The following is a 57,671-nucleotide window of genomic DNA, read 5'->3' as shown; positions in this document are numbered from 1 at the left end:
CTGATAGTTATCATTGGGAAATGCCTTATTATTGGATCAAACACGAGACTATAAAACCCTTTATAGTTTTAAATTTTCGTATTACAAGTTTTTCTTTTTTACATGAGGCTCAATTTGTCCCATTTTATACCTTCTTTAAAAAGGCTGAATTAACTTTTTTAGTTTCAGCCTTCTGTTTTATATTATTACCATTTGTGATAAGAGAAATGGCAATAAATATCGGTTTCTCCAGAGAGGCCTCTATTTTTGCAGCTTTTATAACGACATCGTTTACAATAATAATTTATAGTTATTATTTCGGTTCAAATGACATCAGTAAGTCTTTTTGGATATTGGTAAGTATTTATTTTGCTTTAGAATATATAAACAAGAATGATAAAAGGTTATTATTAGTAATAATTTCTGTTTTATCGTTTTGCGTTGCTTTAGGTATTAAGAATACTACAGTTATTTTATTGCCTATTTATTTAGCAATTTGTATTCTTATGATAAAATGCTCCCCAAATAAACTAAAAACTTTTTATATAATCTTTTTATCATTTATTTTTGGTTTTTTAGCCTCTACTACTGTATGGCTTTATTTAAATAATTACTTATGGTATGGAGATCTTAGAGGATTTAAGGAAAATTATTTAACAGCGATTGGAAATTTAGATTACTTAAGCATTAAAGGTAGAATTGTTAGAGGTATACTTTATATGGTATCTGATTTTGGTTATTTGCCTAAAAAATTGAATCTATATTATTAACTATTCATAATTTTATCTTAGAATTTTTCAATATACCTGATATATTACCAAGAGAAGGCGGATATTATATCTTTTTAAAAGATAGAATTCCTCAAAGGAATGCCTTTGGTATAGTAGGTTCATTGATACTATTGCCTACATATTTATATTCAATAAAAGCTTTTCTTTTAAATAAGCATAATAATTTAAATAAGAAACTTTATATTCTCCTTATGGTTTTTTCTACTATCTCTTTTATTCTTTATCATGCTTTTCTTTCTTGGCAACCGTCAGGACTTTTTAGGCTTTCATTTGACTTTGTGCTTGTTTTTGCACCAATATTAGCTATATTGTTCAAGGATTTATTTGTTCGTAAAGTAGTTAGTTTGCTTGCTATATCAAATTATATTTTTATTACCGTTATATTAATTTTTATATCAATTCCTACAAATTATATAGTTTCAAACAACTTACTGCATTCTATTTCAAGTTTAAGGTATAGCACTCTTGGAGAATTTATTTTTGAAAATAAAGAGGCAAATGATATAAAGGAGTTAATATTAAAAGACTACTCAAGTAGCGAAGTTCTTAAGACAATAACTAAATCATATTTAAAATCAGGTTCCACCGTTGCATATATTGGAACAGATGAATATTTTTTATTTGGAGAAAAAATGGAAAATAAAATAAATTCAATTATAGATCACAGATTTTCTGTTTTGAACCAGATCAAGAATATGAAATTTGATGAAAGATATGTAATTATAGATCAACGTGTTTTAGATGAAGTCTCAAGAGATTTGTTAAATAAAAAGTTATTAGAAGATAATTATATTCAAACGCTTGTCATAACTCATAAAAAAACCGGAGTTATTTGGTTTAAAGTGTATGAAAAAATATATCAAACATAATTTAATCAAATTGAAAAATCTAAAGTTTAATCAATCATGAATATAGCCCTAAATACACTTAGTGCTCGTGCTGGTGCAGGTATTAGTGTTTTTCAAACACTAATGAAAGCACTTGATGAAGTGGATAAAACAAATAAATATTTTGTTTTTGTTAGCTCTAAACAAAATTCTATTATCTCATCTATTCCTGATAGCTTTGAAAAAGTTATTTTTAAACATTGTCCTGCTAATCCTTATTTTAGGGTTTTGTGGGAACAGTCTATACTGCCTTTTTATATTTATAAATATAAAATAAATGTTTTATATTCTGTTGGGAATATTACTTCTTTATTAGCTCCTTGTAACGTTGTGCTTTTTATTGAGAATGTTAATCCTTTTTCAAAAATTATCAAAAACTGGACACTTAAAGAAAAATTAAGAAATAAGCTAATTTTTTATTTAGGCTGGCTTTCAGCTTTAAAAGCATCAAAAATTCGTTTTTGTTCAAAAAGATCAATGGAAATAATCAAAAAAATTTATAAAATTGATGAAAAAAAATGTTTTCTATTAAGACACGGATTGGATCTGAGCAGTATTAAACCAAATATTGAAAATAGATTTCCATTTAATTACATATTAACTGTTTCAGTAGTTGCACCCCATAAGAATTTAGAGGTTTTAATCAAAGCTTTTGCCATACTTAAATCACATAATTTATATAATGGCAAATTGATTGTAGTCGGTAATACAGACTGTTATCAGGACTATTACAATAAATTAGTTAATATTATTAATGAACTGAAAATCCAGGATGATGTTATTTTTTCAGGTGCTGTTAATTATAAGGAAATCTTTGATTTTTATAAAAATGCTGACTGTTTCGTATTTCCTTCTTTAACAGAAACATTTGGTTTGCCTGTTATTGAGTCTTTATATTTTAATGTTCCTGTAATATTATCTGATGGGTCAAAGTATAAAGACTTATTTATTCCATTTAATGAGATTGCAAGGGATTATGCAGTTTATTTTGATCCATATTCTGAGCACGAACTGGCTGAAAAAATCATTCAGGCTATCAAGAATAAACAAGAAATTAATTCAAAAAAATTCATTGAAAGTTATTATAACATAAAGGAAGTTGCTAAAATATTAGTTAACGAATTTAATAATTTGAAATAATACAATTTTCATCTGCCTTAATAAGTGGGTAAGGTTCAGAGAAACTGCTGTAGAGAAAACGGTGGAGTGGTTTAAAAAATGTTACAACTAATCCAGAACTATCGGACGGGCAAGCTTGAACTGGCGGACGTTCCAGTGCCAAATATATCAGCTAATACTATATTGGTCAAAAACTACGCTTCATTAATAAGCATCGGTACCGAACGCTCAATTATTGAGCTTGGTAGAAAATCGTTGTTTGGTAAGGCGCGTAGCCGTCCGGATTTGGTTAAAAGATTTTTAGATAAAGCAAAGAAAGAGGGGTTTTTAAAGACCTTTCAAGAAGCATTGGGTAGACTGGATAATCCTGTGCCTCTTGGATATAGTTCAGCCGGTGTTGTAGTTGAAGTTGGTAGGAATATTCATAAATTTGCCCCAGGGGATAAAGTTGCCTGCATTGGTGCAGGATATGCTTCCCATGCCGAGTATATAACAGTTCCTGAGAATCTTTGCTGTCGAATTCCAGATGATGTAAGTTTTGAAGAGGCATCATTTGGAATGCTCGGAATCATTGCAATGCATGGTATAAGATGCGGGAATTTAACTTTTGGCGAAAGAGTTGCTGTTATTGGACTTGGGTTGCTTGGATTATTAACCATTCAGATTCTGAAAGCTTATGGTTGCATGGTTATGGGGTTTGATATTGATGTGTCAAAAGTGGAAATGGCAAGAAAATTAGGAGTAGATGCAGTTAGCTCAGATGCCGAGGATTTTAAAAATCTTGTTGATAAATATACGGATGGATTTGGTGCAGATGCGGTGATAATTACTGCTGCAACAAAGTCTGATGCTCCTATTAATTTAGCAGTTGATATTGCAAGATTTCGTGGCAGGATTGTTGTTGTAGGAGTTGCTGATATTCATCCTGATAGAAATGAACTCTGGCACAAAGAAGTAGAAATTATTGTCTCTAAAGCAGCGGGTCCGGGTAGTCTTGACCCTGTCTATGAAAATAAAGGAATTGATTATCCAACAGGTTATATTAGGTGGACGGAAAATAGAAATCTTGAGGAGTTTTTAAGGCTTGTCTCTGGAAAGAAAGTCATATTAGAACCATTGATTACTCACAAATTCCCGATTGAAAAGGCGATTCAGGTTTATGAAAATATAATGAATAACAGATGCGGACCCTATATTGGCGTAGTTTTGGAGTATTCCAAAGAGAAGGATATATCACAGGAAAAACTAAAAAAATTAAAAGAAACAGCAAAAAATTCCTCTGTCGTTATTGGAATAATTGGTGCGGGATTATTTGGTAAGGCTTTATTGATTCCAGCTTTATCAAAGCTATCTGATGTTCGCTTCCATACACTTTCTACAAGCTCTGGTATAAATTCCTATCAGACTGCCAAAAAATATGGATTTGAAAATGCAACTTCTGATTACAGGTGGATATTAAATAATGGGGAAATCAATTCGGTTGTCATATTAACTCCCCACAGTCTTCATGCAAAAATGGTGAAAGAATCCTTACAGGCAGGAAAGCATGTTTTTGTAGAGAAGCCATTGTGTATCAATGAAGAAGAGTTAAAAGAAATTACAGATGTCTATTCTTCAGTGATGGATGATGGAAAATCTATTCCATTTCTTATGGTTGGTTACAATAGAAGATTTTCTCCTCATGTTGAAAAACTAAAAAGTTTTGTGAGTAATCGTAAAGACCCGTTGATGATTAATTACAGAGTTAATGCTGGGTTTGTTCCATCTGAACACTGGGTTCACTCTGAAGAAGAGGGAGGTGGAAGAATTATTGGAGAGATATGTCATTTCATTGATTTGATGATTTATCTGACAAATAGTTTACCTATACAAGCTTATGCAGATAGAGTTTCTGGTAACAATAAAACTATAGTTAATGAAGACAACGTTTCGATTGTAATTAAATTCAGGGACGGTTCTGTGGGTAATATTTTCTACTCTTCCTCAGGAGATAAGTCATTTTCACGAGAGAGAATAGAGGTTTACTCTGAGGGTAAGACATTAATTATTGAAGACTTCAAAAACTCTTATTTCTGGCTGGGTGGAAGGACTAAAAAGTTTAAAACTTTAAATCAGGAGATAGGCTATAAGGAAGAGTTGTCTCATTTTATAAGTGTAATTAAAGGGAGTGAAAAACCAAAAATAACCTATGATGAAATTTATTACTCTACACTTACTACTTTCAAAATCAATGAATCTATTTCAAAGGGAACAGTAATTCAAATATGAGGGTGCTATTAATAACTGATTCCTTTCCTCCAGAGATTCGTTCTGCCTCTCATTTGATGCTGGAGCTGGCTGAAGGGTTGAGAGACAGAGGTTTTGATGTTACTGTTGCTACAACCTATCCAGAATATAATTTAGTCGACGAGCAGAGGAATATAAAATATCCAGATTTTACTGAGGAAAATCAAATTAAGGTCATTAGAATAAAAACTCTGCCACATCACAAAGTAAATTTTATCATAAGAGGGATTTCTCAAATCAGCATGCCTTATATCTTTGAGAATAAAATTAAAAAATACTTAAACAAAACAGATGTAATAATCGTTTACAGTCCCCCTCTGCCTCTTGCAATGCTTGGAGCTAAACTTAAGAAAAATTTTAATGCAAAGTTTTTATTAAATGTTCAGGACATATTTCCTCAAAATGCAATTGATTTAGGAGTTTTAAAAAATCCTCTTTTAATAAATTTTTTTAGGAAAATGGAACGAAAAGCTTATATTGGTGCGGATTGGATATTTGTTCACTCCGAGGGCAATTTAAATTTTTTAAAAAATAATCATCCAGACATTTCCAACAAATTCATGGTGCTTCATAACTGGATAGACATAAAACAGTTTAACGGAGTTTCAAGAACTAATAAATACAGGAATCTGTATCATCTAGAGGATAAATTTATCTTGCTCTTTGCCGGGGTTATGGGTCCGTCTCAAGGGCTAAATTTTGTTATAGAACTGGCTGAAAAGGTGAAGGATTTACAGGATGTGGTGTTTCTATTTGTTGGTGACGGGATGGAGAGAACAAAACTACAGGATTTAGCAAGAGCTAAAAATTTAAATAATGTTATTTTTAAGCCCTTTGTATCTAAAGAGGAATACCCCTATCTTGTTAAGGATTGTGATGTGGGTCTGGTATCTCTGTCCAGTAAGAATAAGACTCCTGTGGTGCCGGGGAAGATTCTTGGATATATGGCTGCAAAACTTCCTGTTTTGGCTTTTTTAAATCAGGACAGTGATGGGCATAGTATAATTAAAAACGCCAATTGTGGCTTAAGTTGTATACATGGAGATATTCAAAAAGCAGAGCATTTAGTGAGAGAAATTTATAGAAATAAAAATGCTCTTATCACATATGGTGAGAATGGTTATGACTATTTAGTAAATAATTTTGAAAGAGAAGTTTGTATTCAAAAGTTAATAGAAAATTTTTATTAAGGAGGCTTCATGAATCATTATGAAAAAAGAGTTAAATTGGTCGATGAATATATGGGGAAGTTGGATTTAGGGAAAGATTTAATAAAATACTATGAAGGTAGAAATATTTTAGTAACTGGTGGAGCAGGTGCTATTGGAAGTAACCTAATTATTGCTCTTTCAAAATTAGTTGGAAGTAAGGGTAAAGTTGTTGTTCTTGATAATCTTTCAGCAATAAAAGTCAGAGACCCTTGGAATGTAACACCTCTTCCAAATATAATGTTTGTTTTTGGTGATGTAAGAAATGATGTTGACCTGAAGAGAGTTTTCAAAGAGGATATTAGCATTGTTTTTCATCTTGCTGCCTTCTTTGCAAACCAGAATTCAGTAGACTATCCAGAAGTCTCAGCAGAAGTTGATGTTATTGGTCAAATTAAACTCCTTGAATACTCCCGATTAGGGAGAGTGGAAAAATTCATATATGCATCAAGTGGATGTGCTATTTATGGCTCTTATCCCAAACTTCCCTTGAAAGAGGATTTTATTTCTATGCATCTTACAACTCCCTATCAGATTAATAAAATGACAGGTGAGATGTATTGTAATTTTTATTATCATCATTATAGTTTGCCTATTGTCAATTGCAGATTTTTCAATTCCTACGGTCCCGGTGAAGTGCCAGGTCAGTATAGAAATGTAATACCTAATTTTATTTACTGGTCAATTAAGGGTTTACCTTTACCAATTACGGGAACAGGAGAGGAAACAAGAGATTTTACCTATGTTTTAGACCTTGTTCAGGGACTTATAAAGGCTGGTTACTATAAAAAGGCAATAGGTGAGAATTTTAATCTTGCTGCTGGAAGAGAGGTTTCAATCAAGGATGTGGCTTCAATGGTTTTAGAAGCAACTGGAAATAAGGCGGGTTTGATTTTTAAGGAAAGAAGAAAGTGGGATACAAAACCGAGACTTCTTGCATCAATTGAAAAGGCTAAAAAGCTCATAGGTTATCAGCCTATTGTTGATTTTAAAGAGGGTTTTGATGCAAATATTGAGTGGTTCAGAGATAACTGGGAAAAAATTGATATGCTTGCTGATTTTCCACCGGGTATGAGTAGTGCTGTGAGGTGAGTAGAAGATGCGGATGAGTGAATGGGTAGATCGGGTGTTTAAAGTTCAAGGTTTGAGGCTCAAGGTTGGGATTTTTGATAGAGGGGTGCAGGAGATTTGAAGAGGATATTATTGATATTTGGGACGAGGCCAGAGGCAATAAAGATGTCTCCTCTTTACTGGGAATTTAAAAAATATCCAGAAGATTTTGATGTAAAAGTTTGTGTAACTGCACAACACAGACAAATGCTTGACCAAGTTCTAAATTTTTTTGCAATAAAGCCAGACTACGACCTTAATTTAATGAGGGACAATCAGAGTCTTTTTAATATAACATCTGACAGTATCATAGAACTTGAGAAAGTTTACAATGACTTTAATCCCGATCTTGTTTTGGTTCAAGGAGATACAACAACATCTTTCACTGGTGCGCTTTCAGCATATTACAAAAAAATAAAGGTTGCCCATATTGAGGCAGGGCTGAGAAGCGGCAATAAATATTCACCCTTTCCAGAAGAGATAAACAGAGTCTTGGTTGGACACATTGCTGATTATCATTTTGCACCTACGGAAAAGGCAAAACAAAATTTGTATAACGAGGGAATAAGGGAAAATGTTTGGGTTGTTGGGAATACAGTAATTGATGCTTTATTTTTAGGATTGAGAATTTTAGAGGAAAATGAGGAGCTCAGGTCTAAAATTGAACTTTATTTTAATGGAATTTTTGAATTTCAGCGAGAAAAGATAATATTAGTTACAGGGCATAGAAGAGAAAGCTTTGGTGAAGGATTTGAAAACATTTGCAATGCCTTAAAAGAGATTGCTGAGAGTTATCCAGAATTAAAGATAATCTATCCGGTTCATCTAAATCCTAATGTAAGAGAGCCAGTCAATAGAATATTAAATGGGATTAAGAATATTTTTCTCTTAGAGCCTCTGGAATATCCATATTTGATTTGGTTAATGTCAAAATCTTTTCTGATATTGACTGATTCTGGTGGAATTCAAGAAGAAGCACCTTCTTTAGGAAAGCCGGTATTGGTTATGAGAGAAGTAACAGAGAGAGTTGAGGGAATAGAGGCCGGAACTGCAAGTCTTGTAGGCATCAAGAAAGAAAATATTGTAAAGGCAGTTCAGAGTTTAATTGAAAATACCTCTGAATATCATAAAATGGCAAGGGCTATAAACCCTTACGGAGACGGTCTATCAAGCAAGAGAATTGTGGAGATAATAAGAAGTATTTGAGATTAATAAGGGTTTAAATTTAAATTGTTTAAGAATAATATAAAAATAATGTATTGGAATGATGAGAATATCAGATGCTCTATAAAATGACGCTTTTTGTCACCCTGAGGCGAAGCTGAAGGGTCTTCTCTATTGTAGCTAAGGAGATTCCTCGTCGCTTACGCTCCTCGGAATGACAAAAAACAGCTCGGAATGAAAAAAGGAATGATAACGAAAGAACATAAAAGCTATAAATTTTTGCATAGCCTAACAAAAACTTCGGAGGTTTGGAATGAACGAGCAAGGACGAAAGGAACAATACTCTGATGAGATTGACCTTTATGAACTGCTTCTCGTGCTTAAAAAAAGGCTCAAGCTTATCGTTGCTGTTTCTTTCATCGGGCTTTTAATAGGAGGCTTGGTAGCTTTTCTATCTCCCGATATTTATCAGGCAAGGGCAACTCTTTGGGTAGACTCTTTGATTGGTCAGTCTGTTATTGAGAGATTTAAAACAAGTGATAGTAAAACATCATTTATAATTCCTTTAGGACAAACCAAGTCGCCAGAGGTCAATAATCTATCTCTATCAATACTTAATAGCCTTGAGTTTAAAAAGAAGGTGCTTGATAGATTGATAAAACAGTATGGAGAAAAAGAAAATATACTCAACTTGACTAAATCAATCAATAAAGGCCAAGGAGACATTGTTTTTAAGGCTGAGATAGACAAAAAGACAGGGAGCATTAATCTAATTTCTGAACAGAAGGATAAAAAATTTGCTGAGGATATTCTCAGGTATGCAATAGATGAATTTGAAAAGGAGCTTGGAAAAACCTCTCAGACCTACGCTGAGGCAATATCAACACAAAAAGAAAAAATTAAAAATAATAAAAATTTCATATTAAGCGTTATAGAACAGCCTACCTCTCTTGATTCTCCCGTAAAACCAAAAAGAAAGCTCATTATAGCTGTGGCTGGAATAAGCGCACTTTTTTCAGGGATTTTTCTTGCCTTTGTGGCTGAGTGGTGGAATAATGTTAGAGCAAGAAGGAAAAATTAAAGCACATGTTATACTGTCAAGTTATGGGAAAATAAAATTGAAGATTTTTATAATAGGTGTAGTAGAAGGACTGGAGGGTTTTTATGGATGAGAAAACTTTATTAGAAATTGTAAGAAAAGCAGTAAAGGAAGAATTTAATATTTTCAGACAGGAGATGGCAACAAAGGAAGACTTGAAAGCCTTTGCAACTAAAGAAGATCTGAAAGCTTTTGCGACCAAGGAGGACTTGAAAGCCTTCGCAACAAAAGAAGACCTGAATAAATTAAAAGCAGAGTTTATGTTTGAGATTAACTACATAAAATCTGAGATGGTAACCAGAGATGATCTTAAAATTTATATCACCAAAGAAGACTTTAATACATATATAGAAGCTATTTCTGAAAGACTTGAAAGATTCTCAAGAAATATATTGAGTATGCTTGAACACTACGAGCGCGATGTTAGAGAACTTCATAAAAAATTTGATCTTATTGATTTTGGCTTACTTCTTACACATCTTGATAGACTGGCAGGTTTCATGGAGAAAAAGGAGCAGGAAAGAATTATTGCTGAAAATCAGCTTAAAAGACAGTATCTGGAGATAAGAGACAGGGTTAAAAAGATAGAGAGCATTATTGGCATTTAAAAAACTAAATTTAAGGTTTTAAATGCTTCCTCCCTTCCTTTTAAATCTTAAAAATCTGCCAGTTAATATTTTCCAGTAAAGATAAGTGTAAAGAACACCAAAAAATAGTGAAGTAATTATAAGTGGGGTTGTATTTTTCCACCAGAGTAAACCTGGAACTACTCCAAATGTGCATAAAATCCAGAGAAAGGGAGAGCTGTTGGTCCTAGAAGCTTTTTTGTGAGACGTTTATAGATTATCATGTGCAAATGAAGTCCATCTGGTGAAAATGGAGAGATACCCCTAATAAAAGTTTTTCTGTACATTGAAAAAACTACCTCAAATATAGGATAAACACAAACTACAAAGGGAAACCAGGGAGACACTTCTGAATGTCTATTCCCAAGAAGAACCGATATAGTGCCTATGAGAAAACCGATTAAATAAGCTCCTCCATCACCCAGAAAAATAAGTCCATTTGGATAATTAAGAATAAAAAAGCCTGCTATGGCTCCTATGAGGCTAATACAGAAAATAATTAAAAAGTGATCGCCACCTTTATAGGACACATAACCTAAGGCTAAAAGTATTATCATTGATACCATACTTGCAAGTCCATTAAAACCATCTATAATATTTATGGCATTTGTAATTCCAACAATAGCAAAAACAGTAAAAATAAAAGAAAAAATACCAAAGCTTAAAAAAGCATCTAAAGGAATATCCACTCGTTTGATAGAAGCATCTAAAAGAAAAAAAGCCATTGTAGGTCCAATGCCTATAAGTAGAAGTCTCAATTTAACTGAAAACTTTGCTAAGATATCTTCTAAAAAACCAGCAAAAAATACAGGAACAGAGCAAAGTATTAGCAGCACAAAGTCATATGAACAGGACTCTCTTCTAAGAAAAACCAGAGCTAAAGCTCCCGGGAGAGCTATAAAAATTCCAGTTCCGCCAATCCTTGGAGTTGGAGAGTAATGGAACCTCTGAGGACCTACATGTAGATGATCTGAAATAAGGGAGCTTATTCTTTTAGATTGTATGATTATAAAAAGAGATATTATAAAGCTAATGAAAAAAGAAAGAAATAGATAAGATATCATGATTTATCCTTTATCAATAATAAAATATATTCAGGCATTATAAGCCCTTTATCCAAATAATATCCCACCACTTTTCTTCCCTCTTTCAGCATTTTTTACTTTATATTATACATTATAAACAAAATTCTGCATTTCCTCTGTGATTCCAGACTCATTATGTAATTAATCGTTGCTTTACTCTGTTATTCCGAGGAGCATGAGTCAGAGATTCCTCATATCATTAAAGATGCACGGAATGACAAGAAATGTCAGAATACTAATTTTTTGAAAGATTTGGATATATTTTGTTATACTTTAACCTAACTGGATTTTAAGGGAAGAGAGGTGAGAATCCTCCGCTGCCCCGCAGCCGTGTTGGGAACGAAAGCCCACTTATGCCACTGGAGAGCAAATCTCTGGGAAGGCGGGCAAGTAGGTTGAAGAGAGCCCAAAGTCGGAAGACCTATCCAGTCAGAGAGCCTTTGGCTTTCTGAAATGCCTCGTGGGAGGAGTAGATGAAGATTAAAACCACTGTCTTTGGCTATCCCCGTATCGGTCCGAAGAGAGAACTAAAAAAAGCTCTGGAAGACTACTGGAACGGGAAGATTTCAAAAGTAGAACTTTTAGAGACTGCCAATTCTTTAATAATCCAGAATGCTAAAGTCATTCAATCCTCTGGGATTGACCTCATTCCATCTAATGAATTTTCTCTCTATGACTTTATTCTTGACCATTCAGTGATGTTTAACGCTGTACCTCAAAGATTTAACAGAATTTCAGACCCCTTGGATAGATATTTTGCTATGGCAAGGGGCACTCAAGAGCTTCCAGCCCTTGAGATGACCAAGTGGTTTAATACGAATTATCACTACATTGTGCCAGAAATAGAGGATGAAGAGTTTGAGCTTATGGAAAACAAGCCCCTTAGGGAATTTGCTTTGCTAAGAGATAGTCTATCCGTAAAAACCAAGCCTGTCATAGTGGGACCTTTTACCTATCTGAAGTCTGCGAAGTTAAATATGGATAGACTGGAAAGATTATCGGAAAAAATATTGCCTGCCTATAAAAAGCTCCTCATAAAACTCGATGCAGCAGGAGTTGAAGAAATACAGATTGATGAACCTGCAATGGTAATGGATATGGAAGAGCGAGAGATAGAACTCTTAACAGGTCTTTACAGGGAGCTGACAAAGGTCCTTACTTTAAAAGTTTATATTCAAACTTATTATGAAGCGGTTTCAGCATATGAAAAACTTGTTTTCTCTCTGTCTGTCCATGGATTTGGATTTGACCTTGTAGACGGCAAGGAAAATCTTGAAAATATACTAACTCTTGGATTTCCATCCGATAAAGTTCTCATTGCTGGAGTTGTATCGGGAAGAGACCCTTGGAGGACAGACTTTACTGTTGTTATGAGCATGCTGGAGAGACTTTTCAGAGTTACCGATAAGATTATGCTTTCCAATTCATCTCCACTAATTCATCTTCCAATAACTGTTGAGGCAGAGAGAGGACATATTCAAGAGGATATACTTAACATGCTAAGCTTTGCCAATGAGAGACTTGAAGAGTTAACCATTCTCAAAAGAGCAATTAATGATGGAGCAGCCCTGCCAGCAAGGAAAAGTATAGTCCATGAGATATTTTCAAAGGCAGAGGTAAGGAGCAAAATCTCAAGCATAGATGAAAAAGCTATTTTAAGAAAACCCGAATTTAAAGAGAGATACAGTATACAGATGGATTCTTTCAAGCTACCTCTTTTCCCTACAACTACCATAGGAAGCTTTCCTCAGACAAAGGAAGTAAGAAAATTCAGGGCAGATTATAAAAATGGTAAGATAACTGAGGAGGAATACAAAAAGTTTATTTTTCAGGAGATTGAAAAGGCTGTAAAAATTCAGGAAGAACTTGACATAGATGTGCTTGTTCATGGAGAGTTTGAGAGAACAGACATGGTAGAGTTTTTTGCTGAAAAACTAAAAGGCTTTGCGATAACTAAAAATGGCTGGGTTCAGTCTTATGGTTCAAGATGTGTAAGACCACCGGTAATTTACGGAGATGTATGGAGGGACAAAGCTCTTACAGTTGAGGAAACCCTCTATGCTCAATCTCTCACCACGAGACCAGTGAAGGGAATTATGACAGGTGCTGTTACAATTCTTCAGTGGTCCTATCCAAGAAAGGATATATCAAGGCGCGAGATTGCCTACCAGATAGCTCTTGCTCTAAAGGAGGAAGTGCTGGAACTTGAGAAGAGGGGTATAAAAATTATTCAGATTGACGAGCCTGCTTTCAGAGAAGGTTTGCCTCTTAAGAGAAACAAGCAGAACGAATATTTTGATTGGGCCATAAATAGTTTCAGGCTTACCACAGCTGATGTATCTCCCTTTACGCAGATTCATACTCACATGTGCTATTCAGACTTTAATGAGATAATTGACAGGATTTACGCTCTTGATGCTGATGTGATATCAATTGAGGCTTCAAGAAGCAAAGGAGAGATTTTATCTGCCTTTGAAAACTTCAGATACGACCATGGCATTGGATTGGGAGTTTATGATATTCACTCTCCAAGATTACCCTCTGTTGAGGAGATGATTGAGATTATTGAGCGTTCTGTCAGTCTGATTGATAAGTCACTTTTTTGGATAAACCCAGACTGTGGACTAAAGACAAGAGGATGGCAGGAGACAGTGGCATCCCTAAAAAATATGGTTTTAGCTGCAAAGGCTATGCGTGAAAGGGAGGTTTAGGATGTTTAAAAATATAATAAAGCGAGATGGCCGCATTGTCCCCTTTGACCCTGAAAAAATTACTGTAGCCATTTCAAAGGCGGGAAAAGCAACCGGCGAGTTCGATTACGATACAGCAAAAAGGCTTACGATAAAAGTCCTATTGCTTGCGGAGGAATTAATCAGAGACCGAGACCCACATGTAGAGGAAATACAAGACATAGTTGAGGAGATACTTTTAAGCAGTCCCTACAGGAAAACAGCTAAGGCATACATCATATACCGCGACCAGCATGCGAGAATGCGTGAGATTGCCCGTCAGGGTGGACTTGAGCTCATAGACAACTATCTTAGCAAGGTTGACTGGCGAATTAGCGAAAACTCAAATATGAGTTTCAGTCTTCAGGGGCTTAACAATTATATCTCCTCTGAAATAAGCAAAAGCTACTGGCTACACAAAATATATCCTCCAGAGGTGAGGGAAGCCCATATAAATGGCGATATGCATATTCACGACCTGAATGCCCTTTCTGCCTATTGTGTTGGATGGGATTTGATGGACTTGCTTATCCGGGGCTTTGGTGGAGTTCCCGGTAAAGTTGAATCTCGGCCTGCTAAGCATCTTAGGCCTGCACTGGGTCAGATTGTCAATTTCTTGTATACAACCCAGGGAGAGTGTTATTCCTCAGATACACAGGTTCTTACATATTCAGGTTGGAAGTATTTTTTTGAGCTCACAGAGCATGATTTCATCTTTACTATGAATACTGAGACAAAAAAAATTGAACTTCAAAAACCAGTAAAGTTTTACGAATTTGATTATAACGGTGCGATGTATCACTTTAAGTCCAAGAAGCTTGACTTGCTTGTAACGCCAAATCACAGGATGTTGGTGCAACAGTATAGTCCAACATCCAAAGAAAATGGAAAGCTAAAGTTCATTGAAGCAGAAAAATTCAATCCAAATACTCACTTTATACCAAAGCACGCATTATGGGAAGGCAGAATGGAGGAATACTTTATTCTGCCTGAGATCAAAATTTACCAATACAGAAATTTTAAAAAAATAAACAGTAAAAGTGAAAGTCCAGATATCCTTGAGGAAGAGGCAGGAATCTACAGCTCTCAACCAATTGAAAAATATGAGATCAAAGTGTTACCTCCAAAGAAGATTCCCATGAATCTATGGCTTAAATTCTTTGGATTCTGGTTAGCCGAAGGATGCACTTATTTGAGAAAGAGACAGAGAAAAGGAAGAGAAGTTCCCTACTATGAATACTTAGTAAGAATATCTCAGAAAAAAAGCGAAATTGCTGAAGAATTTGAAAAGGTGCTCAGTCAAATTCCCTTCAGCTACAACAAGAAGTTTAAAGCTGACTTAATAGAGTTTTACATTAATGACAAGCAATTGTTTTCATACCTAAGGAAATTTGGAAAAAGCTGCGACAAATTCATTCCTTCTGAAATTAAAAACCTAAGTAAGGAACAACTTGAGATTATCTTTGACTGGCTAATGAAAGGTGATGGCTGGAGTGGGGATGGAAACATAGAGTATTCAACAAAAAGTAAAAGATTAGCTGATGACATACAGGAGATAGTGCTTAAACTTGGAATGTCAGCTAACATTTATGAGAGAAAAAAGGGAAATTTCAAGTGGTATGATGTAGGAGTATCTTTAGCAAAAAACTTTAGACTCAATAGTGTCAATAAGCAAGTCACAAATTATGCAGGAAAAGTTTACTGTGTAGAAGTTCCAAATCATACTCTTTATGTAAGAAGAAATGGTAAAGCCTGTTGGTGTGGAAATTCAGCAGGAGCGCAAGCTTTCAGCAATGTGGACACCCTTCTTGCACCCTTCATTGCCTATGACGGATTGAATTATAAGCAAGTAAAACAGGCACTTCAGGAATGGGTCTTCAACCTCAATGTGCCTACTCGCGTTGGTTTTCAATGTCTTTCTGAAGACACCGAAATTTTAACCTTAGATGGATGGAAAAGATATAACGAAGTTGAAATTGGAGACTCAATTTATACATTCAACATAAACAATGGCGAGATTGAGACAAAATTGGTTACCTATGTTTTCAGAAAGGAATACTCTGGAATTATGTATAATCTGAAAAACAGAAGCCAGAGTCAACTAATCTCGCCAAATCATAGAGTTGTAAGAAAGGTTTTTAATACAGAAAAATACAGGCTGGATAGGATTGAAGATTTACTAAGCTACAGTTCACCATTAATTATTCCAGTAGCAGGAGAAAACAAAAATCCCGATTATCCCATCTCAGATGAGGAGCTTAAAATTTTCTCATGGATACTTTCAGAGGGAAGCATTGAGAGGGAAGGAAGTCACAGAGTTAGCATATATCAGTCTAAGGAAACTCATCCCGAGAACTATGAAGAGATTATTCAGCTTTTGGAAGATTTGAATTTTGAATATAGTGTTAAAGAGCAACACTCTCTTGGTAAGTGCAAGCATATAAGGCTAAAGCCAAAGTCAAGTAAAGCAATACATGAACTCATAGGCGCTAAGGTTAAAAAGTTTCCCGAATATCTTTATAGGTTAAGTAAGAGGCAAGCGAGACTATTTCTTGAAACATACTTAAAAGGTGATGGCTGGACCGAAAAGTTCAGAAAAAGAATAACCGTTACAGAAGAAGAAGCAAAGGATTTCATTACTGCGATTGCGGTATTGGCAGGATATAACTTTAATGTGAGAAAGAGAAAAATGGGAGGAATTTCCAAAAAGCTTCAGTATATTATTACCCTTACAGAGACAAAAGCTGACCATATAATGAAAATTGAAAAGATTGAATACAGAGGTATTATCTGGAGCGTTAATACAGAAAACGAGACTGTTATTGCAAGAAGAAATGGACAGGTTTTTATAACTGGAAACACCCCTTTCTCCAATATCACCCTTGACCTTAAAGTGCCTGAGCATTTTGTCTCTCAGGCAGTGATAATCGGAGGAAAAACTCAGGATGCTACATACGGAGAGTTTCAGAGAGAGATGGACATGTTCAATCAAGCTCTCTTTGAAGTGCTTTCTGAGGGCGATGCAAAGGGAAGAGTGTTTACCTTCCCAATTCCTACAATTAACATAACAAAAGATTTTGACTGGAATAGCCCAGTTGTAGACCTAATAATGCAGGCAACGGCAAAATACGGAATACCATATTTTGCAAACTATGTTAATTCTGATTTAAAACCAGAGGATGCTCGCTCTATGTGTTGCAGGCTCAGACTCGAAACTAAAGCGCTAAAGCATAGAGGTGGCGGACTTTTTGGTTCTAATCCTCTCACAGGAAGTATAGGGGTTGTGACCATAGATCTTCCAAGAATCGGATATTTAAGTAATTCAGAAGAGGAATTTTATCAAAGACTTCTCAGGCTTATGGAGATTGCGAAGACATCCCTTGAGATAAAACGGAAAGTACTTGAGAGATTTACAGATTCAGGACTTTACCCCTACTCCAAGCATTATCTGAGTTTTGTAAAAGAAAGAGCAGGAGCTTACTGGTGTAATCACTTCTCAACAATTGGAATAATTGGAATGAACGAAGCTATAGCAAATGCTCGTTGGCTTAACTCTAAGGGAATTTGGACAGAGGAAGGGAAAGCCTTTGCTTTGAAAGTAATGGATTTTATGAGAGAGAAACTCCTTGAATATCAAAAAGAAACAGGCAATCTATACAATCTTGAGGCAACACCAGCAGAGGGAACAAGTTACAGACTTGCGAGGATTGATAAGCAAAAATATCCAGATATTATCACTCAAGGCAGCGAACATCCTTACTATACAAACTCCACATGGCTTCCTGTTGGATTTACAGAGTCAATTCATTACATATTAGACAATCAGGATGAGTTGCAGAGCAAATACACAGGAGGCACAGTTCAACATATATTCTTGGGTGAAAAGCCCGAACCCCAGAAACTAAAAAGATTCATAAGACAGGTGTTTGAAAAATATACACTTCCCTACATAAGCATAACACCAACTTTCAGTGTATGTTCTGAATGTGGCTACATTGAAGGCGAACACTCTACATGCCCCAAATGTGGTAGAGAATGCGAAATATATTCCCGTGTGGTAGGCTATCTCCGTCCTGTATCTAACTGGAATGAAGGCAAAAAAGAAGAATTCAAAGACAGAAAATATATGAAAGAGCTTTGATAAAGCAAGATTGCCTTTTTGAACTATAATTATTTAAACTATCAAATGAATTTAAATGAAAAAGAATTTCTTAAACTATCAGATAAATTTAATCTAATTCCTCTTTACAGGGAAATTATCGCAGACCTTGATACTCCTGTAGGAGCTTTTCTTAAACTTAATCGCCGCCCTTCTTTTCTTCTTGAGAGTGTTCAAGGAGGAGAGAAATGGGGTAGATACTCAATAATTGGTATTGAACCCTCTGTTGTGATTAAAGCAGAAGGTAAGAAAATAACTGTTCAAAAAGGACAAAACAGGAGGGTTTATAAAAAGTTAGAACCTTTTAATTTTTTAAGAAAACTTTTCACTCAGTATAAGCCCTATATTGACTCAGAACTTCCAAGATTCTTTGGTGGAATGGTAGGCTTTATTTCCTATGATACTGTAAAACTTTTTGAAAAAGTTCCTGATATTCCAAAACCCTCAATAGACATGCCTGACATTTTTCTAATGATTCCGGAAACACTTCTAATTTTTGATAATCTTAAACAATCAATCAAAATTGTGTATAATGCCTTCATAGATAAAGATGCAACTTCTATTTACCAAAAAGCACAGAAAAAAATTGACAACCTCATTTCTGATTTAAAAAGTCATAGTGATGAGAGATTTAGAACCTATCTAAATGTCCCAGAAAAAGGGAGCAAAACACTGCACGGATTTCATTCTAATTTCAGCAAGGAGGAATTTCTCTCTGCGGTAAAAAAGGCAAAAGAGTATGTATTAAATGGTGATGTTGTTCAGGTTGTAATATCACAGCGATTTGAAACTGAAACCCAAGCTCATCCCTTTGATATTTACAGAATTCTAAGAATTATAAATCCCTCTCCATATATGTTTTATATTGATACAGGCGAGGGTTTTCTTGTAGGCTCTTCTCCTGAAATTCTTGTTAGACTTGAAGATGAAAGGGTTATTGTAAGACCTATTGCAGGAACTCGTCCAAGAGGAAAAACAGAGGAAGAAGACCTTGCTCTTGAAAAAGAGCTACTCAGCGATGAGAAAGAAATAGCAGAACACATTATGCTTGTTGACCTTGGAAGAAATGATGTGGGTAGAGTAGCAGAGATAGGTTCGGTCAATGTTACAGAATTAATGACAATTGAAAGATATAGCCATGTAATGCACATTGTAAGCAATGTAGAGGGGAAGCTTAAGAAGGGACTTGATATGTTTGATGTTTTTATGTCCTGTTTCCCTGCAGGAACTGTAACAGGCGCACCAAAGGTAAGAGCAATGCAGATTATTGAAGAACTTGAACCAACAAAAAGAGGTCCTTATGCAGGAGCAATAGGATATTTTGGATTCAGTGGTAATATGGATATGTGCATTGGCATAAGAATGCTAACAATCAAGGACAATCATGTATTTGTTCAGGCAGGAGCAGGAATTGTTGCAGATTCTATACCTGAAAGAGAGTATACAGAAACAGTTAATAAAGCAAAGGCTATGCTTAAAACAGTAAATTTTCTCCAATCTGGAGGACTGTCCTCATGATTCTTATAATTGACAACTATGATTCATTCACATATAATCTCTATCAATATGTTGGAGAGATGGTTAAAAACGTTAAAGTTTATAGAAACGATAAAATTACAATTAAAGATATTGAAAAAATGTCTCCTGAAAAAATTATTATTTCTCCAGGTCCTTGCACTCCTACAGAAGCAGGAATTTCAATTGATGTAATAAAATATTTTGCAGGTAAAATACCAATTCTTGGAGTATGCCTTGGACATCAGGCAATTGGAGCAGCCTTTGGTGCAAAAGTTATTCGTTCTCATGAAATAATGCATGGCAAGACATCTCTCATTTATCACGATGGCAAAACAATTTTTACAGGGCTTCCAAACCCTTTTGAGGCAACAAGATATCATTCACTTATAGTTGAAAGGGAAACTCTACCAGACTGTCTTATTGTTAGTGCATGGACATCAAATGATATAATTATGGGTATAAGGCACAGGGAATATCCTGTTGAAGGAGTGCAGTTTCATCCTGAAAGCATTCTTACAAAAACTGGCAAAGACTTATTAAAAAACTTTTTAAAACTATGATAGAAGAAGCAATATACAGATTAAGCAAAAGAGAAAACCTTCCTGAGGAACTTTTAAAGGGAAGCTTTATTGAGATAATTGAAGAGAAAGCTTCTCCAGTGCAGATTTCAGCTTTTTTAATGGGATTATCAATGAAGGGAGAGACAGAGGACGAAATTCTTGCAACTGTTAAACTTTTTAGAGATTATGCAATAAAAATTAAATCTCCTCAGGGAACAATAGATATTGTTGGCACAGGAGGAGACCATTCTGGTACATTCAATGTGTCTACTGCTACAAGCTTTGTAGTAGCAGGCGCAGGTGTTCCTGTGGCAAAGCATGGCAATCGCTCTGCTTCAAGCCAATGTGGAAGCATTGATGTCCTTGAAGAATTGGGAATAAAGGTTGATATGTCTCCTCAGATAGCAGAAAAATGTCTTTTTGAATGTGGACTCACTGTGCTTTTTGCTCCACTTTATCATCCAGCAATGAAAAGAGTTGTTCCTGTTAGAAAGGAACTAAAGATAAGGACTATTTTTAATATCCTTGGTCCAATGCTTAATCCTGCAGAGGTTAAACGTATATTGATTGGTGTCTTTTCAAAGGAATACATGGAAATAATCGCCCGAGTGATGTCAAAACTCGGAGCAGAGGATGTTATGGTTGTTCATAGTGAAGAAGGACTTGATGAGATATCAATCTCTGGAAAGACGTATATTGTTAGAGCAAAAGATGGTAAGATTGAAACTAAGACCATTACTCCTGAAGAGGCTGGATTATCTCGTAGTTCCTTAGACCAAGTAAGAGGAGCGGATAAAAGGGAAAATGCAAGGATTGTATTAGAAATTCTCAAAGGAAATAAAGGACCGGCAACAGATATGGTCTTGTTAAATGCAGCTTCAGCCCTTCAGGTTGCAGGGAAAGCGAATAGTCTCTCTGAAGGTGTAAAGATAGCAAAACAGGCAATAGATAGCGGAAAAGCTTATAATAAATTAGAACAACTTAAAAAACTATCTCATTCAATTTAAAAATGGTAGAGTTAGGCAAAATACAAAGACTCAGTATAGATGAGTTCAAAGGCAAAAGAAGGCTTTTTTGTATTCCAAATCTTTTTGTTTTTGATGAAGAAGATGAAAAACTAAAAGATATAATTGAGAAATACTGGCAGGAAGCTCTTATTCATGTTGAAAAACTTGAAAAATTAGGGTTTGTTACAAAAATTTTTATTGAGACAATCTTTATTGAAGGGCAGGAAGCAATTGATGTAATAAGAGAAACCAATCCTTATTTATATCCATTTATAGAGAAAAAAGTTTCAGAAGGTGCGGTTATTATAGGGATTGAAGACCCTGAAATATTTGGAGAATTTATTGATTGGGGAAACTGTCTTAGAATTGTTAAAACCAATGCTGTAATGCAGAAAATATTTGATTATTTTAATAAAATAAGCCAAAAAAGAATTGAGGAAATAGGAAACAAAATTTCAAGCAGTCTTCAGGAAGGAGAATCAGCAATCCTTATACTAAGAGAACAGGATAGAATTAAACTTCCTTTGCCAAAAGATATAGAAATTTTTCTTGTTGTACCATCTGCGTATGATGATGTATTGCGATATCTAAGAGATAAATTCTTTCTGCAGTAATTTTTATCTTTGCAAAATTCTTCAAAATCCTGTAAAATTCTATATCGGGAGTGTATGGGGTTCTGGTGTCCCTCCTGGACTTCAAATCCAGTGTTGCCTGTGAGGAACAGGCAGGGTGGGTTCGATTCCCACACGCTCCCGCCAACTCTTTAAAGGAGGTGCTTAATATGAAAATAACTCATTATTCATTTGGAAAAATTGTAGTAGATGGTAATGAATATACACAAGACCTTATTGTTTTTCCTGATAAAATCTTTCCCTCCTGGTGGAGAAAAGAAGGACATTGTCTTTGCATAGAAGACCTTGCTGAAGTACTGAAAAATAATGTTAACATTCTTGTTGTAGGAACAGGTGCATATGAAAGAATGCGTGTTCCTGCAAGCTTAATAGAAGAACTCAAACAAAAAGGAATTGAAACTTTTGTCAGCAATACAGAAAAAGCAGTGGATTTATTTAATCAATTTATGGATGAAGGCAAAAACGTGGCAGGGGCTTTTCATTTAACCTGCTAAAAATAAAAGGAGTCAAAAATGGAACAAAAAAAACCTGATCCTATGAGAGTTGCTATAGTAAAAATGCTTCCAAGAGATATTAAGGAACAATTGACAGTAGAGGAAATGAATGCTTTACTTTACGATGAAATTTTGCCTGATTCATTACTGGAGAAACTTAAGGATTATCTTGCAGACATAGATAATCCATCAGAATAAAACAAAAAATAATAATTCAGGAGAGTTTATGCTTCCAGAACCAGTATCATGTCCTGACTGGTTAATTGCTCAAGAAGCTGAAAAACGAATGAAATCAATATTTCAGCTTGCTGAAGAGCTTGATATAAAAAAAGAAGAACTTATACCGTATGGGTCTTATATTGCTAAGATTGATTACAGAAAACTTTACAGTAGAATAAAAAACAATCCTAATGGCAAATATATTATCGTTACTGCTATTACTCCTACACCTTTTGGCGAAGGCAAATCAACAACAACAATTGGATTAACTCAGGGACTTGGGAAAAGAGGTAAAAAAGTAAGCTGTGCTATAAGGCAACCCTCAGCAGGTCCTCTTATGAATATAAAAGGCTCTGCAGCAGGGGGAGGACTTTCCCAATGCATTCCCCGAACAGAGTTTTCCTTAGGGTTTACAGGTGATATAAATGCAGTAATGAATGCCCACAATCTTGCTATGGTTGCCCTGACATCAAGAATGCTTCATGAAGCTAATTATTCAGACGAAATTCTCAAAAAACGGGGGTTAAGAAGACTTGATATTGACCCAAAAAGAGTTCAGATGGGATGGGTTATTGATTTTTGTGTTCAGGCATTAAGAAAAATAGTAATTGGTCTTGGTGGGAAAAAAGATGGCATTACTATGGAATCAAGATTTGACATAGCTACATCGTCTGAATTAATGGCAATTCTAAGCCTTGTAAAAGATTTGAAGGAATTAAAAAAAAGAATTAGCAGCATTGTTGTTGCGTATTCAAAAACTGGTAATCCCATAACTACTGAAGACCTTGAAGTAAGTGGAGCTATGTCTGCTCTTATGCTTCCAGCTTTCAATCCGAATTTGATTCAAACCATTGAAGGACAACCTGTATTTGTTCATGCCGCACCGTTTGCCAATATTGCCATAGGACAATCATCAATCATTGCAGATATGGTAGGGCTCAAGTTGAATGAGTATCACGTAACAGAGTGTGGATTTGGAGCTGATATCGGCTTTGAAAAATTTTGGAATATAAAATGCAGGACATCAGGTTTGAAACCAGATGTGGCAGTTTTGGTGGCTACATTAAGGGCATTAAAATATCATGGTGCAGATAAAGATTCACCCAAAATTATACCTGGTAATCCATTACCGAAGGAATATATTGAAAAAAATATGCAGTGGCTTGAAAGAGGAATGAAAAATCTCTTTCATCATATAAAAATAATTAAAAAATCTGGATTAAGCATTGTTGTGTGTATAAATAAATTTCAGTCTGACACCCATGAAGAGCTTGATTTTGTTAGAAAATTCTGTGAAGAAATGGGCATTCCAGTTGCAATTTCAGAACATTGGCAAAAGGGAGGGCAGGGTGCTTTAGAACTTGCAGACTTTGTAATTGATGCTTGCAAAAACAATTCAAACTTTAACTTTCTTTATGAAAATAGTTTGCCACATATTTCACGAATAGAGTTGATTGCGAGAGAAATATACGGAGCAGACTCAGTAGAGTTCTCTCCTCTTGCTTTAGAGAAACTTCAATCAATTAATTCAAAGAAAGAATTTTCAGATTTTGCTATATGCATAGCAAAAACTCATCTAAGTCTTTCTGATAATCCGCTTTTAAGAGGAGTTCCTGAGGGCTGGCAATTATTTATCAGAGATATATTAGTTTTTTACGGAGCAAAACTAATTGTTCCTGTTGCAGGAGAAATAAGCTTAATGCCGGGAACAGCTTCTACTCCAAACTTCAGAACAATAGATGTTGATTTACAAACAGGAAAGGTAACAGGAATATAGCTGATAAGAAAATCCTTTTTTATCTGACCTTATCAATTTTCTGAGATATTTCCTAAATTCCTAAATTTTTCAAGACAATGGTCTCAATTTAAAAAAATTTAATGGGGAATTAGGTAGTTTAAAAGGTAAAATTAATGTTTTCAGTAGTTGGCAATGAAGTTGTGTTAATTGACATCGGAAAAAAGAAGGAATGGATTGAAAAGGTGTGGTCATCTACTCATAGTTTTTGATAGCTTTTTCCCACCAATCAAATTCATCTGGAAACTTTTTATAATTTCTTTCAAACCATTGCGGTAATTCATTATCATGATAACCACCTCTATCAAATCTTTTTTCGAATTTTTCCAGACTCATATTCATTCTGATAGCCAATATATAATATCTTGCACCCACATTATCATTGGGATTCGTTTTTAAAAGATTTCTGAATAAATTTAAAGCTTCATCCATATGATTATTTTCCCATAATGAGATAGCTTTATTTAAAATAGTTCTTATAATGTGTCTATTTTCTAACCATCCCCATTCAAGGATATCAGGCCATTTGTCATTTTTATCTGTTATTAATTCCATTGCTTTTTTATAAGCTTCGTCAAGAACCCTCTCAGCCTCTTCAAAGTCTTTTTCATCACGTAATACTTCATAAAGTAACAAATAGGAATCTAAAAAATAAGGGTCTTTCTGAATCAAACGAATTAATTGATTTTTTATTGATTTTGCATTTGTGCCATCATACCTATCAAATAATTTATAATATTCTCCAATTACTTTGCTATGGTCTTTTTTGTCATAAAATGCTCTCTTTTTGCCCATATTATCCTCCTGCTAACTCCTCTGAGATTTCTTCAACCACTTTTTTCAACTTCTCAATATCACTTATATTTTCTATTATGGTTCTAAGATAATTTTCATGAAAGACAACAAAGCCGTTATTAAGCCTGATAAAATATTTTTTAAATGCTTCCAAAGAATTTTGATAACCTGTTTTATCCTTGACTCTTTTACTTCCAATTTTTCTTTCAAAATCCTCTAAATTAAAAACCGCATAAGGAATTGTGATTAAACTTTTCTTTTTACTTGCACTACGGGCTTCTTTTCTTTGAGTGATTTTAGCTATCTGAAAATTTATTTCATTTACTCTCGCATCAATTCCTTTTCTATCTAATTCAGAGTTGCATTCAAGTTTTAAATTTTTACTCTCTTTGTCACAGATATATTCAAATAAATAGCAAAAATCCAACTGAGTAAGCACTGAAACCCTCAGAAATTCTCAAACCATTCTTCAAAATTTAAAAAATTTCTTTCCTCCCAGTAATATCTGAATATTGAACTCAGTGGGAGTATTTCTTTTGGTAGATCTTGCTCCACCCATTTAATATTTTTTAATTCTTCGCGGTATTTGTCTAAGGGTATAGAACTTAAAAAATCCCTGAATCTTTGTAAATCTTTAAGAGGCTCTTTCATAATGATATCTCCTTTTTTATCCTTTTCCATTCTTTTTTATTAGGTAAAGGCAGGTTTTTTAATTGGGTGATACTCAAATGGTATGTAATTTCTCTATATATATCTTTTACATAACGCTTCACATAATCTGAATTTAAATATTCCACGACTTCTTGCTCAGACATGTCAAAATTTAGGTTGAATAGATTGGTTTTTCTTATAAGGTGATAAACATCTCCCATCCAAGGGTAGCATTTTTCATCATATGCTGCCGCTACTCTTCCATTTTCTCTAAAACCAAGCCCTACTACTATGTGGGGTATATTAAAGTATCCTCTAAGCTTATTTATATCAGCTTTTTTAATCCAGTAGCCAGTAAGATTCTCATAAATAATTTCATTGCATTTTAAATTTCTACCATTTAGGAGAGGTAAATAGTTCTGTTTATTCAAAAATTCTGCTTTCACAATATAAGGATTGTTTTTAATTTCTGGAGTTCTTGGAGAGATTCTTATTTCATAAATGTCTCCTAATTTATGGGAACAGCTGTGATCTAACTTTTTTGAATAATCTGTTTCAAAAGTAATCACTTCTCCCTGCCAGTTAGAGTTTATTTTTACTGCTTTTATCTTGTTTCTGTGATATTCTAAAATCTCAACTCTGTTAACAAACTCCTTAGATTTAACAAAATCAAGTATCACACATGAAACATCTGCTTCAGGACTAAAAACATCTGAGCCAAGATAAATTATTGCTGTGCCGCCATTCTGAGATAAAAATTTTCTTAGCTTTTTAAATTCATCAAGAATCATAAAGGTAGCTGGAACAATAAAAATTAACTGTCCTTCTGGCGTAAGAAGCTTGATCGATTTCTCAATGAATGCTCCATAGACATTGTATTTTCCATACCATGTTTCATATAAGGTTTTATACTTTTTCTTTATTTCAGGCTCTACTTTTATTGTATAGTGTTCAGACAGACTGGGTATACCATAAGGTGGATTGCCGATAATTAAGTCAAAAGATGTGTCGGTTTCCCATAAAAGGTAATCTTCTTTAATAAGTTCAATCTTACTACTAATATCAAAACTCACTAAATAATTTATAACTTCTTGATTTATCTCTATTCCGATAAGCTTTGCCCTTTCAAACAATGAAGAATGATTTCTTTTTATTCCAAACAAAAACTGTGCAAGTCCACATGCTGGCTCTAATATGGAGATGTCTTCTTTGCTGGACAATTTATCAATATCAATAAGGTTAACCATAAAATCAACGAGCCATTCAGGGGTGAAAAATATACCATAATCTTTCTTTATATTCTTTAGATTGCTATTTAATATGAACTGCTGAGTTTTATAGTCTAATGCTTGCTCTTTTATTAGGAGAGATTTTTCTTTTATTTCTGCGTATTTTAATTTTTGCATATTTTAACACTCCACAATTTTTATTATCATAACAAAAATTAAGATAATTAAAGATGTTTTTTAATATCAATATTTTACGAAATAAATAACATTGAAAAATAGAGCGGGCATGTATAGAAAAATTATGTTCACAGGACTTTTCAATGAAAAAGGTGGAGGTAATTGAAAAGGTTTGCTCTGGGACTTACTAAAGTATAGCAAGTAGATACTATGTCCTCATCAATAGTCAGAATCTCTTTTAAATTAATGATTGATAATGAGGGAATTTCAATGCGATAAAATATCTATTAAATCCGGAAATAGGTAAATCTTTCCCTTTACTCCCTTAATAGCAATGGATTTTAAAATTCCCATTCCAACAAATTTAGAGAGTAATCGCCTTGCAGTAGGTTCTTCTATGTGCAAATCCTTACTCTTAAAAATAGGCTTTGAAAACATTGTTTCTAAAACCTTATCTGTATAAGGTGATTTCATTTTTTCAATTTTTTCTTTTATTTGTTCTCTGAGGTAAAGAATTTTATAAATTAATCCTTGAGTCTCTTTGGCTTGATTTTTAAGTGAAATAAAGAAAAATCTTAGCCATTCTTCGTATTTTCCTGTTTTATCAACTTTTTTGAGGTGATTAATATATTCATCCCTATATTTCTCAAAATAACCGCTTATGTATAAAATTGGTTGAAATAAAATTTTTTTCCAATATAAATACAGAGGAATCAATAATCTCCCTATCCTTCCATTTCCATCATTAAAAGGATGTATTGCTTCAAATTGATAATGAGTTATTCCAATTTTTATCAATGGATGTTCCTTATTTTCTAAGAGATATTTTTCAAGATTTTCCATATATTCCTGCACTAATATTGGTTCAGGTGGGATATAATCCGCCTTATCAATAGTGGCATTTTCTACTCCAACCCAAACAATATTCTCTCTGAATTTACCTCTATATTGTTCTCCTCTTGTCCCTTCGAGTAAAATCTGATGAGTCGCTCTAATAAGATTTAAAGTTATTGGTAGTCCATTGTCTATTTCATTAGTCGCTAATAACATTGCTTTTTTATAATTTGCTACTTCCTTTGTATCTGCATATTTGGGCAAACCTGTTGCTTCAAACTCTAATACATCTGATACAGTACTTTGTGTACCTTCAATTTTTGAGCTAACTGTAGCTTCCTTTGTAATTAAAGGAGCAATCAGTATGGTAGGATTTGGAAGATTATATTGTAATCCATTTAAATTCCCTAATTCTAAAGCAGCTTCCGTAAGCTCTTTATAAAATTCTGTTGGATTTATTTCAACAGGTAACTTGGATGGGTGATGATGCTTCAGCATAATTTAATTATATTATAATCCGCTCAGAAAATCAAAAAAGTGATCGGGAAATTACTCTTCCGCTCATAAGTGATCGCAAACCTTTGGTTGAGATTATTTCAATCTTCTATTTATCCTTATTTTTAGGTTTATTGACATATTTATCAAATCATTATCAGTCCCCATGCAATACAGTATAGTTCTAATTTTTTCAAATGAAATTGTGTAGTGTGATAAGAATGGAATCAAAATAAAAAAACGTGTAATGTCAATATTCCGTTACTGGTTATATTCTTTCAGGAGCATATTTTAATAGTTTTTTCTTTACTTTAGGATTTCTTTGTATAATTATTTCGTATAAGTAGGGCCAATATTCAGTTGCATTAAGATTGCCTTGCATGTTTCTTCTGATGAATGAAGAAGTCTTTAAAATTCTGTGCTGTTTCATGTCTTCCAAGAATATAGGGCTATCTAAACTACAAATTCGTTTAATCAAAGCAGCATAACAATAACCCTCTCTCCATCCTGCTTTACACCTTCTTAATTCATCATCAAGAATAAAAATGTCTTTAATGCACTTTGCAGGTTTAGCATGATACATTAACAATAAGTCACCTTTTGTAGCACGCTTTGAAAGTCCCCAATTTGCTTTATTGACTTTTGAAAGCCATTCTTGTTGTTCTATACCAACCACTGGTTGAATCCATACATTAAAGCCAACTCCAAAATATTTTTTTAGCTCTATCACCCTGATTTTTTGAGGAACATCAGGCCAGTCATGTTCCCAACAAACAATCCAATCACAGTATCTACTTGAATGCTTGTGATTTTTAAAGCTGCTTGAACGAAATTCAAATTCAATTCTTATCCTTTTTTCGCCGTGTGCTGTTTTTTGATATGCAATGCAATCAGGGAATTCAGGTCTAATACTCTCAACCCTAACACGTAGTTTCTTAACAATATGTGAAAACAGAAACACTACTCCCAACTCATTCTCTGGGGTATATTGTAAAGGTGCCTTTTCAAGAATTTCTGGTCTTTTATCTTTCATAACAATAAATAAATCAAACTCAAAATTAAAGCTTTAAAACAACATATAGTATTTTACTAAATTTTTTATTAAATTAATCTTTTCACTTTTTTCAAAAAACCATTTTTTATTTTAAGTTAAAATAATTAAGACAACTAAAAGAGGACTGATTATGTATAAAAAAATTCTGGCAGAGGTGGATGAGAGGCTCACATCGGAGAGTGTTGCAAGGTATGCTTTGAAGTTTGCAAAAATAGGCAATGCTTCACTTTATCTTTGTTTCATTCATAAAAAGGAAGCAAAGTTTGAAAAGGCTGAAGCTACATTAAAAAGAGTTTTTCTTGAGGCAGAAAAGAACAATATTAAAGTTGAATGCATCATAAAAGAAGGTGAAAGGCTTGAAGAACTAAGAGAGATTATAAAAAAAGAAAAAATAGACATCGCCTTTGTGCCCTCGGATGATTTTAAACAAATTTCAAAGCTTCCTTGTTCAATTGCTATGGTAAAGATAATTAATATGGGGAAACTGTCTCCTAAGAGGATTCTTTTTATTCTGAAAGGCAAGGTAAACTATCTTAAAGAAAAGGCTATTTTTATAGAAAATCTTTCAAAAATTTTCCATGCAAGAGTGTATATCAACTATTTTGGAAACGATGAAAACATTGAGAAGCTCTTTTCAATTTTAAAAAAGCATGAGATAAAGATAGAAAGCAAGGTTTTTCATAAATTCTCTCTAAAAACAGTAATGTTTCAGGCTCTTTCCAAAAAAATTGAACTTCTTGTAGTGGAACAAGAAAAAAGCGGATTTTTAAGGATGCTTAAGCCTGACCCTGTAACTAAACTAATTGAAAATCCACCATGCAATTTAATTATTTTTAAGCCCTATCATAAAGAATGAAAATAACAGAGGCTACTAAAGAAGAACTCTTTAAACTTCTTGATACATCTGAGGCAGGACTTGCAGAAGAGGAGTCAAAAAGAAGGCTTTCTCATTTTGGTTTCAATGAAATTAAAGAGGCACGCAGGTCTCCCTTAATTTTAAAATTTTTAAATCAATTCACCCACTTTCTTGCAATAATTCTCTGGCTCGCAGCAGCCCTTGCTTTTATTTCTGATTGGATTCATCCAGGTGAAGGAATGCGTCATCTTGGTTTTGCAATTATAGGAGTTATCGTTATAAATGCAATCTTTGCCTTTGTGCAGGAATACAGAGCAGAAAAGGCAATTGAAAAACTTAAACTCATGCTTCCTTTTTATGTAAAAGTTATAAGAGATGGAGCTGAAAAACAAATTCTTGCAAGAGAACTCGTTCCCGGAGACCTAATCATTCTTTCAGAAGGAGATAAAGTTCCTGCTGATGCAAGGGTGATTGAGTCAAACTCCCTTACAGTTAATAATGCTCCACTTACAGGAGAGTCTGTCCCTGTTGTTTTAACTCATGAATCTGAATCAGGAGATTTAATTGAAAGCAAAAACATTGCCTTTGCAGGCGCTACAGTTGTCTCAGGCAATGGAAAGGCAGTTGTTTTTGCAACAGGAATGAGCACAGAATTTGGAAGAATTGCCCATCTTACACAAACTGTTCATATTCAGCCAACTCCACTTCAAAGAGAAATTGCAAGGACTTCAAGATTTATTGCCCTTGTTGCCACTTTGATTGGATTAATATTTTTCATAATAGGACACACAATTGGAAGAAGTTTCTGGGAAAACTTTATCTTTGCCATTGGTGTTATTGTTGCCCTTGTTCCTGAAGGGATGCTTCCAACTGTCACACTTTCCCTTGCTCTTGGAAGCCAGAGAATGCTTAAAAGAAATGCACTTGTCAAAAAACTCACATCTGTTGAAGCTCTTGGCTCAATTACAGTTATATGCACTGATAAAACAGGAACAATCACCCAGAACAAAATGGAAGTTAAAAGGCTGTGGATGTTAAATCAAAATCCAGAAACATTAAAGATGCTTTTAAAAATTGCCTATCTCTGCAATAATGCGAAGTTTGTTGAAGGACAATACAGAGGAGACCCAACAGAGGTTGCACTTTTAAGGTATGCAAGGGAAAACATCGGAGATTTAGTATCAGAGAGAGTCTCTGAAATCCCCTTTGATTTTGAAAGAAAACGAATGACAACAGTGAATGTTATTGATGGAGTTAAGCTTTCACTTACAAAAGGAGCTGTTGAAACAGTTTTACCCCTTTGTAAATATGCTTTGATAAATGGAGAAAAAGTTGAAATAAACGAAGAGATAAAAGAGAAAATAAATAATGCCTACTATTCATTGATGGATGAGGGATTAAGAGTTCTCTGCTTTGCCTATTCAGAGGACGAGCCAGAGAAAGATATGCTCTTTGTTGGACTCATTGGACTTGAAGACCCACCAAGACCTGAAGTAAAAGAAGCAATTAATAAATGCCATGAGGCAGGAGTAAGAATAATTCTTATAACAGGAGATGCGAGCAGGACAGCCCTTGCAATTGCAAAAGAAACAGGGCTTGTAAAGGATGCTCCGGTTATCATTGAGGCAGAAGAGTTTCATAGAATGACTGACTCTGAACTTAGGGAAAAACTTAAAGAAAAGGAAATTCTTTTTACAAGAATGACACCAAAGGATAAATTAAGAATTGTTACACTTCTTCAGGAATCTGGTCAGATAGTTGCAGTGACAGGAGATGGAGTAAATGATGCACCTGCTCTTAAGAAAGCAGACATAGGAGTTGCCATGGGAAGCGGAACAGATGTGGCAAAGGAGTCTGCGGAGTTAATTCTGCTTGATGATAACTTTACAACAATAGTTAATGCCATTGAAGAAGGAAGAGCAATCTATGAAAATATACGAAAATTCATATCATACTTTCTCACCTCCAATGTAGCTGAGCTTGTTCCATATATTGCTTATGCTATTTTCAGAATTCCTCTACCTCTTACAATTATGCAGATTCTTGCAATTGACCTTGGAACAGACATCCTTCCAGGACTTGCTCTTGGAGCAGAAAAACCAACAAAAGAGGTAATGAAACAACCTCCAAGAAGCCATAAAGAAAGGCTTTTAACTCTGAAACTTCTTTTAAGAGTATTTTTAATTTTAGGACCTATTGAAGCTGCGGCAGGGCTTTTTGGATATTTTTATGTTTTAAAAACAGGAGAATGGCAATGGGGACAAGCCTTAGCTTCAAACAACATTCTTTATATGCAGGCAACAACAGCATGCCTTACAGGAATAGTTCTCACACAGATTGCAAATGGCTTTGTATCCCGCTCCTTCAGAGAATCAGTTTTCAGCCTTGGTTTGTTCTCAAATAAGCTTCTTTTAGCGGGGATACTTGTTGAAATCATCCTGCAGATTTTCATTGTATATCATCCAGTGGGAAATAACATATTTTCAACCTATCCCATTCCTTTAAATGTCTGGCTTGTTTTAATTCCTTTTGCTTTGCTTTTGTTTGCTATAGAAGAGGTAAGAAAAAAATTCTTTAATTTTAGATTAAAATTTCTGTAATAAAGAAACTGGATTGAGCGAGTTTAGAAATGTCCAAAAATATCTGAGGAGCGAAAGCCAGTGCTTCTATTAAGAATTTTAAATTTTAAACTAAAATAATTAAAGAGACCATGAAAAAATTTAAAATATTTCTTTTTCTTCTATGTGAGATTAATAATAAATATCTTGCGGAATTAAAAAATCATCTTCAAAATCTATTTGGCTTGGATGTAGAATTGACATCACACTCAGTGGATTTAAGTTTTGCTTACAATGAAAGAAGGAGACAGTACTCAGGAGAAGAAATTCTCAGAAAAGCCGAAAAAAATAAAAGAAATGCTAATGAAAAATGGCTTCTTATTGTAGATGTTGACCTTTATTCAAGCGGACTTAATTTTATCTTTGGACTTGCAAATCCCTATTCAGGCACATCAATAATATCCCTTACAAGATTAAGACAGCAGTTTTATGGCAAACCTGAAAATGAAAAACTTTTTATCGAGAGATTAAAGAAAGAAGCAACCCATGAGTTGGGGCATCTTTTTTATTTGGGTCATTGTTTAGATAAAAAATGCGTGATGCATTTTTCCAATTCTCTTTATGATACCGATGTAAAATCAGCTTACTTTTGTGAAAGATGTAAGAAATTACTTTTTAATATAAAAAAAGGAGAATAAGAAATTGATTTACCTACGTGGGCATCATCTTATATGTTTGCATTTCTTTACAGGTGAGGGATACAGCGAAGAGTTTGTTGAAAACCTTCATGCAGTCATTGGAAGAGCAAAAAATGAAGGTATTTTTGTTGTAGAAGGAGCTGATGACGTATGCAAAAAATGTCCTTTTTTGGTAAAAAGGACATGTAAAGACGAAAAAGAAATAGCAGAGATGGATAAAATCGCTCTGGGTTTACTGAATCTCAAAATAATGGATACCGTTTCATGGGATAAAATAAAAGAAAAACTTCCTGAAATCTTCAATCGCTGGTATAGTCTTTATTGCATTCCTTGTATTTATCTCAATGTTTGTTCAAAAACTGCTTTACTTAACTCTCTTAGGAATATCTCTTCCTGATAGACCTCTCTTTGAATCTATCCTTTCTTTATAAAGTTTTATTGAATCCTCTACATCCTTAAGCCCTTCAGCATATATGTATCTTAAATATCCTTCTGTTCTGTATGATGTAATAGTTCTCAGCCTCTCCTTGAGGGTTAAAAAATAACAATAATAAAAAAGGTCTTCGTCAGGAGTATAACCATCTTTATAAACAGCTTCATTTACTTTATTTAAGAAATAATACTGCTCTGAAGGAGATAACTCTGTTAAAAACTTCTTTGCAATTTCTCTGTTAAAAACTTCTGTCATGCTGGACTTATCAAAACAGCAGCCAAGAGTGCTTTAGTGACATCTTCCATAAAGGAAAAATTTAGCTTATCAGGTGTATCCTGAGATGTATGGTAATAGGGATTTCTGAACATAGCTGTATCAGTAAGCATAACTGCCTGAAATCCCGCATCCCAAAAAGGGGCATGGTCACTAAATCTTGTTTCAAGAGCAAGCCATCCATTCATTGGCGCTTTGTAAGTAATGAGATTTATAGAAGGAACATATTCCTTTACTTTCTCAAAAAGCTCCAGAAGCGGCTTGGATTTTTTATTTCCTACAACTCCAAGAAAATCTCCCACATCAGGTCCTTTTATAAAGGCAGGAAGTTTCTGTGAATCCTTTTTCTCTGAAAAATAACCAACAGACTCAAGTATAATTGCTCTGTACTTATATCCGAGCCTTTTCATCTTTTTTACAAAATAGCTACTTCCGATTATAAATTTAAGGTCAAAAGTCTGGGGTTCTTCAAGGGTAAAGGCAACAAATTTTATTCTTTCAGCAATAGGGGTTTCTCTTATAATTCTTGCCACTTCAAGCATTACAGCAATACCACTTGCATTGTCATCAGCACCGGGAGAACCCATGGCAGAGTCATAGTGAGCACCAATCAGAATCCATTCTTTACTGGAGTTAATTCCTTTTAAAGTGGCAACTATATTTTTATATTCCCTTCCACTGTAGTAAAACTGATTGAAATCAACAAAATATCCGTATTCTTTAAAATGTTCTTCAATAAATTTAGCTACTAATGAAAGAGATTCGTAGTTATAGCAACCATGTCTTGGAATTGATATTGCCTGAACAATTTTTTTAAGATTTTTCTTCTCTATCCTTTGTAAAATTTCTTCAATTCTCATCTTTTTTTTGAAAAAATCAACGCCTTTTGTTCTAAATCTGCTTTTTTATGCTCATAGATTCTTTTCTTTTCAACTATGTGCAAAACTCTCCATCCTCTTTCAGTAAGCTTTTCTGAAATAAATCTTCTGTGACAACGAAAAAAGAGCTTTTCAGCGCAGAAAAAAGCAGATAGCTCTTCTTTTGCAATTTCCTCAAGCTTTGCAATTCCTTTTTTAAAATTCTCCGTTTTCATGTAATTGTCATATCCACCCTTTCTGAATCCACCAAGTTCTTTCCCAAGATAAATATAATGAAACCCTTCTTTTTCTAAAGCTTCTGCAAGAGTATCCGAATTGAAATGAGGGAATTTGTTTGATTTTGGGAAACTTCTTACATCCACAACTGCTTTTATATGAAAACTCTTTAAAATTTCTATAAACTCATCAATTGAACGGTTACTTGTGCCAATTGTATAAATTAGTTTCTCAGACAATTTTTATTATTGCTTCATCAAGATTTTTTATTCCAAAAATTTCTTTCATGGAAAAATTATAGCACAATTGAAGTCAATGGAGAGAGTCTTTAACATATAGACAATTATGGTAAAATTATCAGATGTTTTATAAAATAATTGCAACAGTTTTATTTATAGGTTATTTCCCATTTGCACCAGGCACAGTCTGTTCTGCTGTTACTATGATTTTTTTGGATTTATTTAAGCCTTCTTATATGGTTGTTCTAACTATTTTAATTGTTTCTATTATTACCGGTATAATAGCTTCTGAAAGGATTGAAAAGGCTTCAAATAAAAAAGATCCCTCTTATATTGTTATAGATGAATTTGCAGGATATTTAACTTCAATTCTTTTTATCCCGATAAACTGGCAAAATCTTTTAATTGCCTTTATTTTGTTTCGTATTTTTGACATAATAAAGCCACCACCCATAAGGCAGATTGAAAAGAAATTAAAAGGAGGATTAAGTATAATGATGGATGATATAATTGCTGGATTAATTACTAATGTTTTAATAAGGATTTTTTTAATGTTATGATAATTTTATGCGACTTTTTATAGCCATAGAAATACCTGATGAGATAAAGGAATTTCTGTATCAACTCATATATTTAAAAACATCACTTGACGGAGTAAGTATTGTTCAAAAAGGAAATTTCCACATCACATTGAAATTTCTTGGAGAAGTCAACGAAGGTCTTATCCCTGATATAACTAATACTCTAAGGAAAATTTCAAATGGGTTTTCTCCTTTTACGCTGAAGATAACACATCCAGGAGTTTTTCCAGATAAATTTAAACCAAGAGTTATATGGATAGGCACAGAAAACACGGATAGTCTTAAAGAAATGGCAAAGAGAATTGATGAAGAGATGGAATCATTGGGATTTAAGAGAGAAGATAAAAATTTTAAATCTCACATAACTGTTGCGAGGGTAAAGAATTTCCATAATGGAAAATATTTGTTTGAAAAAATTTTAAAAAGATTTTCTGGAGAATCTTCTCAATTAAAATTTCAAGTGGAAGAGTTTGTTTTAATGAAAAGCACTCTTACTCCAAAAGGTTCAATTTATGATGTTTTACAAAGGTTTCCTTTGGTCAAATAGATAAATGGTATAATAAAAAAAAGCCTAAGAGGTGATTTATGAATAAGGATAAGTTAAAGGCATTGGAAATTGCCATATCCCAGATTGAAAAAAATTTTGGAAAAGGCGCTATAATGCGTCTTGGCACTAAAGCTCATGCAGAAGGAATAGGAGTAATTCCTACAGGTTCTATTTCTCTTGATATAGCAACTGGTATTGGAGGATATCCAAGAGGAAGAGTTATAGAGATTTTTGGTCCAGAGTCTTCGGGTAAAACCACCCTTGCACTTCACGCAATTGCAGAGGCTCAGAGATATGGCGGAGTTGCTGCTTTCATAGATGCAGAGCATGCTCTTGATGTTAATTATGCTTCAAAATTAGGTGTTGATGTTGAAAATTTATTGATCAGCCAGCCAGACACAGGTGAACAGGCTTTGGAGGTAACTGAAACACTCGTCCGTAGCGGAGCTGTAGATATTATTGTCATTGATTCTGTTGCAGCATTGGTTCCTAAAGCAGAGATAGAAGGAGAAATGGGAGATAGTCTTCCAGGGCTTCAGGCAAGGCTTATGAGTCAGGCATTGAGAAAACTTACAGCTGCTATATCAAAGTCTCAGACCGCTGTTATCTTTATTAACCAGATAAGGCAAAAAATAGGAGTAATGTTCGGAAATCCAGAGACAACACCGGGTGGAACTGCTTTAAAGTTTTATGCATCTATGAGGCTTGACATAAGAAAGATAGATACACTTAAAGAAGGGCAAGAGACAACAGGCGGTAGAGTAAGAGTGAAAATTGTTAAAAATAAGGTGGCTCCACCATTCAAACAAGCTGAATTTGACATCTACTTCAATGAGGGAATATCAAAGACAGGCGAGATTCTTGACCTTGCAGTAGAAAAGGGAATCATTGAAAAGTCAGGTGCATGGTATAATTACAATGGTTCAAGACTTGCACAAGGTAGAGAAAATGCTAAGGAATACTTAAAAACTCATCCTGAAATTTTTAATGAAATATATTCCAAAGTTCTTGATGTATATGGATTAAAACAACCAAAGGTTTCGGAAGGTGAAAACAAAACAGAATAAGGCATTAACTATTGCATTGAGATTAATTACTAAGAGAGATAGAACAGAGGCAGAATTACAAGACAGACTTCAAAAAAAAGGTTTTTCTGAAAAGGATATAGTTGAAACTATTCAATATTTAAAACAGAAAGGTTTTATAGATGATTCAAAGTTTATTGAGAGAGCAGAAAAAATTGCTGAAGACAGGTTTTTAGGGACAATGGGACTAAAAAATTATTTGATGAGAAAGGGCATAGATAAGAATTTAATTCAGCATATTCCTGAAATTGATGAATTCTCAATAGCTCAGAAGCTCATTCAGAGGAAAAAGCATTTTTTAAGGGACATTCAACCAGATAAGAAAAAAGCAAAAATTGCAGGATTTCTTCTTCGCAGAGGATTTTCATGGGATACAGTAAATAAATGCTTAAAATTAAATGATAATTTTTTCGGGGATATTAAGTCCCCTCAGAATGACATTTTAAGGGAGGATAGAAAATGAGAATTTTAATTGCTTTATTGATTGCTGTTTTTATTTTTGGATGCGCATCGCAAGGTGTCAGATATACCTATGATGAAATTAAAAACTATCCACCTGATGTTCAGGAAAGAATTGCTAAAGGTGAAATAGCACTTGGGATGACAAAAGAGCAGGTAAGATATGCATGGGGTCCTCCTTCCACTACAAGAATTCTTACTCCTGAGAAAGGAAAACAAAGAGAAGAGTGGGTGTATTCTTCCTCTCTTGGGCTTTTAAAATCAAGACTTATTTTTGTTGATGGAAAACTGACATACATAATCAGTAATGAACAAAGAATTGTAAATGAGGAATAATTAATGCAAAGTTCTGAAATAAGAAAGCTTTTTCTGGATTACTTTGTATCAAAGGGACATGAATTAGTTAAAAGTTCTCCGCTTATTCCTAAGGATGACCCGAGTCTTCTTTTCACAAATGCAGGAATGGTGCAGTTTAAAAGGGTTTTTCTTGGCGAAGAACAAAGACCTTATAGCAGGGCTACTACCTGCCAGAAATGCATTCGCGCAGGTGGAAAGCATAGTGATCTTGAAAATGTTGGATTTACTGCAAGACATCATACTTTCTTTGAAATGCTTGGCAATTTCTCTTTTGGCGATTACTTTAAAAGAGATGCAATCCTTTTCGCATGGGAGCTTCTTACTGAATATTTTAAACTTCCAAAGGAAAAGCTCTGGGTTTCTATTTACAAAGATGACGATGAAGCTGCAGAGATATGGGAAAAAGACATAGGCATTCCTTCAGAGAGAATTGTCCGATTAGGTGAAAAGGATAATTTCTGGCAGATGGGAGATACAGGTCCATGTGGTCCATGCTCCGAGATAATAATTGATCAGGGAGAAGACTTTGGATGTGGACAGCCTGACTGTTCAGTTGGATGCGATTGCGATAGATTTCTTGAACTGTGGAATCTTGTTTTTATGCAGTATAACAGAGATGAGGAAGGAAAACTAACTCCTCTTCCAAAGCCGAGCATTGATACAGGAATGGGGCTGGAGAGGATTACAGCAGTTAAACAGAGCAAAAGGACAAATTTTGATACAGACCTTTTTGAGCCGATTATTTCTGAAATATGTTCAACTCTTAATGTTAAGTATGGTAAAGATAGAAAAACAGATATTTCTATAAAAGTCATAGCAGATCACATAAGAGCTGCCACATTTTTAGTAGCTGAAGGACTAATCCCTTCAAATGAAGGCAGGGGATATGTTTTAAGAAGAATAATAAGAAGAGCTGGTAGACATATTAAACTTCTTGGATATGATAAAACAGCCTTTTACAGATTTGTAGAACCTGTTGTTTACAAGCTTGGAGAAGTTTATCCTGAGATTGTTTCAGAAAGAGAAAGAATTGAGAAGATAATAAAAATAGAGGAAGAAAGATTTCTGAGAAGCCTTGAAAAGGCTCAGCAGATTTTTGATGATATTATTAACAATCTTAAGAAGACTGATTCAAAATTAATTCCTGGACATGAAATTTTTAAACTCTATGATACATTTGGTTTGCCTTTTGACTTGATAAAAGAAATGGCTCAAGATTCTGAGTTACAAATTGATGAGATAGGATTTCAGCAAGAGCTTAATAAACAGCGTGAACGTGCAAGGGCAGCACAAAAGTCTGAAGAAGTAGGAATAGGTGAAGTTTATAAACAGCTAAGACTTCAGGCGGAGAATTTAAGATTTATAGGATATATGGATTACGAAACAGAGACAGACATATATGCTATTGTGAAAAATAGTGAAAGAGTAAACGAACTTAATAAAGATGAAGAAGGTGAGATTTTTCTTTTTAAAACACCTTTTTATGCTGAGTCAGGAGGGCAGGTAGGCGATACAGGTATGATTATTTCAAATTCTGGCAAAGCTGAAGTTTATGATACAAAGAAAATTTCAGGCTTACATTGTCATAAAGTCAGGGTTATTGAAGGAACTATTAAAGAAGGTGATAAAGTTTTTGCAAAAATTGATCTTGAAAGAAGAAAGGCTATAAAAAGAAACCACACTGCAACTCATTTACTTCATGCTGCATTAAGAACCGTGCTTGGAGAACATGTAAAACAAGCAGGTTCTTTGGTTGCACCTGATAGATTACGTTTTGATTTTACCCATTTTGAAGCTGTGAATGATGAGGAGTTAAGAGAGATTGAAAGAATTGTAAATGAAAAAATACTGGAAAATCTTCCAGTTAAAATAGAGATTAAATCACTTGATGAAGCTTTAAATGAGGGAGTTACAGCACTTTTTGAAGACAAATATGAAGACACAGTTAGAGTAGTAAAAATTGTTGGTTTCAGTAAGGAACTCTGCGGAGGAACTCATTGTGACAGTACAGGTGAAATAGGAAGTTTTTATATAGTTTCGGAAGGCTCTGTTGCATCAGGAATCAGGAGAATTGAAGCTGTTACAGGGATTGAGGCATTCAAATATTCAAATACTAACAGAGAACAACTTAAAGCCATTTCCTCAATTCTTAAATCAGCTGAACCTGTTAAAGCTGTTGAAAGACTTGTAGCAGAACTTAAAGAAAAACAACAAGAAATAGAAGTTCTTAAAAACAAACTGGTAAGTCAGAATATTGAAGAGATTGTAAAGCAGGCAAAGGAGATAGATGGGGTAAAAGCTCTTGCAGTAAAACTTGATGGTGTTGATCTAAAAAGTCTTAGAACACTTTCTGATAAACTTAAAGAAAAACTTCATCCTGCTATAATTTTACTTATATCAAAGGCAGATGGACAGGGCATATTGCTTCTTTCTGTAACCAAAGACATAACAAATAAATACGATGCTGGAAAACTTATGAGAAATATAGTCCAGGCTGTTGGTGGCAAAGGTGGTGGAAGGCAGGAAACTGCTCAGGGTGGATGTCCTGATGGAGAGTCTCTTGAGAAGGTATCGGAGATATTCTACAGTTTGATTGAAAAACAATCATGAAGGAGGTAGCATGGCATTACAGGATTTATTTAAAAATATGCTTTTTGCATGCTTGGGAATGCAGGAAATGCTCAGAGAATTTCTTGAGGATCTTGTGAAACGGGGTAAGATGAGCGAATCAGAGGCAGCAAAGATAATTAATGAGTTTATATCAAAATCAGAAGAGGCAAAGGAGAGCTTCAAGGACAACTTCAAAGAAATGGTTCAAAAAACATTACAGGGAATGAATCTGGTAACAAAAGATGAGATTGAGAATTTGAAATCATTGATAAATGATATAAACTTAAGAATTACAAAGATTGAGGAAAAATTAAAGGATTAATGAATCTGGATAAGACCAAACTCTTAAGAAATATTCCTGCTGTTGATAGGATTTTAAAAAATGAAAAAATAGAAACTCTTCTAAGTAACTATTCTTATTCATTAGTTCGTGAATGCACAAGAAAAGTTCTTAACAGATTAAGAGATAAAATACTTAAAGGTTATGTTTCTCAGATTGATGAAGATAAAATAGTTGAAGAAATAGAAAAATCTTTAAACCAGAGATATTCACTCAGACCTGTGATAAATGCTACAGGAGTTGTGATTCACACAAATCTTGGGAGAGCAATACTCCCGGATGAAGCAATAAAACATGTGATTGAAATTGCTACAAGCTATTCAAATCTTGAGTATGACTTAGAAAAAGGGCAAAGAGGCAAGAGATATGTTCACATTGTTGATGCTATAAAAAAGATTGCTGATGTTTCTGGAGCAGTGGTTGTAAATAATAATGCAGGTGCAGTTTTCCTATGCCTTAATACTCTTGCTCGTGGCAAAGAAGTAATTGTCTCTCGTGGAGAACTTGTTGAAATAGGTGGTTCTTTCAGAATTCCTGATGTAATGACTCAATCAGGAGCTATTTTAAAGGAAGTTGGCACAACAAACAAAACGCGATTAAGTGATTATGAAAATGCAATAAATGAAAATACAGCTTTTTTACTTAAAGTGCACAGGTCAAATTTTAAAATTGTAGGTTTTACAGAAGAGGTTTCAATTAGTGAACTTTCAAATCTTGGTAAACAAAAAGGTATTCCAGTCATGGTTGATCTTGGAAGCGGATGTTTTATTGATTTAAAAAGATATGGATTTTTTACTGAACCATCGGTTCAGGAAGTTGTTAGAGAAGGAGCAGATATTGTTACATTTAGTGGAGATAAACTTCTTGGAGGAGCACAGGCTGGATTTATAATTGGACGGGACGATTTAATTGAACAGATATCAAAAAATCCTCTCATGCGTGCTTTGAGAGTTGATAAAATGACTCTTGCAGCACTGGAAGCAACTTTGATGCTTTATCTTGATGAAAAAGAAGCTATTGAAAAAATTCCTACATTAAGAATGATTGTTGAATCTCCTGAGAAGATTAAGAATAGAGCATTAAAGATATTGAGGATGTTTAAAAAAGAAGGAATTGATGCTACTCTGAAAGAAGATGTGTCAATGCCTGGAGGCGGATCTCTTCCTGAAAATGGCATTAAAACATATGTTGTAGCAATTAAAACAACTCAGACTGAAGAATTTATAAAAAAATTAAGAAAAACAGAACCTCCTGTAATTGCAAGAATAAAGGAAGATTTTGTTATTTTTGATGTAAGGACATTACAGGAAAAAGAGATTCCTTTGCTTGTTAAAGCTATAAAACAAGTTTTATGAACATCAGAGAACGATATCAGGAAATAGAAAAAAGTTTTTTACATCCCAAGTCCTGTCTGAGTTCACAAACAAAAGGAAGATTAAAGCCTGAACCAGAAGATGATATAAGAACTCCTTTTCAGCGTGACAGAGACAGAATTATTCATAGTAAAGCTTTTCGCAGGCTCAAACATAAAACACAGGTTTTTTTCTCTCCTCAAGGTGATCACTACAGGACTCGTCTTACTCATGTTTTTGAAGTATCTCAGATATCAAGAACAATCGCAAGAGCATTAAGGCTTAATGAGGATCTTACAGAAGCTATAGCACTTGGACATGATCTCGGACACACTCCTTTCGGACATGCTGGTGAAGCAATACTAAGAGAGCTTCATCCTGGAGGGTTTGAACATTATGAGCAAAGCCTTAGAGTTGTTGATATTCTTGAGAAAAATGGTAAGGGTCTTAATCTTACATTTGAAGTAAGGGATGGAATACTTAAACACTCAAAGGGTCGTGGAAAAATTTTAAGTGATGAGCCTTTCACATTAGAGGGGCAAATTGTGAGAGTAGGAGATGTTATCGCATATATTAACCATGATATAGATGATGCAATAAGAGCAGGAATTATCAAAAAAAATGATATTCCACAACAGTTTTTAAAATTTTTTGGCGATAGGCACTCAAAAAGAATAGATAAAATGGTTAGAGATGTTATTTTTACAACCATAAAAGAAGATTATGAAAAAATCTCCATGTCTCCTGAGATGGAAGAAATGGTTCACAGTTTTAGAGATTTTCTTTTTGAGAAAGTTTACTATAATGAACGCATTATAGAAGAGTTTAAAAAAGCTAAGAGAATGCTTGAGAGTCTTTATAACTATTATCTTGACAATCCTCATATAATAGATGCTCAGGAACTTGAAGAAAAAGAACTTCATAGAAAAATATGTGATTTCATTGCAGGAATGACAGATAGATATGCTCTTTACACATTTGAGAAAATATTTATTCCTAAAAGCTGGGCAGTTCCATGATTGAAGGAGTTGGTGTTGATATTGTAGCAGTTGAAAGAATAAAAAAAATTTATGAAAAATGTGGAGAAAAATTTTTAAACAAAGTTTTTACCGAAGGAGAAATTTCTTATAGTTTCAGCCATGCAAATCCTTTTCCTCATCTCGCAGCTCGCTTTGCAGTCAAAGAAGCAGTGATTAAAGCATTAAAAAAACAGAAAGGATTAACCTTAAAAAATATTGAAGTCAGAAACAACTCTGACGGTTCACCAGAAGTTAAAATACCAGGCTTTAATAAAAAAATTTTCATATCTATTTCCCACGAAAAAAATTATGCTGTAGCATTTGTCGTAATCACATAGCTTTACTGAAATTTCAAAATTCTGCTAAATTAAATAATATAATTTTCATTCAAAGGAGGATAAGTTGACTGACAGGATTCCCATGACCCCTGAAGGTTATGAAAAGCTGAAGGAAGAGCTGGACAGATTGATAAAAATTGAACGTCCAGCAATAATAAAAGCAATCGCAGAAGCACGTGCTCACGGAGATTTATCAGAAAATGCTGAGTATCACGCAGCAAGAGAAAAGCAGTCTTTTATTGAAGGAAGAATTCAGGAACTTCAGGCTAAACTCGCCCGTGCCTATGTAATTGATCCATCAAAAATCAATCAAAATAAAGTTGCCTTTGGTGCAAAAGTTAGAGTTATTGATATTGATACAGAGGAAGAGAAAGAGTTTCATCTTGTTGGTCCTGATGAAGCAGACGTAAAAAATGGAAAAATATCCATTACTTCTCCTGTGGGTAAAGCTTTAATTGGTAAGGAAGTTGGTGAGCAGGTTACTATAAAAGCTCCTGCTAAAACATTTAATTACGAAATTATCTCTATAAGCTTTGAATAAGCTATTTAAATCAAAAGTAATAAGCAATGAAGCACTAACAGAAGAGATTTATTTAATTTCCCTTGAGATTTCTGATGATGTTGAAACCAAGCCAGGACAGTTCTGTATTCTAAGAGTTAATCAGAGGCTTGATCCTCTTTTGGGAAGACCCTTTAGCATTTTTGAGCATGAAAAGGGAGAGATTAAGTTTTTATACAGACTAAAAGGCAAGGGAACAAATATCCTTACTAAACTTAAAAAAGGTGATTCTATAACTCTTACAGGTCCATTTGGAAGATGGTATCCTTTCCCAGAGGGAGATTTTATAGTAATTGCAGGAGGAATTGGACTTGCATCAGTTTATTATCTGATTAAAAAATTTCCTCAAAGAGCCTATCTTTTTTATGGTGTAAGAAATGAAAAAGAAATACTTTTTTATGAAGAACTAAAAAGGCTTTCAAAACAACTTTATATCTCAACTGAGAAAGAAACTTCCTATGCCTATAAAGGAGTTATTACAGAGCTTTTTAGAGAAAAAAGCATACAACTTCCTTTCCCTATTTATGCCTGTGGACCTATGATGATGTTAAAAGAGCTTAAAAAAATTGTTAATGAAAACAGACCCTGTTATGTAGCAACAGAGGAGAGAATGGCTTGTGGAGTTGGAGCATGTCTTGGATGTGTAATAAAAACAAGGGAAGATTTCAAAAGAGTTTGCACTGAAGGTCCTGTTTTTGAGCTTAAGGAGCTTGTATTATGATGCCTGTCTTGGAGGTTAAAATAGGTAATCTTAGTTTTAAAAATCCTGTGCTTACTGCATCTGGCACATTTGGCTACGGACTTGAGTATTCTCAGTTTGTTGATCTTAATATTTTAGGTGGCATTGTTGTAAAGGGGCTTTCATTAAAACCAAAACAAGGGAATCCTCCTCCGAGAATTTATGAAACTCCCTGTGGAATGATTAACTCAATTGGATTGCAAAATATAGGATTAGAGGCATTTAAAAAAGAAAAGCTTCCATTTTTGAAAAAGTTTAACACTAACATAATAGTAAACTTTTTTGGTGAAAATCTTGATGAATATATAGAAGTAGCAAAACTTCTTGATGAAACTGAGGGAGTTCATGCTCTTGAGATGAATGTTTCATGCCCGAATAAGACAAGTGAATGGAGAAAAATGGGATTAGAGCCAGAACTTTTACGGGAAGCTATAAAAAGGGTTAGACTTCATATTAAAAAGCCATTGATAGTTAAACTTGCTCCTCAGGTTACCGAGATTGCTTTAATGGCAAGAATTTGTGAGGAAGAAGGCGCAGATGCTGTCTCTTTGATTAATACAATTCCAGCAATGGTGATTGATATAAAAACTCGTAAAAGTATGATAGGAACTCTTACCGGAGGTCTTTCAGGACCTGCGATAAGACCAGTAGCTTTAAGAGCAGTGTGGGAAGTTGCCCAAGCTGTTAAAATTCCTGTAATTGGAGTTGGAGGAATTGTTAGTGCAGAAGATGCTTTGCAGTTTTTAATTGCTGGAGCAAAGGCTATTCAAGTAGGAACAGCTAATTTTATAAACCCTATTGCAACAGTTGAGATAATTGAAGGCATTAAGCAGTTTTTAATTGAAGAAAACATAAAAGACATAAATGAGATCATTGGCAGCTTCAAAGAATAGGATAATTACACTTTTAACTGATTTTGGTTATGATGACCCTTTTGTTGGGCAGATGAAAGGAGTAATTTTAAAAATAAATCCAAATGTAAAAATCATTGATATCACACATGGTATTAAACCTCAGACAGTGGAGGATGCTGCTTTTGTTTTATGGCAAAGCTTTAAATACTTTCCTAAGGGAACTATTCATCTCAGCATTGTTGACCCTGGGGTTGGTTCTCAGAGAAAAGCTTTGATAGTTAAATCTCAGGGACATTACTTTATCGCTCCTGACAATGGACTTCTTAGCTATGTTATAAAAGAACCCTTTGTATGCATATCAATTGAAAATCCTAAATATTTTCTACAAAAGGAAAGTCCTACTTTTCAGGGAAGAGATGTTTTCGCACCTGCTGCAGCATGGCTTTCAACAGGAGTTTCAATAAGTGAATTTGGCAAACCATTAAAAGAGATTTTTTTACTGGAGTATTTAAATCCTGTAAATTTGAATGATAAAATAGTTGGGAAAATAGTTTATATTGATAGATTTGGTAATGCAATAACCAATATAAAACCAGAAGAGAGAAAAATTAAAGAAATAAGAGTTGGAGAAACAATCCTTCCAATTGTGAACTTTTATTCTCAGTCTCCAAATAAACCTGCAGCACTTATAAATAGTGACGGATTTATAGAGATATTCATTTATATGGGCAATGCTGTAAAAACTATGGGGTTAGAGAAAAAACAGATTGTGGAGGCTTTATTAGATGGATGAGGTTGTAAAAGGATTAATAAAGAATGAGCATGTTCTTGTTGTAGCAACAATTTGCACAGAAACAGTTGAGTATGCAAGAAAGATTCACGATACATGGCCTACTGCTACAGCAGCAATGGGAAGAGTTATTGCTGGAAGCGTTCTTCTCGCATCAACATTAAAGGATAGGCAGAAGATAATGGTTCAGATAAAGGGTGATGGACCTTTAAATGAAGTTGTAGCTGAAGCAGATTCTTTTTATAGAGTTCGTGCATATGTAAAAAGACCACATATCTATATGGGATTGAAGAATGAGAAAATTGATGTGGGAAGAGGAGTGGGCAAAGGTTTTTTAAATGTGATAAGAGATTTGGGATTAAGAGAATACTATCAAAGTAGCGTGGAACTTCAAACAGGTGAGATTGCCCGAGACCTTGCTTACTATTTAAATGTTTCTGAACAGATTCCTTCAGCAGTCTCACTTGGAGTTTATGTTGAACCAGATAACTCAGTTAAAGCAGCAGGTGGTTTTATGATTCAGACCATGCCTGAAACAAGAACTGAAATAGTTGAGTTCCTTGAAAGAAAACTTTCTGAAACTCAATCAACTTCATCAATGATACTTCAAGGAATGGATTCTCTACAAATACTTGAAGAAGTAGTAGGATTACCAATTGAGGTTTTGCACAGAGGCACTGTTACATACTTCTGCCCATGCACAAAAGATAGAGTTATCAATGCAATTGTTACACTTGGAAGAGAAGAAATTCAGAAAATGATTGAAGAAGGAAAAACAGTTGATGTTGAATGCTATTTCTGCAAGAAGAAATATGAGGTAACAGTGGAAGAGTTAAAAATTCTGCTCAGGGAAATTTAAGTTTTAGCTTAAAGTTATAGTCTGCAAATTTATCTTTTTTCTTGATAAAAAGCCATTCATCAGATTTCCCCTTAAGTTTCACTAAAACAAAGTTTCCTTTTAATATTTCTCCTTCCATAAAAATTTCCCACTGTCCTTCTTCAGGAGAGCCTTTCACTGTGCTATATTGCCCTTTATCCCAGATATAAACTTTACCTGCACCATACTGTCCTTCAGGAATAATACCTTCAAAGTTACCATACTCTAAAGCATGATCTTCAACCTGAATTGCAAGACGCTTATCTTGAGGATTCATTGAAGGACCTTTGGGAATTGCCCAAGATTTGAGCACTCCATCCTTTTCTAGTCTGAGGTCAAAATGAAGCTTTTTTGCATGATGTTCGTGCACAACAAAGTAAGGCATTGTTCCTCCTATTTTTTTGCAAAGATTCTTTTAATAAGCATTGTTGCATAGGAACCTCTTGGAAGAATAAAACCAAGAGTAAGCTTTATTTTACCTTCATAAACTTCATCATCTTCAATTTTATGCAGAATATTAGGGATGACAAGGACTTGTCTTGGAACAGATTTAAAAAATGACTGTCTTATTTTTTTCAAATTAAACTGAGAAGGTTTTATTTGTCTTTCAAAAAAAATCTCATTATATATTTTTTCAATAATGTCCTGGGGCATTTTTGCGTTTGAAGAAGGTGTAGGAATCTCTAAACTCTTAAGATACTCAAAATTTTTTTCATCAATTTCATCAAAGAAGATATACTCTCCTGCAACTCCTTTATGAATAAGCAAATTTTCAACGGGGAATAAAGTTTTAAGGAGTCTTTTAACAGTTTCATTCCATATAAAACTCTGATAGGCTGAAAAAAACATGGACATTTCTTCTTTTGGAATTTTTTGAAGCAGTGATATGTAATCCTTTTGATGCTCTAAAAGATGGCTGAATGCAAATTTTTCAAATTTAGTTTTAGCAAAATTTAAACAACTGTTCCAGTCACCCCAGTTTTCAGAAATTTTTCTTTTTCTTTCTTTTGCCTTTTTTTTATCTTCAGGATATATATGGGTAAAGTAAATTTTAAGTGCTCCATTATAATGCCCTTTTATTATTTTTTCAGCAATAAATCCTTGGTTTGGATCAAAGCTTCCAAATCTCTGATCATCAAAATAGTTTATGAATCCGTAATTTTTAACTTTTTCAATATGATATATGATAGAATCAATGGCATTTGGAGAAATAGCTCTTACAGTTACTTTGAAAACATTGTTCTCAATGAATTGTGGCTTCATTGGTTCATCTGAAAAACCAATATGTTTGAGTTCAAATTTATCTTTTTTTATATTAAATTTGAAAGGAGGATTTTTTATTGTTATGAACTGCTCAGTAATACCGTGTCTGTCTTTTTTCCCACCGTATGAGATGCTATCAAAGGGAATTCTCAATTTTTGGGCAATCTTTTTTAACAAGTCAATCGTATTCCACTTTTTTTTCTTTAGAATAAAAACTCCAAAAGGTCCCTTTTCCTTTAAGGGAATTGAACTTATCTCTTTTACAATGAAATCTTCTGGCTTTACTTTAATTTTATATGACATGTTAAAATTATACCATTATGATAGAGGAAAAGTTGAAAGAGTTAGGGATAACACTTCCAGAGCCTCTAAAACCTGTTGGTGCTTATACAACCGCTTTAAAAGTAGGAAATCTTTTATTTTTAAGCGGAATTCTTCCTTTTAGAGAAGGAAAGCTTTTAAGGAAAGGCAAGGTTGATAAGAATGTATCTATTAAAGAGGCTTCTGAAGAGGCATTACAGGTTGTTTTAAATGCACTGGCAATTGTAAAAGATTATATAGGTAATCTTGATAAAATAAGACAATGTGTAAAAGTAACCGGATATATTGCTTCTTCAGAAAGTTTTACGGAACACCCTAAGGTTCTTAATCCAGCATCAGAACTTCTGATGAAAATATTCGGTGAAAATGGGAAACATTGTAGAGTAGCTGTAGGAGTATATAGCCTCCCACTTGATGCTGTAGTAGAAATGGATTTTATTTTTGAATTGAAAAAATAAAATTATCTAACGAAGATTATTATTTATTTCTTCTTAATTTTTCTATTTCTTCCTTTGTCAATGGTCTAAGTTGACCTGGTTTCAGGTCTCCCAATTTGACGTCATCAATAGCTATTCTAATAAGCCTGATAACAGGATGCCCGACGCGTTCAAGCATTTTACGAATCTGTCTTTTTCTACCTTCATGAAGAGTAATCTTTATCCAAGAATTAGCTTTAAGTTTTTTTACGAGATGAACACTTACAGGTACAGCAAGTTTGCCTTCAATTTTTATCCCTTTCCTAAGTTTTTCAATTGTTTCAGGTTCAACGATTCCATCAACCTTTACCATGTAAGTTTTTTCTATCTGGGAACTTGGGTGCATAACTTTGTAAGCTAATTCTCCATCATTAGTAAGAAGAAGCAACCCTTCAGAATCAAAATCAAGCCTGCCTACAGGGTAAATGCGGAATTTTATTCCCTTTATAAAATCTTTTATAGTAGGTCTTCCTTGAGGGTCTAAAAGTGCTGTGATTACCTTTCGGGGCTTATAAAAAGCATAGTACACCTTAGGTTCTGGTTTAATGAGAAGTTTTCCATCAACTTTTATATAGTCTTTTTCAGGGTCTGCTTTTTGTCCTATTACTGCAATCTGTCCGTTTACGGTTACCCGTCCTTCTTTTATTAATTCTTCAGCGTGTCTCCTTGATGCAATTCCATAATCAGATAGTATTTTCTGTAATCTTTCAAGCATTTTTTAATCCATAATCTCAATATAAGCTCTCTGACGTAAACCTCTTGTCCAGAGCTTGTAGTCTTTTTTGAACTTTTCTTCTTCTAAAAGGCTTCTTACGTAGTTTACAAGCTGGTCAGAGCCTTTTTTAAAACAAACTCCATCAAGTCTGAAAATAAAAATACCATGTTCAGTCATCATAGGTTCACTTACTTGTCCTATATTCATTTTTGAGAATAAATTTGATAGTTCAGAGGCAATTTCTTTCCTTTTAAGAAGTCCAATTGCTCCTCCTGTTTTTGCTGTTACGTCCTCACTCATCTGAGATGCTACTTTACTGAAAGGCTCACCTTGAATGAGTCTTTTGAAAACTTCATTTATTTTTGCTTTTAGTTCTTCTTGATTTTCTCTTTTTTTCAAAAATATCTGGCTCACATAGTAACCCTCATCATCACATGAAAGCTCTGGATGAGCTGCAATATAGTTATTTATCTCAGCATCAGTAATAATAATTTTGCTTTTTACTAATGTGTTTAATGCTCTACCAATTATTATCTGTTCTTTAAGCATTTTTTTATAGTCATTAATACTCATGCCTTCTTTTTTAAGGGTTTCCTGAAAAGCTTGTTCTGTAAGAGCATATTTTTTCTTTATATCATTTATTGCTCCTTCTATTTCAGAATCGGTAACAAAAATTCCATATTTTTCAGCTTCTTCAATTTGAAGTTTTGTATCAATTAGTCTCTCAAGAAATTCCTCTTCATGAGCTTTAAAGTATTTGAATTTTTCATCTGGATTTAATGCTTTAATCTCATCCTTTGCAGTAAATTCCATATATTTGTATAGTTCGCTCCAGGTTATTACATCTCTGTTTACAACAGCGATTACTTTATCAACGAAGAATTTGTTTTCTTCTGCATTAAGTTTGAAAATTAAAAGCTGAGTGCAGAAAAAAACAATCATCAGAAAAAAGACAAACTTGATTGAGCAATTTAGATATTTTTGATTAATCACTCTTGGTGAAATCAAGCGATTTTTAAACTTTCTCATATCTAACTCCTTTAACATATTCTTGGCAACTGTTCTCCAGGAAGCATATCAACTATTCTGGTACCCCCAATGAATGTTTTAAGTAAAACTTTTCCTCCCCTGCCAGTTACTTCCCCAATTATAGCAGATTCTTCTCCAAAAGGGTGCGATTTCATTAATTGTAAGATTTTCTCTGCTACATCTGCTTTAACAATTGCAACGAAAATTCCCTCATTCGCCACATAAAGTGGGTCAAGTCCAAGAAGTTCACAAGCACCTTTTACTGTGTCATGAAGAGGGATAGCACTTTCATAAATTAAAATATCTTTCAATGATTCTAATGCAAGCTCTTTAAGTGTTGTGGCTAATCCTCCACGAGTAGGGTCTCTCATTACTTTTATGAACGGTGTAAATTCCTTCATTATCTGTTCAATTAAGCCATTTAATGCCCTTGTATCACTTAGAACAGGTGGTTCAAAGGTAAAGCCGTTTCTCTCGCTCATTACAGCAATACCATGATTCCCTATAGAGCCACTTATGAGGATTTTGTCGCCCATTTCAATTTTCAGAGGGGAAAGCTCTACTCCTTCGGGAATTACTCCTATTCCAGAGGTATTTATAAAAATTCCATCTCCCTTTCCTTTGTCTACAACTTTAGTGTCTCCTGCAACAATTTTTACTCCTGCTTTTTTAGCTGAGGAGGAGATGCTACTGAGTATTTTTTCAAAATCAGACAGAGGAAAACCTTCTTCAAGAATAAAGCCAACAGTAAGATAAAGGGGAACTGCACCGACCACTGCCAGGTCGTTCACAGTTCCATTAATTGCAAGGTCTCCAATATCACCACCTGGGAAAAAGATAGGAGAAACAGTATAAGAATCAGTTGTTATTGCTATTTTCCCTGAATGATTAAGAGAAACTATCGCAGAATCCATAAGAGAAGGGAGTTCAAAAATAGGTGCAATATATTTTTTAATAAGCTCATACATGAGCTTGCCGCCACTTCCGTGTCCCAGAAGAATTTTATCCATCATGCACCTCCACTTTTATTTCTACTGCTTCACTCTCTTTTAAAGGAGCTTCCGAAGTGATTTTATAATAAACCGGCGATTTTATGTTAGTGATATTATACTTGGCGTCAAAGAATAGAGGAATCATTGTTTCACCTACAAGCTCATAACTCTTTTCATCTGCTGTTTTTCTATATATTCTGTAACCTTTTATCCATCTTTCTTTGGTTTCTTTCCATGAAATATAAACTCCTTGCTCATTAACTGACCAGAAAACTTCCTTAGGCTTTGTCGGAATAAAAGATTCAATTGAAACTTTTGTTTCAATGCCTTTGCTCTCCAGATATGCTGATTCATAGGATTTAGAAGTAGTAATAACATAGGGAATTTCCGATTGAGAGTTTTCTTTGTAACTGCTTATGCTTCCGTAAAGAAGTTCGTCTAAAAAGAATTTTTTATCTGTTGAGCCAATCTTTACTCTTTCGCCTTTTTGATTTACTCGGTATATGTTATAGGTCAATGAATTTTGTGCATCCCATGAAAGCATTACGCCTTCAGGATTAATTTTATAAGTAATATTTTCCACCTCAGGTAATTTTTGAGGAGTAATCGTAGCTTCTGTTGGTTTGCTGTATATACCTTTTGGTCTTATAGCAAAGATACGATATCTGTAAGTTTCTCCGAAGGTAAAATCTTTGTCCTCAAGGGAGGTAGTTTCTTTATTGTAGTAACCAAGAGTTTTTTTCTCTCCTTTGCTTTCTCTCTCTATGAGGAAGCTTTCTATTTTAGTTTTTTCTTTTTCAGGATAACTCCAGGAAATTAATATTTTGTCATAAGTAGCTGAAAGCGTTAAACTCGCAACGGGCTCGGGCTGAAGATAGTCATCAAGATTTGGGTCAAGCTTTCTGCCACAGGCTGTGAGAAGGAATAGTAAAATAAAAATTGTTAAACAAGTAAATACTGGTGTGAGCGATTTTAGATATCTTTGGGTAACAGTTCTTAACGAAGTGTAGCGTAAAACAGTTGCAACTGTCTGAAACCCGAAGGGTTGAGTTTTGCAACTGTAGCGAAACGAGTTTAGAACTGTCCAAAGATATCTCATGAGCGAACACCAGTAAAACTTGCCTTTCTTCATTCCTTCAACCTCTTCCTCAACATTCTTATCTGTTCCTTTACACTCTTTTTTGAAGTGCTTCCGTAGGAGCTTTTTGAATCAATTGAACCTTCAGGAGTAAGTATGGCATAGAGGTCTTTTTCAATTTTTGACGAGAACTTCCTTAATTCCTTTATGCTTAATTCGTTGAGATTTTTACCCTTTTCAATACAGTAAAGCACAATCTTGCCTGTTATCTCATGGGCATTTCTAAAGGGAACTCCCTTCTTTACAAGATACTCTGCAATGTCTGTAGCTGTAATGTAGCCACTTCCGCAAGCCTCTTTCATTCTCTCTTTGTTGAATTTTATCTCCGGAAGCATTTCTGTAATTACTCTAAGGCTCATGATTACTGTGTCAATCGTATCAAAGACAGGCTCTTTGTCCTCCTGCATGTCTCTATTATAGGTAAGGGGAAGTCCTTTCATAGTTGTAAGCATGCTAAGCAGATTTCCGTAAACTCTGCCTGTTTTCCCTCTAATTAACTCTGCCGGGTCTGGATTTTTTTTCTGAGGCATCATGCTTGAGCCAGTGGAGAATTTATCAGGCAGCTCAATAAATCTGAATTCATCTGTTGCCCAAAGGATTATCTCTTCAGCAAGCCTGCTTAGATGCATCATGAGCATAGCACCACAGTATAAAACATCAAGGACAAAATCTCTGTCTGAGACCGCATCCATGCTGTTTGGAATTGGTTCTTCAAAACCAAGCTCCTTTGCTGTGTAATGCCTGTCAATTGGAAGGCTGCTTCCTGCAAGGGCACCTGCACCAAGAGGGCATAGATTGAGCCTTTTTAGTGCCTCTTTCAGCCGCTCCCTGTCTCTTTCAAGCATCCATGCATAAGCAAGTAGATGATGAGCAAGAAGCACTGGCTGGGCTTTCTGTAGATGAGTATATCCGGGCATGATTGTATCAATGTTTTTTTCGGCAACATTAACAAGGGTTTTCTCAAGCTTTTCTGTTAACTCTATTAATTCATTCACTCTTTTTCTCAAATAAAGTCTTAAGTCAGTGGCAACCTGGTCGTTTCTTGACCGGGCTGTATGAATCTTTGCACCAGCAGAGCCTGTTTTTTCAATCAAAGCTCTCTCAATGTTCATGTGTATATCCTCAAGCTCTTCTTTGAACTGAAACTTTCCCTCTTTGATTTCTCTTTCAATTTCAGCAAGTCCCTTTAAAATCTGCTTTAGCTCCTCTTCAGTGATAATGCCCTGTTTGCAGAGCATCTTTGCATGGGCACGGCTTCCTTCAATATCTTCCTGCCAGAGCCTTCTGTCAAAAGAGATTGACTGTGAGAACTCCTCCAGTGTCTTAGCAGTTCCTTCCTTAAATCTTCCACCCCACGGTTTTTTCATCTATGCTTACTTCCTCCCTCGTATGTCATTTCAAGAAGCGTAAACCTCCCTCATCTGTCATTCCGAACGGAGCAAAGCAAAGTGAGGAATCTCTTTCGATTGTAAAAATTTTGTCTGCACTATTTCTTGTAACCTGAGTAACATATAAATTAGGCGACCCTTCGGCTAAAGCCTCAGGGTGACCCATAAGGGTCACTTCGGGGTCATTGAGCCCCCTCGGAATGACCTTTTGTAATTGAACATACCCTAATTTTTTAAGTTTATTATTCCTACAAAACATATTCATACTTTCAGAAAATAGATGCTTTAATAAGCGATTTATAAATCTTCTGGTAACAATTTTTATCAAACAAATAATTGCTGTATTGAGCGACTTTTAAAATTTTTGGGTAACAATTCTTAGCGAAGCAGAACGTCCACAGCCAAAACTGTTTGAGCCTGAAAAGCAAGTTTTTTGGCTGTAGTGGAGTAAGCTTAGAATTGTCCAAGAATTTTGCAAAAGCGAAATACAGCATCTGTTTACTTCACTCCTCTGCCTTTGCCTGACGTTCTTTTTGCCTCTGCTCAATTATTTTCTGGGCAATATGAGAGGGCACTTCCTCATAATGGGAAAACTCCATTGAGTAAATTCCTCTTCCCGATGTCATACTGTGAAGCTGATTGGCATAGGTAAGCATCTCTGCCATTGGCACAAGGGCTGTTATCTTTTGATTTCCTCCAGCCTGTGGGTCAACGCCCTGAACCTTGCCTCTACGGGAGTTAAGGTCTCCAATGATTGTTCCCAGTGTTTCATCAGGCACGATTATTTCAGCTTTCATGATTGGTTCAAGCAATACGGGTTTTGCATCCATAAAGGCTTTTTTAAGAGCAAGAGCACCAGCTATTTTGAAAGCCATTTCAGAGGAATCTACAGGATGATAAGAACCATCATAGAGAGTTACTTTTATGTCAATTATTGGATAGTATGCAAGTATTCCTTCTTTCATCGTCTCAATTATGCCTTTCTCAACAGCAGGGCGATACTGTTGCGGAATAACACCTCCTACGATTTTATCAACAAACTCATAGCCGCCTCCTCTTGGAAGAGGTTCTATCTGAATCCAGCAGTCTCCATACTGGCCTCTTCCACCAGACTGCTTTTTATATTTGCCCTGGGCAGAAGCAGAGGCTCTGATTGTCTCTCTGTATGGAACTTTTGGTGCCATTAGGTTAACTTCAACACCAAATTTTCTTTTAAGTTTTTCCAGAGCAACTTCTATATGAACCTGTCCCATTCCACTTAGAATCATATCCTTAGACTCTTCATCCCTTGAAAACTTAAGAGTAGGGTCTTCCTCAAGAAGTTTATGTAACCCTGCGCTGACCTTTTCCTCATCACCCCTTGTTTTTGGTGCAATTGCATAGGAGATAATAGGCTCGGAGAATCTTACCTCTGGAAGCAGAATCGGATTATTTTCATCGCAAAGAGTGTGTCCTGTGAGAGTATCCTTTAGTTTTACTGTAGCTACAATCTCACCATGTCCTGCTTTCTGGCAGGGATTTTGTGTTTTGCCGAGTATGTAGTAAATCTGGCCAATCCTTTCCTTTGTGCCTGTGTTGGGATTAAGAACTGTAGAGTCAGCCTTAAGCACACCTGAGAAAACTCTTATGTATGATATTTTGCCTGCAAAAGGGTCTATGGTGGTTTTGAAAACATAAGCAGCAAGCGGAGCTGTTTCGGAGGGTTCTCTTTTTGCTTCGCTGCCATCTTTTGGATTAATGCCTTTTATAGGATATATATTTGCTCTTTCCTGTGGGTCTGGAAGAGCGAGAATTATGCTATCAAGTAAAGCATCAACTCCTATGCCCAGCAAGGCTGAACCAGCAAGGACAGGGATGAATCTGCGGGCAATTGAGGCATCATGAAGCCCTTTTCTTAATTCCTCCTCGGTGAGCTCTCCTCCTTCAAGATACTTTTCGAGCAGGCTATCATCAAGCTCCGCAATTTTCTCTACGAATTTTTTTCTGTAT

56 protein-coding genes, 1 tRNA gene and 1 riboswitch (2 of these 58 running past the window's edge) are annotated in these 57,671 nt (G+C 34.6%); of the genes, 39 read left to right on the top strand and 18 right to left on the bottom strand.

The genetic code is table 11. From position 1 onward, the window contains the following. From FLY87_RS08155 to FLY87_RS08110, 9 genes are all read left to right on the top strand, one after another. A protein-coding gene (locus tag FLY87_RS08155; RefSeq protein ID WP_141266830.1) for a hypothetical protein crosses the window boundary here: on the top strand, positions 1 to 749 show its 3' portion. Its footprint begins 250 nt before the window's first position; the window shows 749 of its 999 coding nt (coding positions 251-999); its start codon lies off the left edge, out of view; the stop codon is at positions 747 to 749. Positions 750 to 880: 131 nt separating this feature from the next. Next, complete coding sequence (locus tag FLY87_RS08150; RefSeq protein ID WP_141266828.1) at positions 881 to 1,639, top strand: hypothetical protein; 759 nt, start codon at positions 881 to 883, stop codon at positions 1,637 to 1,639. A gap of 36 nt (positions 1,640 to 1,675) precedes the next feature. Continuing rightward, the gene (locus tag FLY87_RS08145; protein WP_141266826.1) at positions 1,676 to 2,797 is read left to right on the top strand and encodes a glycosyltransferase family 1 protein; all 1,122 of its coding nucleotides are present in this window, start codon (positions 1,676 to 1,678) and stop codon (positions 2,795 to 2,797) included. A 78-nt stretch (positions 2,798 to 2,875) separates the two neighbouring features. Continuing rightward, positions 2,876 to 5,044, top strand: coding sequence for a bi-domain-containing oxidoreductase (locus FLY87_RS08140; RefSeq protein WP_181406013.1), 2,169 nt, complete (start codon positions 2,876 to 2,878; stop codon positions 5,042 to 5,044). Positions 5,045 to 5,046: 2 nt separating this feature from the next. After that, positions 5,047 to 6,252 carry a glycosyltransferase family 4 protein gene (locus FLY87_RS08135; protein WP_181406012.1) on the top strand — a complete coding sequence of 402 codons (1,206 nt, stop codon included), beginning with the start codon at positions 5,047 to 5,049 and terminating at the stop codon, positions 6,250 to 6,252. Positions 6,253 to 6,261: 9 nt separating this feature from the next. Further along, positions 6,262 to 7,362, top strand: a complete 1,101-nt coding sequence (locus tag FLY87_RS08130) for an NAD-dependent epimerase/dehydratase family protein (RefSeq protein ID WP_141266822.1) — start codon at positions 6,262 to 6,264, stop codon at positions 7,360 to 7,362. A gap of 96 nt (positions 7,363 to 7,458) precedes the next feature. Continuing rightward, complete coding sequence (gene wecB, locus FLY87_RS08125) at positions 7,459 to 8,586, top strand: non-hydrolyzing UDP-N-acetylglucosamine 2-epimerase (protein WP_141266820.1); 1,128 nt, start codon at positions 7,459 to 7,461, stop codon at positions 8,584 to 8,586. Between the two features lie 271 nt (positions 8,587 to 8,857). Then, positions 8,858 to 9,625 (top strand): Wzz/FepE/Etk N-terminal domain-containing protein, encoded by a 768-nt coding sequence (locus FLY87_RS08120; RefSeq protein ID WP_012546104.1) that lies wholly within the window; start codon positions 8,858 to 8,860, stop codon positions 9,623 to 9,625. 83 nt (positions 9,626 to 9,708) lie between these two features. Next, complete coding sequence (locus FLY87_RS08110; protein ID WP_141266818.1) at positions 9,709 to 10,251, top strand: hypothetical protein; 543 nt, start codon at positions 9,709 to 9,711, stop codon at positions 10,249 to 10,251. Positions 10,252 to 10,409: 158 nt separating this feature from the next. Here the strand turns inward: FLY87_RS08110 and FLY87_RS08105 are convergent, their stop codons facing one another. Further along, a complete protein-coding gene (locus tag FLY87_RS08105; protein ID WP_141266816.1) occupies positions 10,410 to 11,333 on the bottom strand; it encodes a glycosyltransferase family 4 protein in 924 nt (307 codons plus the stop codon). 258 nt (positions 11,334 to 11,591) lie between these two features. Then, positions 11,592 to 11,798, top strand: a riboswitch (cobalamin riboswitch). Between the two features lie 29 nt (positions 11,799 to 11,827). Between FLY87_RS08105 and metE the strand changes: the two genes are divergently transcribed. The 10 genes from metE to FLY87_RS08055 all read left to right on the top strand — a co-directional run bounded on the left by metE (position 11,828) and on the right by FLY87_RS08055 (position 24,449). Next, positions 11,828 to 14,065, top strand: a complete 2,238-nt coding sequence (gene metE, locus FLY87_RS08100) for a 5-methyltetrahydropteroyltriglutamate--homocysteine S-methyltransferase (protein WP_141266814.1) — start codon at positions 11,828 to 11,830, stop codon at positions 14,063 to 14,065. A gap of 1 nt (position 14,066) precedes the next feature. Next, positions 14,067 to 18,224, top strand: a complete 4,158-nt coding sequence (locus FLY87_RS10240; RefSeq protein ID WP_141266813.1) for a ribonucleoside triphosphate reductase — start codon at positions 14,067 to 14,069, stop codon at positions 18,222 to 18,224. A gap of 45 nt (positions 18,225 to 18,269) precedes the next feature. Next, positions 18,270 to 19,760 carry an anthranilate synthase component I gene (gene trpE / locus FLY87_RS08090; protein ID WP_012546555.1) on the top strand — a complete coding sequence of 497 codons (1,491 nt, stop codon included), beginning with the start codon at positions 18,270 to 18,272 and terminating at the stop codon, positions 19,758 to 19,760. After that, on the top strand, positions 19,757 to 20,320 hold the full coding sequence (locus FLY87_RS08085; protein WP_012545428.1) for an aminodeoxychorismate/anthranilate synthase component II: 564 nt from the start codon (positions 19,757 to 19,759) through the stop codon (positions 20,318 to 20,320). Before trpE ends, FLY87_RS08085 begins: the two co-directional genes overlap by 4 nt. Further along, a complete protein-coding gene (gene trpD / locus FLY87_RS08080; protein ID WP_012546835.1) occupies positions 20,317 to 21,327 on the top strand; it encodes an anthranilate phosphoribosyltransferase in 1,011 nt (336 codons plus the stop codon). Before FLY87_RS08085 ends, trpD begins: the two co-directional genes overlap by 4 nt. A 2-nt stretch (positions 21,328 to 21,329) precedes the next feature. Further along, positions 21,330 to 21,941 (top strand): hypothetical protein, encoded by a 612-nt coding sequence (locus FLY87_RS08075; protein WP_012546107.1) that lies wholly within the window; start codon positions 21,330 to 21,332, stop codon positions 21,939 to 21,941. Between the two features lie 46 nt (positions 21,942 to 21,987). Further along, a tRNA-Sec gene (locus FLY87_RS08070) sits at positions 21,988 to 22,085 on the top strand. 23 nt (positions 22,086 to 22,108) lie between these two features. Then, positions 22,109 to 22,453, top strand: coding sequence for an Mth938-like domain-containing protein (locus tag FLY87_RS08065; RefSeq protein ID WP_012546371.1), 345 nt, complete (start codon positions 22,109 to 22,111; stop codon positions 22,451 to 22,453). 18 nt (positions 22,454 to 22,471) lie between these two features. Continuing rightward, positions 22,472 to 22,651 carry a hypothetical protein gene (locus tag FLY87_RS08060; protein ID WP_012545090.1) on the top strand — a complete coding sequence of 60 codons (180 nt, stop codon included), beginning with the start codon at positions 22,472 to 22,474 and terminating at the stop codon, positions 22,649 to 22,651. A 28-nt stretch (positions 22,652 to 22,679) separates the two neighbouring features. After that, a complete protein-coding gene (locus tag FLY87_RS08055; RefSeq protein ID WP_012546634.1) occupies positions 22,680 to 24,449 on the top strand; it encodes a formate--tetrahydrofolate ligase in 1,770 nt (589 codons plus the stop codon). 213 nt (positions 24,450 to 24,662) lie between these two features. Here FLY87_RS08055 and FLY87_RS08050 read toward each other — a convergent pair whose 3' ends face one another. From FLY87_RS08050 to FLY87_RS08030, 6 genes are all read right to left on the bottom strand, one after another. Continuing rightward, positions 24,663 to 25,262, bottom strand: a complete 600-nt coding sequence (locus tag FLY87_RS08050) for a hypothetical protein (protein ID WP_012545563.1) — start codon at positions 25,260 to 25,262, stop codon at positions 24,663 to 24,665. Between the two features lies 1 nt (position 25,263). Beyond that, positions 25,264 to 25,701 carry a TaqI family restriction endonuclease gene (locus FLY87_RS08045; RefSeq protein WP_219995006.1) on the bottom strand — a complete coding sequence of 146 codons (438 nt, stop codon included), beginning with the start codon at positions 25,699 to 25,701 and terminating at the stop codon, positions 25,264 to 25,266. Positions 25,702 to 25,709: 8 nt separating this feature from the next. Further along, positions 25,710 to 25,913, bottom strand: coding sequence for a TaqI family restriction endonuclease (locus FLY87_RS10235; protein ID WP_219995005.1), 204 nt, complete (start codon positions 25,911 to 25,913; stop codon positions 25,710 to 25,712). Then, complete coding sequence (locus tag FLY87_RS08040; protein ID WP_141266811.1) at positions 25,910 to 27,319, bottom strand: TaqI-like C-terminal specificity domain-containing protein; 1,410 nt, start codon at positions 27,317 to 27,319, stop codon at positions 25,910 to 25,912. Before FLY87_RS08040 ends, FLY87_RS10235 begins: the two co-directional genes overlap by 4 nt. Before the next feature lie 267 nt (positions 27,320 to 27,586). Beyond that, on the bottom strand, positions 27,587 to 28,651 hold the full coding sequence (locus tag FLY87_RS08035) for a Fic family protein (RefSeq protein ID WP_141266809.1): 1,065 nt from the start codon (positions 28,649 to 28,651) through the stop codon (positions 27,587 to 27,589). A gap of 265 nt (positions 28,652 to 28,916) precedes the next feature. Next, complete coding sequence (locus tag FLY87_RS08030; RefSeq protein WP_141266807.1) at positions 28,917 to 29,681, bottom strand: hypothetical protein; 765 nt, start codon at positions 29,679 to 29,681, stop codon at positions 28,917 to 28,919. 151 nt (positions 29,682 to 29,832) lie between these two features. On the opposite strand from FLY87_RS08030, the gene FLY87_RS08025 reads away from it, so the two are divergent. From FLY87_RS08025 to FLY87_RS08010, 4 genes are all read left to right on the top strand, one after another. Further along, positions 29,833 to 30,558, top strand: coding sequence for a universal stress protein (locus FLY87_RS08025; RefSeq protein ID WP_141266805.1), 726 nt, complete (start codon positions 29,833 to 29,835; stop codon positions 30,556 to 30,558). Beyond that, complete coding sequence (locus FLY87_RS08020; RefSeq protein WP_141266803.1) at positions 30,555 to 33,158, top strand: cation-transporting P-type ATPase; 2,604 nt, start codon at positions 30,555 to 30,557, stop codon at positions 33,156 to 33,158. The genes FLY87_RS08025 and FLY87_RS08020 overlap by 4 nt, the downstream gene beginning before the upstream one ends. 110 nt (positions 33,159 to 33,268) lie before the next feature. Continuing rightward, positions 33,269 to 33,814, top strand: coding sequence for an archaemetzincin family Zn-dependent metalloprotease (locus FLY87_RS08015; RefSeq protein ID WP_141266801.1), 546 nt, complete (start codon positions 33,269 to 33,271; stop codon positions 33,812 to 33,814). A gap of 4 nt (positions 33,815 to 33,818) precedes the next feature. After that, the gene (locus FLY87_RS08010; protein ID WP_012545102.1) at positions 33,819 to 34,211 is read left to right on the top strand and encodes a DUF1284 domain-containing protein; all 393 of its coding nucleotides are present in this window, start codon (positions 33,819 to 33,821) and stop codon (positions 34,209 to 34,211) included. On the opposite strand, the gene FLY87_RS08005 is transcribed toward FLY87_RS08010, so the two are convergent. Genes FLY87_RS08005 through FLY87_RS07995 form a run of 3 tightly spaced genes read right to left on the bottom strand, consistent with a single transcriptional unit; the run spans position 34,179 to position 35,853 of the window. Beyond that, a complete protein-coding gene (locus FLY87_RS08005; RefSeq protein WP_141266799.1) occupies positions 34,179 to 34,502 on the bottom strand; it encodes a hypothetical protein in 324 nt (107 codons plus the stop codon). The genes FLY87_RS08010 and FLY87_RS08005 overlap by 33 nt on opposite strands. Then, positions 34,499 to 35,380: a M28 family peptidase gene (locus FLY87_RS08000; protein ID WP_141266797.1), complete on the bottom strand. Its 882-nt coding sequence runs from the start codon at positions 35,378 to 35,380 to the stop codon at positions 34,499 to 34,501. Before FLY87_RS08000 ends, FLY87_RS08005 begins: the two co-directional genes overlap by 4 nt. After that, positions 35,377 to 35,853 (bottom strand): DUF488 family protein, encoded by a 477-nt coding sequence (locus FLY87_RS07995; RefSeq protein WP_141266795.1) that lies wholly within the window; start codon positions 35,851 to 35,853, stop codon positions 35,377 to 35,379. The genes FLY87_RS08000 and FLY87_RS07995 overlap by 4 nt, the downstream gene beginning before the upstream one ends. A 122-nt stretch (positions 35,854 to 35,975) precedes the next feature. On the opposite strand from FLY87_RS07995, the gene FLY87_RS07990 reads away from it, so the two are divergent. From FLY87_RS07990 to hslO, 15 genes are all read left to right on the top strand, one after another. After that, complete coding sequence (locus FLY87_RS07990) at positions 35,976 to 36,413, top strand: phosphatidylglycerophosphatase A (RefSeq protein ID WP_141266793.1); 438 nt, start codon at positions 35,976 to 35,978, stop codon at positions 36,411 to 36,413. A gap of 7 nt (positions 36,414 to 36,420) precedes the next feature. Next, on the top strand, positions 36,421 to 36,981 hold the full coding sequence (gene thpR, locus FLY87_RS07985) for an RNA 2',3'-cyclic phosphodiesterase (protein WP_141266791.1): 561 nt from the start codon (positions 36,421 to 36,423) through the stop codon (positions 36,979 to 36,981). A gap of 38 nt (positions 36,982 to 37,019) precedes the next feature. Continuing rightward, positions 37,020 to 38,048: a recombinase RecA gene (gene recA / locus FLY87_RS07980; RefSeq protein WP_141266789.1), complete on the top strand. Its 1,029-nt coding sequence runs from the start codon at positions 37,020 to 37,022 to the stop codon at positions 38,046 to 38,048. Continuing rightward, on the top strand, positions 38,029 to 38,529 hold the full coding sequence (locus FLY87_RS07975) for a regulatory protein RecX (protein WP_141266787.1): 501 nt from the start codon (positions 38,029 to 38,031) through the stop codon (positions 38,527 to 38,529). The genes recA and FLY87_RS07975 overlap by 20 nt, the downstream gene beginning before the upstream one ends. Next, the gene (locus FLY87_RS07970) at positions 38,526 to 38,861 is read left to right on the top strand and encodes a lipoprotein (RefSeq protein WP_012546204.1); all 336 of its coding nucleotides are present in this window, start codon (positions 38,526 to 38,528) and stop codon (positions 38,859 to 38,861) included. Before FLY87_RS07975 ends, FLY87_RS07970 begins: the two co-directional genes overlap by 4 nt. A gap of 3 nt (positions 38,862 to 38,864) precedes the next feature. Then, the gene (gene alaS, locus FLY87_RS07965) at positions 38,865 to 41,492 is read left to right on the top strand and encodes an alanine--tRNA ligase (protein ID WP_141266785.1); all 2,628 of its coding nucleotides are present in this window, start codon (positions 38,865 to 38,867) and stop codon (positions 41,490 to 41,492) included. A 10-nt stretch (positions 41,493 to 41,502) separates the two neighbouring features. Further along, positions 41,503 to 41,814: a phasin family protein gene (locus tag FLY87_RS07960; protein WP_012546703.1), complete on the top strand. Its 312-nt coding sequence runs from the start codon at positions 41,503 to 41,505 to the stop codon at positions 41,812 to 41,814. 5 nt (positions 41,815 to 41,819) lie between these two features. Next, positions 41,820 to 43,187, top strand: a complete 1,368-nt coding sequence (selA, locus tag FLY87_RS07955) for an L-seryl-tRNA(Sec) selenium transferase (protein WP_181406019.1) — start codon at positions 41,820 to 41,822, stop codon at positions 43,185 to 43,187. Further along, positions 43,184 to 44,203 (top strand): deoxyguanosinetriphosphate triphosphohydrolase, encoded by a 1,020-nt coding sequence (locus tag FLY87_RS07950; protein ID WP_012546176.1) that lies wholly within the window; start codon positions 43,184 to 43,186, stop codon positions 44,201 to 44,203. The genes selA and FLY87_RS07950 overlap by 4 nt, the downstream gene beginning before the upstream one ends. Then, a complete protein-coding gene (acpS, locus tag FLY87_RS07945) occupies positions 44,200 to 44,541 on the top strand; it encodes a holo-ACP synthase (RefSeq protein ID WP_012545321.1) in 342 nt (113 codons plus the stop codon). Before FLY87_RS07950 ends, acpS begins: the two co-directional genes overlap by 4 nt. 64 nt (positions 44,542 to 44,605) lie before the next feature. Further along, positions 44,606 to 45,082 (top strand): transcription elongation factor GreA, encoded by a 477-nt coding sequence (gene greA, locus FLY87_RS07940; protein WP_012545525.1) that lies wholly within the window; start codon positions 44,606 to 44,608, stop codon positions 45,080 to 45,082. Then, entirely contained in the window at positions 45,075 to 45,821 is a 747-nt protein-coding gene (locus tag FLY87_RS07935) for a dihydroorotate dehydrogenase electron transfer subunit (RefSeq protein WP_012546654.1), read from the top strand. Before greA ends, FLY87_RS07935 begins: the two co-directional genes overlap by 8 nt. Continuing rightward, the gene (locus FLY87_RS07930) at positions 45,821 to 46,732 is read left to right on the top strand and encodes a dihydroorotate dehydrogenase (protein ID WP_012545671.1); all 912 of its coding nucleotides are present in this window, start codon (positions 45,821 to 45,823) and stop codon (positions 46,730 to 46,732) included. The genes FLY87_RS07935 and FLY87_RS07930 overlap by 1 nt, the downstream gene beginning before the upstream one ends. After that, entirely contained in the window at positions 46,704 to 47,486 is a 783-nt protein-coding gene (locus FLY87_RS07925) for an S-adenosyl-l-methionine hydroxide adenosyltransferase family protein (RefSeq protein WP_028842665.1), read from the top strand. Before FLY87_RS07930 ends, FLY87_RS07925 begins: the two co-directional genes overlap by 29 nt. Continuing rightward, entirely contained in the window at positions 47,479 to 48,342 is an 864-nt protein-coding gene (gene hslO / locus FLY87_RS07920) for an Hsp33 family molecular chaperone HslO (RefSeq protein WP_012546884.1), read from the top strand. The genes FLY87_RS07925 and hslO overlap by 8 nt, the downstream gene beginning before the upstream one ends. On the opposite strand, the gene FLY87_RS07915 is transcribed toward hslO, so the two are convergent. Continuing rightward, complete coding sequence (locus tag FLY87_RS07915; RefSeq protein WP_012545568.1) at positions 48,329 to 48,745, bottom strand: DNA polymerase ligase N-terminal domain-containing protein; 417 nt, start codon at positions 48,743 to 48,745, stop codon at positions 48,329 to 48,331. The genes hslO and FLY87_RS07915 overlap by 14 nt on opposite strands. Before the next feature lie 8 nt (positions 48,746 to 48,753). Continuing rightward, a complete protein-coding gene (gene truD, locus FLY87_RS07910; RefSeq protein ID WP_012545670.1) occupies positions 48,754 to 49,926 on the bottom strand; it encodes a tRNA pseudouridine(13) synthase TruD in 1,173 nt (390 codons plus the stop codon). 32 nt (positions 49,927 to 49,958) lie between these two features. On the opposite strand from truD, the gene FLY87_RS07905 reads away from it, so the two are divergent. Further along, positions 49,959 to 50,402 (top strand): RidA family protein, encoded by a 444-nt coding sequence (locus FLY87_RS07905; protein ID WP_219995004.1) that lies wholly within the window; start codon positions 49,959 to 49,961, stop codon positions 50,400 to 50,402. A 19-nt stretch (positions 50,403 to 50,421) separates the two neighbouring features. Here FLY87_RS07905 and FLY87_RS07900 read toward each other — a convergent pair whose 3' ends face one another. The 6 genes from FLY87_RS07900 to fusA all read right to left on the bottom strand — a co-directional run. Next, positions 50,422 to 51,135 (bottom strand): pseudouridine synthase, encoded by a 714-nt coding sequence (locus FLY87_RS07900; protein WP_141266781.1) that lies wholly within the window; start codon positions 51,133 to 51,135, stop codon positions 50,422 to 50,424. A 3-nt stretch (positions 51,136 to 51,138) separates the two neighbouring features. Then, the gene (locus FLY87_RS07895) at positions 51,139 to 52,164 is read right to left on the bottom strand and encodes a SurA N-terminal domain-containing protein (RefSeq protein WP_141266779.1); all 1,026 of its coding nucleotides are present in this window, start codon (positions 52,162 to 52,164) and stop codon (positions 51,139 to 51,141) included. Positions 52,165 to 52,175: 11 nt separating this feature from the next. Then, positions 52,176 to 53,174: a hydrogenase expression/formation protein HypE gene (gene hypE / locus FLY87_RS07890; RefSeq protein WP_141266777.1), complete on the bottom strand. Its 999-nt coding sequence runs from the start codon at positions 53,172 to 53,174 to the stop codon at positions 52,176 to 52,178. Next, the gene (locus FLY87_RS07885) at positions 53,167 to 54,288 is read right to left on the bottom strand and encodes a fibronectin type III domain-containing protein (protein WP_141266775.1); all 1,122 of its coding nucleotides are present in this window, start codon (positions 54,286 to 54,288) and stop codon (positions 53,167 to 53,169) included. Before FLY87_RS07885 ends, hypE begins: the two co-directional genes overlap by 8 nt. Continuing rightward, on the bottom strand, positions 54,285 to 55,661 hold the full coding sequence (argH, locus tag FLY87_RS07880) for an argininosuccinate lyase (protein WP_012546455.1): 1,377 nt from the start codon (positions 55,659 to 55,661) through the stop codon (positions 54,285 to 54,287). Before argH ends, FLY87_RS07885 begins: the two co-directional genes overlap by 4 nt. A 524-nt stretch (positions 55,662 to 56,185) precedes the next feature. Then, positions 56,186 to 57,671, bottom strand: partial view of an elongation factor G gene (fusA, locus tag FLY87_RS07875; protein WP_012546422.1) — the 3' portion only. Its footprint extends 611 nt past the window's final position; the window shows 1,486 of its 2,097 coding nt (coding positions 612-2,097); the start codon falls outside the window, past its right edge — the gene reads right to left on this strand; the stop codon is at positions 56,186 to 56,188.

Origin of the sequence: Thermodesulfovibrio sp. Kuro-1 (assembly GCF_006538445.1) — a bacterium.
Taxonomy (GTDB): domain Bacteria; phylum Nitrospirota; class Thermodesulfovibrionia; order Thermodesulfovibrionales; family Thermodesulfovibrionaceae; genus Thermodesulfovibrio; species Thermodesulfovibrio yellowstonii.
The sequence above is the reverse complement of the archived record's forward strand: the minus strand, read 5'-3'. Positions and strand labels throughout refer to the sequence as shown.

Coding starts and splice junctions, on each gene's coding strand:
- trpE (WP_012546555.1), top strand. CDS start 18,270: ATGAATTTAAATGAAAAAGAATTTCTTAAACTATCAGATAAATTTAAT.
- FLY87_RS08035 (WP_141266809.1), bottom strand. CDS start 28,651: ATGCTGAAGCATCATCACCCATCCAAGTTACCTGTTGAAATAAATCCA.
- FLY87_RS08055 (WP_012546634.1), top strand. CDS start 22,680: ATGCTTCCAGAACCAGTATCATGTCCTGACTGGTTAATTGCTCAAGAA.
- FLY87_RS08085 (WP_012545428.1), top strand. CDS start 19,757: ATGATTCTTATAATTGACAACTATGATTCATTCACATATAATCTCTAT.
- recA (WP_141266789.1), top strand. CDS start 37,020: ATGAATAAGGATAAGTTAAAGGCATTGGAAATTGCCATATCCCAGATT.
- FLY87_RS08015 (WP_141266801.1), top strand. CDS start 33,269: ATGAAAAAATTTAAAATATTTCTTTTTCTTCTATGTGAGATTAATAAT.
- FLY87_RS10235 (WP_219995005.1), bottom strand. CDS start 25,913: ATGAAAGAGCCTCTTAAAGATTTACAAAGATTCAGGGATTTTTTAAGT.
- FLY87_RS07925 (WP_028842665.1), top strand. CDS start 46,704: ATGAGATCATTGGCAGCTTCAAAGAATAGGATAATTACACTTTTAACT.
- FLY87_RS07970 (WP_012546204.1), top strand. CDS start 38,526: ATGAGAATTTTAATTGCTTTATTGATTGCTGTTTTTATTTTTGGATGC.
- trpD (WP_012546835.1), top strand. CDS start 20,317: ATGATAGAAGAAGCAATATACAGATTAAGCAAAAGAGAAAACCTTCCT.
- metE (WP_141266814.1), top strand. CDS start 11,828: ATGAAGATTAAAACCACTGTCTTTGGCTATCCCCGTATCGGTCCGAAG.
- FLY87_RS08120 (WP_012546104.1), top strand. CDS start 8,858: ATGAACGAGCAAGGACGAAAGGAACAATACTCTGATGAGATTGACCTT.
- FLY87_RS08000 (WP_141266797.1), bottom strand. CDS start 35,380: ATGAGAATTGAAGAAATTTTACAAAGGATAGAGAAGAAAAATCTTAAA.
- FLY87_RS08110 (WP_141266818.1), top strand. CDS start 9,709: ATGGATGAGAAAACTTTATTAGAAATTGTAAGAAAAGCAGTAAAGGAA.
- thpR (WP_141266791.1), top strand. CDS start 36,421: ATGCGACTTTTTATAGCCATAGAAATACCTGATGAGATAAAGGAATTT.
- FLY87_RS07990 (WP_141266793.1), top strand. CDS start 35,976: ATGTTTTATAAAATAATTGCAACAGTTTTATTTATAGGTTATTTCCCA.
- FLY87_RS07915 (WP_012545568.1), bottom strand. CDS start 48,745: ATGCCTTACTTTGTTGTGCACGAACATCATGCAAAAAAGCTTCATTTT.
- argH (WP_012546455.1), bottom strand. CDS start 55,661: ATGAAAAAACCGTGGGGTGGAAGATTTAAGGAAGGAACTGCTAAGACA.
- FLY87_RS08105 (WP_141266816.1), bottom strand. CDS start 11,333: ATGATATCTTATCTATTTCTTTCTTTTTTCATTAGCTTTATAATATCT.
- FLY87_RS08020 (WP_141266803.1), top strand. CDS start 30,555: ATGAAAATAACAGAGGCTACTAAAGAAGAACTCTTTAAACTTCTTGAT.
- FLY87_RS08005 (WP_141266799.1), bottom strand. CDS start 34,502: ATGACAGAAGTTTTTAACAGAGAAATTGCAAAGAAGTTTTTAACAGAG.
- FLY87_RS08030 (WP_141266807.1), bottom strand. CDS start 29,681: ATGAAAGATAAAAGACCAGAAATTCTTGAAAAGGCACCTTTACAATAT.
- hypE (WP_141266777.1), bottom strand. CDS start 53,174: ATGGATAAAATTCTTCTGGGACACGGAAGTGGCGGCAAGCTCATGTAT.
- FLY87_RS07885 (WP_141266775.1), bottom strand. CDS start 54,288: ATGAAGAAAGGCAAGTTTTACTGGTGTTCGCTCATGAGATATCTTTGG.
- truD (WP_012545670.1), bottom strand. CDS start 49,926: ATGTCATATAAAATTAAAGTAAAGCCAGAAGATTTCATTGTAAAAGAG.
- FLY87_RS08140 (WP_181406013.1), top strand. CDS start 2,876: ATGTTACAACTAATCCAGAACTATCGGACGGGCAAGCTTGAACTGGCG.
- FLY87_RS07900 (WP_141266781.1), bottom strand. CDS start 51,135: ATGCTTGAAAGATTACAGAAAATACTATCTGATTATGGAATTGCATCA.
- FLY87_RS08065 (WP_012546371.1), top strand. CDS start 22,109: ATGAAAATAACTCATTATTCATTTGGAAAAATTGTAGTAGATGGTAAT.
- acpS (WP_012545321.1), top strand. CDS start 44,200: ATGATTGAAGGAGTTGGTGTTGATATTGTAGCAGTTGAAAGAATAAAA.
- FLY87_RS08050 (WP_012545563.1), bottom strand. CDS start 25,262: ATGGGCAAAAAGAGAGCATTTTATGACAAAAAAGACCATAGCAAAGTA.
- FLY87_RS07960 (WP_012546703.1), top strand. CDS start 41,503: ATGGCATTACAGGATTTATTTAAAAATATGCTTTTTGCATGCTTGGGA.
- FLY87_RS10240 (WP_141266813.1), top strand. CDS start 14,067: ATGTTTAAAAATATAATAAAGCGAGATGGCCGCATTGTCCCCTTTGAC.
- hslO (WP_012546884.1), top strand. CDS start 47,479: ATGGATGAGGTTGTAAAAGGATTAATAAAGAATGAGCATGTTCTTGTT.
- FLY87_RS08040 (WP_141266811.1), bottom strand. CDS start 27,319: ATGCAAAAATTAAAATACGCAGAAATAAAAGAAAAATCTCTCCTAATA.
- FLY87_RS08130 (WP_141266822.1), top strand. CDS start 6,262: ATGAATCATTATGAAAAAAGAGTTAAATTGGTCGATGAATATATGGGG.
- FLY87_RS07930 (WP_012545671.1), top strand. CDS start 45,821: ATGCCTGTCTTGGAGGTTAAAATAGGTAATCTTAGTTTTAAAAATCCT.
- FLY87_RS07950 (WP_012546176.1), top strand. CDS start 43,184: ATGAACATCAGAGAACGATATCAGGAAATAGAAAAAAGTTTTTTACAT.
- FLY87_RS08060 (WP_012545090.1), top strand. CDS start 22,472: ATGGAACAAAAAAAACCTGATCCTATGAGAGTTGCTATAGTAAAAATG.
- alaS (WP_141266785.1), top strand. CDS start 38,865: ATGCAAAGTTCTGAAATAAGAAAGCTTTTTCTGGATTACTTTGTATCA.
- FLY87_RS07895 (WP_141266779.1), bottom strand. CDS start 52,164: ATGAGAAAGTTTAAAAATCGCTTGATTTCACCAAGAGTGATTAATCAA.
- FLY87_RS08025 (WP_141266805.1), top strand. CDS start 29,833: ATGTATAAAAAAATTCTGGCAGAGGTGGATGAGAGGCTCACATCGGAG.
- FLY87_RS08075 (WP_012546107.1), top strand. CDS start 21,330: ATGGTAGAGTTAGGCAAAATACAAAGACTCAGTATAGATGAGTTCAAA.
- FLY87_RS08145 (WP_141266826.1), top strand. CDS start 1,676: ATGAATATAGCCCTAAATACACTTAGTGCTCGTGCTGGTGCAGGTATT.